Origin of the sequence: uncultured Thiohalocapsa sp., assembly GCF_913063425.1 — a bacterium.
Classification (GTDB): Bacteria; Pseudomonadota; Gammaproteobacteria; order Chromatiales; family Chromatiaceae; genus Thiohalocapsa.
In genome coordinates, this window is record NZ_CAJXYK010000041.1 from 1 (window position 1) to 57,671 (window position 57,671).

Consider the following 57,671-nt stretch of genomic DNA (forward strand, 5'->3'; position numbering starts at 1 on the left):
TGGCCCCGCACCGTCTCCACCCGGCGGAAGAGCTTCTCCTCCCAGGGCCTGCCCGGGGTGCGGTCGAAGATCACCAGATGACCCTCGCCGGCGCGGCAGCGGTCGAGGTACTCCCAGGTCTGGGCGAGGCCGCGCTCCAGGGTGGCGTCCAGGGTCTTGTGCAGGATCTTGAGCTCGATGACAACCCGCTGCTCGCCCCCGGGGTGGGGCCAGATGACCAGCAGATCCGTGCGCATCCGGCCCAGGCCGTACTCGCGCTCGATGCGCCCGCCGCCGTTGACGACGCGCTGCAGGAAGGCCTGAAGCAGCAGTTGGGGACCGGCCTCCTTGTATTGGAACCGTTCGACCCAGTGCTCGGAGTGCTCCTGGAAGAAGTCCTGGAAGGCGGCAAGGAGCTTGGCGAGGTCGAGGGTGGCGTCGGGGCGCAGGTACCAGGCGGTCTCCTGGGGGATGCCCGACTGCAGGGTCCAGGCCAACTCCCGGGGCAGGACCTCCCGGTAGATGGGGTTGGCGATCTCGATGCCGCCGGCGCGGCCCCGGCACAGCAGTCCCAAGTCGACCAGGTACTGGACGTCGTCGGGGTGGAAGCGGTCGCTGGCCTCGGCGGAGGCGAGCACCGGGCCCAGCACCCGGCGCACCCGCTCCTCGCGCAGCTTGTCCACCAGCTGGTCGAGGTGCGTCTCCCGACGCAGGATCAGCGCCTCCTTGGCGCTCTCGACCATCGCCCGGGTGATGGGGCGGGTGCGCTCGCGCCCGTCCTTCGATTCGAAACAGACCTCCCAGCCCAGGGCGTTGGTCAGCCAGGGCTGGCCGCGGCTCAAATCCCACAGGCGCTCGATGGCGTCAGGCTCGAAGACCTGGCCGGTTTCGTGGGTGTGCTGGGCGTAGAGGGCCTCGACCTCGTGGCGGTCCAGATCACCCAGGCGCAGGGATCGCGCCTTGATGTTGAAGGCGCTGCCGCCGGTGATGACGGCCTTGTCCGCATCGCTGTGGATGCGGTAGTCGCGCACGTCGCGCACGCCGCAGAGGATCAGGCTCTGGGGAAAGCCGCCGGGTCTCGCGGCATAGCCCGCGCGCAGCTGACGCAACACCGAGATCAGGGTGTCGCCGATGAGGGAGTCGATCTCGTCGATGAGCAGCACCAGGGGCTTGGGGTCGGCGGCGGACCAGCGAGCGAGCACCTCGCCGAGGGCACCGTGGCCGCCATGCGCCTCCAGAGCTGCCTGCCCGTGGTGGTTGACGAACGGGTCTCCCAGGGTCAGCTCCGCTTGGGTGCCGAGTGCCCCGATGATCGCCCGCATCGCCGCGGTGACGTCCTCCCGCGCACTCTGCCCGATCTCCACGTTGCAGTAGACGCAGCGGTACTGCCCGCCGGCGTTGAGGTGATCGCGCAGGGCCAGGAGCAGGGTGGTTTTGCCGGTCTGCCGCGGGGCGTGCAGCACGCAGTACTTGTGCTGCTCGATCAGCATCATCACCGCGTCCAGATCGACCCGCTCCAGGGGCGGGATGCAGTAATGGCGCCGGGGGTCGACGGGGCCTGCGGTGTTGAAGAAGCGCATGGGCGGACCGGGCGCGGGTTGATGCGGCGAGCCTAGCACAGGCGTTGGTAGGCGACGGCCCGGTAACGGATCGGGCAGACCCTCACATCCCCCAGACGGTGATCGCCTGGCCCCGCACCGTCTCCACCCGGCGGAAGAGCTTCTCCTCCCAGGGCCTGCCCGGGGTGCGGTCGAAGATCACCAGTCCAGACCAAGGCGGCGAGCGCCCAGCCGCGCGTGCCCGGCACGCGGACCAGCCGGCGCAGGCACCATCGGCGCAGGCCGGCACCCATGCAGAGGTCGGCGCCGCGGCAACTGGCTGCAGCAGTTGGCATGGAGCGGGCTCGGGGGCGCCTGCGTCGAGTGGAACCAGCCGGCAAGAATGGTCGCAGCGCTGTCGCCCCCACAAGTCGCGACCGCCTGCGCCCGCCCGCGCAGGCGTTGATCGCGGTCTTTTCCGAAAGGGGTCATTTGCTGTTCACAACAACTGCTCTCGCCAGCACAACGCGGCGTCGCCGCAGCTGCCGCGGGGTCCGCTACAGTCCGGCCCGACGCCAGCCGCCGCGTCACCCGCGGGGTTATCCCCGACGTGGATGACGCGGCACCCGGGCGGCGCGCGCGGATGCGCTGTTGCAGGGTCGAGGAGACGATCTCCGGCCGTTCCAGCGAGACCGTTTTGCACGCGCTCGCCAGCGAAGTAGAGGAGTGATCCCGACCATGCAACGCCACCGATCCAGCCTGTTCCTGTCACGTCCGCCGCGGCGCCGCGCACATCCCGACCTGTCGGTGCCGGGCGGCCGATACCCGCTGCACGCGCTGCTGTGCGCCGCCGTCGTCGGCGCGCCTGCGCTCGCCGCTGCGCAGCCGGCGCCGCCCCCGCCGGTGACGGGCGGTGAATCGGTGGGCGCCGACGCGAGCGGTAACGAGTCGGCAAAGAAGCTCTTCACGCTGCGCGATCTGCCGACGCCGGGCGCGGCGCCGAACTGGGCCGGCGAGGCCCAGCTCGGCTATGCGGCCTCCAGCGGCAACAGCGACACCAACAACGTCAACGCCAACGTGCTCATCAGCTACACGGCCTTTCCGTGGCGGCACTTCCTGGGCGGTGAGGTGCGGTTTGCCGACACCGACGGCGAGACCACCACCGAGCGATACGCCGCCGGCTACAAGCCCGAATACTTCTTCAGCCGACGCACCTTCGCCTTCGGCTTTCTGGGCTATGACCGCGACCCATTCTCGAACATCGAATCGCGCTATTCGGCCACCGTCGGCCTGGGTCATGCGCTGATCGACACCGAGCGCCAGGCCCTGACGGTACAGCTGGGCGGCGGTTATCGCATGACGCAGTTCACGGACGACACGCCCGACTCGGACGAGCCCGTGGTGCGCGGGGCGCTCAATTACAGCCTGCAGCTCACCGACAACACGAGTTTCCGGCAGGACCTCTCGGTCATGTCGGGGTCCGACAACACCTTCACCGAGTCCATCACGGCGTTACAGGTGTCGATGACCAATAATCTGGCGCTGAGCCTGAGCTACACCGTGCTCAACAACAGCTTCACGCCGCCCGGTGTGGACAGCACCGACACCTTCACCAGCGTCAATCTGGTGGCGGCGTTCTGACCCGACGCCGGCCGCCGTAAGCTCTTATTCAGTTGCTTTGAGGACATGAATGACAGCAACCCAAGCCCTCTCCACTGTGGAGCCCGGCTTCCTTGCCGGCGTTGGTTCCGCCGCCAATGCCTTCGTCCTGGCGCATCCGCTCAGTTTGTCCCTGGCCCCCGGTGCCTTGCTTGGCAAGCGACGGCGTCGCGCGAAGCTCCAGCCGGTGATCGCTTCGCCACATCGCCGAAGCGCTGATCAAGGCGGCGTTTACAAGCGTCTGCCGTAATTGAGGAATCTGTCAATGAAACGCGTCTGCGTCTACACCGGCGGCTATGAAGGTCGCCAGGCCATCTTCGCCGAAACAGCCCGGGCCATGGGTGAGGAACTGGCACGCCGCGAGGTCGAGCTGGTCTACGGCGGCGGTCAGGTCGGGCTGATGGGTATTTTGGCCGACACGGTGCTGGAGAACGGCGGTCGGGTGATCGGAGTGATCCCTGAGAAGCTGGCCGCCCGCGAGATCGCCCACCACGATCTTCAGGAACTGCGCATTGTCGGCTCCATGCACGAGAGGAAGGCGTTGATGGAGACGCTCTCCTGCGGCTTCATCGCGCTGCCCGGCGGCATCGGCACTCTGGAGGAAACCTGCGAGGCCCTTACCTGGGCTCAGCTGGGCGTACACAAAAAGCCCTGTGGGCTGATCAACGCCGGCGGCTATTATGACCACTTCCTGGCATTCATCGATACCATGGTGGACAACGGCTTTCTCAAGGCAGTGCACCGGGAGCTGCTGCTGGTCGACAAGGACCCGGCGGCGCTGCTCGATCGGATGGCCGTCTTCGAGCCGCCGGAGTTCAAGCGTTGGATGGCACGCGAAGACGTGTGACCGGCATCGCCTCAACCGCACCCTTTGCGTTAGGGAAGCGCTGACTTATCAGTGCTTCCCGTGCGGGGCAGGGTGCCCCCGCCATTGCCGGCGACGCCTTGTTCGGAACGGGGCGCTGAAAATGAAGGAGCTGGGGAAACCGCCCCTGTTTGAGGCCAGGGTCGGTTCCGTCCGATTTTTGGGCGGGATGTCCAATAAATCCGTGTCTCCTTAAGCCTTCGCGGGGGCGCGACGGGCGCGCAGCCTTTTGGGAGCCTGCTCGACGGTCGTCGCCTTGAGCGCGACCAACAGCCCCATGGTCGCCTGCCCCAGCCACATCAGCTCGACGGTCAGGAACTTGAATGGCAGCAGTATCGTCATGGCGCCGGCTGAAATGCTGAATACCCGTGAGAGGGAGTGATTGTCGGCCATGCGAGACTTGAAGCCGTCCGCCAGGTCGAAGACGACCGTTAGATCGGCCAGATCGCCGCGCATCAGCACGATATCGGCGCAGTCGGTGGCGACGGTGGTTGCCCCGGCCAGAGAAATCGACACGTCTGCGCCCCGCAAGGCCACGGCGTCGTTGATCCCATCGCCGATAAAGCAGACGGTTTCGCCCTGCGCCTGAAGGCGCTCGATCGCCTCGGCCTTTTGCTCAGGGAGCAGGTTGGCGTCAAAGCCGTCGATCCCCAGGGCGTCGGCCAGGGCGCGGGTAGGGGCCTCCTGATCGCCGGACATGATCCGGAGCTTGACGCCGCGCGATTTGATGTCGGCGATCAGCTCTGGGACGCCGGGGCGTAGGGTTGCGGCCAGCTCGATGACGGCGAGCGCGGCGCCGTCGACCGCAACGAAGACCACGGCGCGGCCAGCCGCTTTCGCCTGATCCTCATGGCCGCGCAGCTCAGCGGAGACCTCGACGCCGCAGGCCGCCATGTAGCGAGCGCCGCCCACTTGGATGGTGCGCCCTTCGTGCTCGGCCTCCACGCCCATGCCCACGCGCAGCGCGACCTCGTCGATGGCATCCACCGCCAGCCCCCGGGTCTCGGCTTCGGCGAGAATGGCCTTGGCGATGGGGTGAGTCTGACTGGCCTCTGCCAGGGCCGCGCTGCGCAGTGCCTCGTTGACATCGATGCCCGTGTGGCAGTGGATCGCGGCGACGCTGAGCGCCTCCAGGGTCAAGGTGCCTGTCTTGTCAAAGACCAGCGTGCTGACCTCGGGAAGCCGTTCCAACGCGGCACCGTCCTTGACCAGAATGCCGCGCTCCGCGCCACCCCGCAGCCAGTTGAGCAACGTGATCGAGCGCAGCGGAATCAGATTCGGCATGTAGTTGCAGCCCAGCACCGCCAGGCCGGTAATCGGCCCGCCCACAAGCCAGCCGACAGCACCACCGGCGAGCGTCGGCCAGCGGGTATGCTCCAGCGCGATGAACTGGTCCCCCATGCGCTGCTCGTCCTGATCCAGGGTCTTCTCCAGCACCCGTTGGATCTTGGCGGCGACCGTATCGCTGCCGGCCTGGGTCACACGCACACGCAGTGTTCCGCTCAGCAGCAGCGAGCCGGCCAGCACCGGGTCGCCCAGCTCACGCTCCACCGGCTGCGATTCGCCAGTCAGGCGGTGCTGGTCAGCCATGCCCTCGCCCATGACCACCACCCCGTCCACCGGGATGGTCTGTCCGCTGCGCACCACCGCCACATCTCCGGGGACAACGCGATCAAAGGGCACTGCCAGCTCCACTTCCCCCGTCACAATCCAGACCGTGGCGGGGGCGTCCTTCATCAGATTGGTCAGGCTGTCCCGGGCCGCGCTCTTGGTGAGGTATTCGAACTTGCTGACGCCGTGGAAGAAGATTAACCCGAGCCCGCCGACCACGTAGACGCCGCTCAGCCAGAGCGCGGATACATAGGCCGAGAACAGATGGAACAGGCTGAAGCGCCGCTCGTCGCGGGCGATGCGCCAGCCTTCACGGAAAATCGGCGCCATCTGCCAAGCGGCCCCGGCCAGGATCACCGGTGCCAGCGGCGCGGCCGTCGCGGCTTTCACGACGGCCAGGCCGAAAACCGCGCCGCTCGCCGCAAGGTTGCGATTCACGGCTTGTTCCTGCGGGGAGGGCGTGCGGGTCCGGTCCAGCTTCGCCATCTCCCGCGCCCGGGCACCGCCGACGAGCATGGGATCGAAATAGGCTTGAAAGCCGTGCTGCACTCCGGCATCCAAGCGGCGAAGGACCCGGTCCAACGCCGTCGCGCCCGCCCCGGCGGTCGCTGGGGGCCTGGCGGGCGCGTTGGCGATCGACCGCAGCTTGGCGGCCGAGGACCTGCGCGTGCCGCTTTTGGCGAAGACATAGACGGCTGCCGCACTCAAGCCGAGGGGCAGCAACATCGGCATCGGCATCGAGATCCACCCGCTAGCGCACGATCATCTCGTGATCGGCAGGCCCGGTGCCGATGATCCGTATCGGTACGCCGACAGTCTCCTCGATGAAGGAAATGTAATTCCGGGCGTTTCGCGGCAGTGCAGTAAACGTTTGCGCGCCGCGAATATCCTCAGTCCAGCCGGGGAGATACTCGTAGACTGGCGTGACCGGTCTGTCGGCAATGGTGTGCCAATCATAGAACGCCTCGTAAACCCGGCCATCGCGCTCATAGCCGACGCAAATGGGAATGCGATCCAGGCCGGTCATCACGTCGATCTTGTTCAGGCAGAGCTCCGAGTAGTCGTTGATCTCGTGGGAATATCGCAACGCCACGAGATCTTGATAGCCGACACGCAATGCCTTGATGGGCACGTGGCAGAACTCATTCGCCAGCCCGCGGATGCGTTCCTGCTCCGGGCTTGGGATCTCCGTCGGCAGGGGCCCGGTGTCGTCAAACCGCGTCGGAAACGCCTTGCAGATTCCGATGTTCCGCGTTACCGCGGAGTATGGCAAACCGGCGCCGTACAACATGCCTGTGGTCGTCGTGTTCGTTGATGTCACCGCGGGATAAACCCCATGAATGGCGTCAAGCATCAAAGCCTGCGAGCCTTGGATCATCACGGTGACGTCGCTGTTGCGAACCCCGGCGAGATACTCTTTGATATTGCCTCGGTACTTCTTCAGAAGCGCGACATAGGCTGCCCGGTCTTCCCACGGCTCATAATGCGCAAGCTCTCCGTCGGCGGCGATGAACTGATCGACGGTGACGCCGATGCGATGAGCGCGATCAGCGACGGCGGGTCCGACGCCCTCGCGAATCGTCTCGGTCTTGCCGGTATCGTTGTTGCGCCCGTCCAACCGGACATGGTCGGGCATGACGACATGGGCGTTCCCGCTGATAATCAGGTGATCGGACAGGTCTCCGAAATGCGCTTCCAGGGCTTGCACATCCTTCATCAGTCGGTCGCAGCGAATCAGAACGCCGTCACCGATCAATCCGATTCTGCCTCGTACCATGCCGGCGGGCAACATTCGGAAATGAAATTCCTTACCCTCATGGTAGACGGAGCATTCGGCGTTGGAACCACCTCCGCAACGCATGCAGATATCCGCGCCTTGGGCGAGATGGAGGTTGATCTTTCCTTTTCCTTCGTCTCCCCACTGGGCGCCAACGGCAATATTGAGCTTCATTGCGGGCTTCTCCGCTGATGGATTGACAGTGTCAGGCTGGTTGCGGATGGCAGCTTGGCACTAAGGGAACCTATGCAGCGGGGGCTGCGTTCGGCCGGATAAATCAGTCGTGGACCCATCCACAACCAGGAGTGTCTCCAGGGACGGGTCCAAGGCCATGATCTGGGCCCCGCCGTCGCGCAGATTGCGGGCGTGCTCGAGGATTTCCGCGCTGACGGCTTCGCCGGGGGTGAGCAGGGGATTGCCGGGCGGATACGCCATGACCATTTCCGCGCAGATACCCCCCGCCGCCTGCTCCAATGGAACACGGCGCTTGCGGGCGAAAGCCGCGTTGCGCGGAAGCATGGCCAGATCCGGCAAGGGCGCTTCGCGGCGGGTGGATTCGAATCTGGGGTCGGGGCGCAGTGCCGGGGCCTCGACGACCAGCCGCGCCAGCGCCTCGACTAGGGCATCGTAATCGGCGCCGGTGTCCTGTGGCCCGACGATGAAGACGATGTTGCGGGCGTCACACATCTCCCAGGCGATGTCGCAGGCGCGATTGAGGAATTCGGCGCAGGCGAACCCTGACACCTTCAAGCCATCGCAGTTGATCACCAAACGCAATGGATCGGCGGTATAGCCCTCGGCGGCCAGGGCCGGGTCGAGCAGGCGCGCCGAAACGCCATCCAGCCGCCGGAGGCGCGCGCGCAGGGCTTCGGCCTGCTCAACGGCGGCGCCGAAAGCGGGGGCACCATCGCGCCAGAGCATGCGCCGGGTCTCGTCGATCGAGACCAGCAGCAGGTTGCTCGGGCTCGTGCTCTGCAGGGTATTGAGGGCCAACTGGATCGCGTCGATGTCAATCAGCGACGCACGCCCCACATGCAGCACCGCGGCGCCGGTGAGCGCACCGACGGTCTTGTGCCAGCTCTGCACGACCACGTCCGCGCCCAAGTCCAGGGCTGGGGTGATCGGTGTTTGCGGCAGAAACCGCAGGTGGGCACCGTGCGCCTCGTCGACGATCACGGGGCAGCCGCGCGCGTGGCAAAAGGCGATCACCTCGCGCACGTCGCCGGCCAAGCCATAGTAGTTCGGCCGGGTCAGTAACAGCGCGGCGATGTCGGGGTTCTCGTCAAACGCGGTACGCACCGCCGCCACGCCTGGCGACAGCGCGTCGTGGGCCGGGTGGCGCCGGGTCGGCAGATAAACGGGCCTGGCGCCGCAGAGGGTCAGGGCCGAAGCGGCCGAACGGTGCAGGTTGCGCGGTGTCAGGATCGCGTCGCCCGGCCCTGCGGCCGCCATGATCGCCGCCAGATTGCCGATGCTGGAGCCATTGACCAGAAACCGCGAATGCCCCGCCCCGAACAGATCGGCTGCCAGGGCCTGGGCCTCCTTGAGCGCCCCTTTCGAGTGGAACAGGTTGTCCGTATAGCCCGGCATGGAGGGCAGGTCCATCGCCAGCAGTTCAGCGCCGAACAAGGGCTTGAGCGACTCGGCGAAGAAGCCTCCCGCTTTGTGCATGGGAAAGTGCAGCCGAACCGGATTTCGGCGGCGATAGTCGAGCATCGTCTCCAGAAGCGGGGCGCGCTCTTGGGGCGCATGAGGGCTGGATGTCATGCGGGCAGTGGCTCGTCCCAGGCTGCATGGGGCTCTGATTGCTCGACGGTCAGACCGGAGCCGGTCTTTTCGTAATGCAGTACGCAGAGATGCTCATGGGTCAGGCCCCTCTGCTTCAGCTGCCCGCCCAAGTGACGCATGGTCGCGTCCGCTACCCCGTCGGGCGTGTGATGCTTGACGACATCGAAGGAGAATTTGATCGGATCGACGATCAACCGTGCGCCCCCGCTCAAGCGGCGCTCGATCACATCGATGAAGGCGGTCGGGAGCCGATCATCTCCCGGCGCGGCGGTGACGATCAGCGCCTTGCCGTTGGGCATCAGATGGGCGTCCAGCTCTCGACAGATCGTGTCAAGAAAATCCATCCCCAGAAGATCGCCACCGCCGGAGTGGAAATAGTGCTCCTGGCCTGGTGGCGAAGGCATGAAAGGGGGATTGGATATGACGAGATCGAACCGACGGCCCCGCACGGGCCTCCACAGGTCCTCGCGGTCGCCATCGATGATCGCCAACCCTTGCGTTACGCCGTTGATCAGAGCGTTGAACCCGGCGAAGAGCTTTGCGCGTGGGTTGATCTCCAGTGCTGTCACCCGCTTGGCCCCAGTCTTGAGCGCGCCGATAGAGAGCACCCCGGAGCCCAGACCGATCTCCAGCACCTCGGCCCCGGCGGCACCGCCGATTTTTGCAAGCTCTTCGAGAAAGAAGGGCTGTTCCGGATACATCGGAAAGACCTGATCCACATCTGGATAATCGACGCAATCGGTCAGGACCCGAAGCCCATGAACCTGGCTGAGCCGATGGTTTGCGATCAGTGTTTCGAGGGACGGTATCATCGGACCGGAACCACTTGGTTATGAGCAGCCTCTGTCTGCGTTGCGGACATTCGAGCGCGGTCGACGATGAAGTCGCCCATCACCAAGTAATCGATACGAGTATTCAGGAAGGTATGGATCGCATCCTCCGGCGAGCAAACGATCGGCTCCTGGTCGTTGAACGAGGTATTGAGCAGCACCGGCACCCCGGTCAGCTTCTCGAACTCGGCCAGCAATTCGTGGAAGCGCGGATTCGAGTGGGCATGGACTGCCTGGATACGGCAGGTGCCGTCGAAATGCACCACGGCAGGCATGCGTTCCTTTTTGTCTTCTCGCGCCGGGAAGGCGCCGACCATGTAATCAGCCACCTCCGGCATGGGCGCCGGCAGCTCGAACCAGTCGGTCGCACGCTCTGCGAGCACACTCGGGCAGAAGGGGCGGAAGATTTCGCGGTGCTTGACCTTGACGTTCATCACCTTGGCGATGCCCGCGTCGCGCGGATCGGCCAGCAGCGAGCGTGCGCCGAGCGCCCTGGGTCCAATTTCCATGCGGCCTTGGAACCAGGCGACGATGGCACCGTCGGCGAGGTGGCGGGCGGTATCGGCCACCGCGTCCGAGCTTCGCGAGTAGCGTAAACCGGCGTTCTCCAGGGCAGCGCGGATGGCGTCGTCGCCGTAGGCTGGGCCGAGATAGGGGCTCTTCATCGGCCCGGCGGAGGGACGGCCCAGCTCGCGCCGCCAGATCAGATGGGCGGCGCCGATCGCGGTTCCGGCGTCGTTCGCGGCGGGGGGGACGTAGACGTTCTCGAATATGCCCGCGGTGGCGACATAACCGTTCGCCACGCAGTTCAGCGCCACACCACCTGCCATGCAGAGACGCTCGCGACCGGTGCGCGTTTTGAGCGTTTGCGCCAGTTTCAGGAAGATATCCTCAGTGATGAGCTGCGCGGCCAAAGCAATGTCGGCGTAGCACTGGGTTTTGGGGTTGACTTCGCGCACGGGGGTCTCTCGTCTGGCAACACCAAAGACCTGCTCGAGTGTTGTGAAGTCGGATTCATCCCGTAAGCGCAGCAACGCGTCGTCAACGTCGAAGAAGCCGTCGTCACGTACTTGGATCAAGCGGGCCATCTGTGCGTCGTAGACACCCCTGTTGCCATACGACGACAGCCCCATCGCCTTCGCGGCGTCATAGATGTCAAAGCCGATGAAGGCTGACAGCTTCTCCCACAGGAACCCCAGCGAGTTCGGATAGTCGAGCGCGGCGAGGGGCGTCAGGTCGCACCCTTCCCCGTCATACAAGGTGACCGATGAGAATTCGCTGATGCCGTCGACCACGGCCACCGCAGCTGATTCATAGCCCGACGGGTAAAAGGCACTGGCGGCGTGGCAATCGTGGTGATCGAGATAAAAGAAGCGACCCGAGAATCCGCGCGCACGCAACTGGCGCTCGATGTTCAAGGTTTTGTCGTACAGAACCTGCTCGCCCTCCGGCGCGCCGTAGCTGCCGTCTGGGATGTCATAGGCGTGTACATAACGCGTATTCTTGCGCAGCCGCGCCTCGGGCTGAATGGAACAGCCGACGTAGTCCACCTGCGCGAGGCTCCGGAGCCCCGCCTGGTCGAGACAGAATGCAATCGCCGATTCCGGCAGGACGTCAGGGTTGTCCACTCTGGCGGGTTTGGCATGCTTGACGCGGTTGAAACGCTCTTCCTCGACGGCGGCGACCATTACCCCGTTCTTCAGAAGACATGCCGAGGATTCATGGTAGACACAGTTGATCCCGAGTGTATAGATTGAGTTTTCCACGTTTATCCTCCTCACTGAACGGGAGCGGGTAGTTCAGCAGCGGTGACGGGTGATTGCCAGTGCATCGGATGAAGGTTGCCTGCGATCCACGCCGCCGCGTCGTCAGTCTCTTTGCCGAGCCGTCCCGCAGTGGCAACGGGGGTCTCGGTGCGGACTTTGGCTCGATGCTCGGGGCGTGCGTTGGCGACGGGACAAGTGTCTCCGATCACGTCGTTATTGTCGTGGCGGAGCCTTGTCGCCGCTAAAACATGCGTTGTCGCTGCGAAGCTGTTCAGCGGGTAGAGCAGCGGTTTTCGACGCCCGGACGCTGCGTTGGCATCACGTTTCGCCGGCACCGTTGCGGGCTGACCGGACTCCGCCGAAGACTCCAGCCCGTCGTTATGGACCTCGTCGGGCGTTGCCGTCGGCAGAGGCTTGAGGCGGCGGACGGTGTCAGGTGGAGCGCATGGCGCTTCGGCGCGACCCGAGCCGCACGCCCTGACGGAGATGCGAACGCTGCATATCCTGCGCGACTGCGCCCCAGTTGCGGTTGTGGCGGCCTGTTGGTGGCGCGCCGGCGTTGCCACGCATGCCGCACGAAGCCGTCCAATACGAGGTCGCGCCACAGCAGGTCAGCGCACCCAAGGCCGGGCGAGCGGGTACAGTCTCCGTCCGAGCTCCTCTCGGCGCCCACCCCCGCTCGGGGCGCCCGGCACCAACCCCTTAAGGAGACGCTTAAAAATGGGCTTCCTGCCCATTTTCAGCACCCGAAGCGAAAACGCGGTTTCCGCTTCGCTTCATCCTAAGCGGCTGACGTTGCTGACAATGGCGGGGCATACCGCGCCGCACGGGAAGCACTGATAAATCAGCGCTTCCCTAAACGAACAGCCGATGGCTCTCCACCGAATTGGATGGCTGCCAACTCGCTCGCGTGTTGCGTGCACAGACCTGGACGGCGTCCTTCAGCGTTTCGGCCACCGGGCGCGTGGTAACCTGATCCAGTGCGGTCTCGCGGGCCGCCGTCGCCACGGATGCGGGGAACACTGCAGCTCACTGCGGCACGGCGCTCCAGGGAAAGGCTGGCCGGCGTCCGGGCTTAGGACGCAACCGCGAGCCTGTCCGTCCCTCAACCGCACCGGAGCCATCATGAGCGCATCCATGCACGACGAGGATTTCCTGCGCTGGACCGAACAGCAGGCCGACCTGTTGCGTGCCGGGCGCCTGGCCGAGCTCGACGTCGACCATCTGTTGGAGGAGGTCGAAGACATGGGCCGTGAGCAGAAGGTCGGGCTGCAGTCGCTGATCCGGATGATCCTCGTCCATTTGCTGAAGCTGGACTTTTTGCCGGCACGCGAGCCACGCCCAAAGTGGACGGAGGAGGTGATGGAGCTGCGGGCTCAGGCGGAGAGCCGAATCGAAGACACCCCGAGCCTTGCGCACCATGCCGATGAGCTCTATCGCAAGGCCTGGCCGCAGGCGCGCCGAATCGCGGATTGCTCCCTCGCCGCATACGGAGAAGAGGTCGCGTTGCCGGATGCCTGCCCCTACAGCCTTGCGCAGGTGCTCGCCCCGGATTTCCTGCCGGAGCCCCGGATCGGCTCGGACACTGCCGACGACTGATGCGCGGGGATGATCGCGGTCCCGGTCCCGTGCGGTGATCGATCCGGCCCCGTTCAGCGCCCTGTCTTGGTCAGCTCTCGGGCCTGCGCGATCCACCGCGCTGGTGCCGCCATCGGCGCGGCAGCGGAGGCGCCGAGGATCTCCCTGAGTGCTGTCGGGTCTGCCCGGGCCAGGTCGCCCAGGCTGCGCACGCCGCCGGCGACCAGCAGCGCTGCATAGCGCGGACCGATGCCGCGCACGCGCTCGAGCTCGCGCATGGCGGCGGGATCCGGCCCGGTGCCGGCGGCGGTGCTTGACGTCTGCGCTTGATCCGACGGCGCGCCGCCAGCGGGCGGGGAGCCCTCCGGATCCCAAGCCTTCGCAGTGCCCATCACCCGGCGGGCGAGGTCGCCGACCTCGCTGCGCAGCGGGCCCAGATCCCGGCGCACCTGCCGATGCGCAACACCGGCGCCGGCTGCACCGCCGCCCGCCGCACCCACGGCACCCGGCAGCAGCAGGTCGACCAGGCCCTTGAGGCTGGCGCCCGGGGTCATACCCGCGCCGGCGGGCAGGCCGACGGCCGGCTTGGCGAGCGCCGCGGCCGCGAGTGCCTTGCCCGTCAGGAGTGCATACAGCGCCACGGCGCCGGTGCTCGCGACGGCACCCGTGGCAGCGCCGACGGCGATGATGCGCAGCGTGGGCGCAGAGAGCAGTCGGACAGCGGGCATCGCAGGCTCCGTTGGGTGGATGGGACGGGGCAATGATGAGGGAGCGCGCGATGCCGGAGTGGCGTTTCGCAAAGCATTCATTGCGGCTGCCAAGCGGGGTGCAGCCGCGGCACCGCGCGATGCTTGCCCAACGGGCATGATGATGGGCACTCTTGCGCCGGTGCACGCGCCCTGATTCCGAGGGCCCGACAACGGGGCGCACCGGACGCGCGTGCCCAGCGCTTGCAAGGTCTGCTTAAAACCTGATGAGGATCGCGACTATGGCTACCCCAGCCCTTTCAACCGCAGCGCCCGGCTCCCTTGCCGCCGTCGGTTCTGCCGCCAAGGCCCTCGTTCTGGCACATCCGATCGGTTGGTCCGTGGCCGGCGGTGCCCTGCTCGGTGCGGGTGCCTATTGGGGCATCGGGCGCCTGCTGCGCAGGAAGGCGCAGGCCCCCGATGCCCCCGATGCCGCCGCGCCCGCCGCTGCCTGAGCCCGTCCCGCCCTGCTCGCCCGTCAGCCGACGGGCGGGCTTCCGCGCAGATCTTGACCCCGCTGCCTTCAGCAAGCACGCTGCGCTGAGGCACCCCGAAGCACCACTGGGGAAGTCGCGAGCGCAGGCCCGGGTGCGCCGACTGAGCTCGGTATCTCGGGGCAGGCCGACTTCGGTCCGCGAGCGGCGTCTGTCGTCTGGCCTGAGGATTTCCACGACATCGCACGGGTGAGCCGGGAGCGGGCGCCGCCACGCCGAGCGCATCGCGGTGCAGCACTGAGCGATCTCACAGCCGGGCGGGCTGCCGTTCACGGCGGTGCTTGGAGTATGCTTGTGCGCCCAGCCCCGTCGTCGCCGCGATCATTCCCCGCCGTCCAGCCCCCGAGCGCATGCGCGAGCCTGTGCACAACCCACGGCGTTCGTTTCGCGCTCACCCGCTTACACCCGCTGCCCTCAGCCTGCACCGCGCCGACCGGCTGCGCCACCGGCATCCTGAACGCCCGGGTCGTTGCCGGCGCAAGGGCTGCGCCCGCGGGTGCCTGGGCCGCCGGATGCGCCCATGAGGCGTCTGTCGGCGCACCCTGCCGTTCGCCCCGGCCTTTGGGTCGCCCGCGGTGTGATCGCTTGCGTTGCCCTGATCCTCGCCGCCGACATCCAAGCCGCCTCCGCCACCGCGTCCGCGCCAGCGCCCATCCGTATTGCCGACGCCGCGGACTTGCCGCTCCAGGTAGAGCGCATGGCGCTGCTGCGCGACCCGACCCGCACGCTCGATCTGGCCGACGTCCGTACGCCGGATATCGCTCGCGACTTCGTCCCGGTCGCCGACGCCATCCCGAACCTCGGCACCGGCCGCGATGCCGTATGGGCACGCTTCGCGGTGCGCAACGCCACCGGCGAGCCGCTGTCGCTGGTGCTCGCGCTCACCGATGCCCGCACCGCGCAGGTCGCCTTCTGGGCCCTGGATGACCACGGCCAGGTCATCGCCCAGCGCCGCGATGGCCGCTTTGCCGATCCCGCCCAGCGCGACCGCTCACACCGCTGGTTCCTGTTCGACCTGACGCTCGCACCGGCCCAGACAGTAACGCTCTATGTGCGCGTGGTAAGCGACATGGGCCGCCGGCTGGACCTGCGGCTCACCGACCGTCCGCGCCTCGCCGAGGCGGACCGCGCGGCCTATGGCTGGCTCGCGCTGCTGTTCGGCGCCCTGCTGTTCATGCTGGCGTACAACCTGCTGCTGCTGTTCCAGCTGCGCGATGCGGGCTACCTTTGGCTCTGTTGTGTCATCGCCGGCGCCATGCTCTTCATCGCCGACCGCGAGGGCCTGCTCACCACCCTGGCCTGGCGCTTCTGGCCGGACCGGCTGTCCGGAAACCAGCTCGGCAGCAGCCTCGCGCTGATCGGCATCTACTTGTTTCCGGTCGCTTACCTGCGGCTGCGCATCCATGCCCCGCGCCTGGTCCGGCTGCACTATGCGCTGGTGGCGGTCGCCGCTCTACAGCCGATGCTGTATCACTGGCTGCCGCATGCGGGCTATTTGGTTTCCTCCCTGCAGGGCGTCTACTCCGCACCGCTGATGCTCCTCTCGGCCCTGCTGGTCTGTCGCCGTCAGCCCCGTGCGGTCGGTTGGTACATCGCGAGCTGGCTGCCGATGATGGCGGCGTTGATGCTGCTGATGCCGATGAACTTCGGGCTGCTGCCGCCCCTGCCGTTGATCTGGATGCTGCCCTACCTCGGCCTGCTGCTGATGCTGCTGTTGCTCTCGGTGGCCCAGGCGGATCGCGTCAACGAGCTGCGCCGGCGCGCCGAGCGCAGCCAGGCGGCGCTCGCCCGCGACGAGGCCCGGCTCAGCGAGCTGGTGGATGCGCGCACCCGCGAGCTGGCCATCGAGCGCGACCGCGCCGAAGCGGCCAACCGCGCCAAGACGCAGTTCCTGGCCAGCATGAGCCACGATCTGCGCACGCCGCTGAACGCGGTGCTGGGGGCCGCGGACCTGCTGCGGCGCTCGCCGTGGCTCGGCGCCGAGGAGCAGGGGCAGTGCGGGCTCATCCAGCGCGGCGGGCGGCATCTGCTGCGCCTGATCGAGGACCTGCTCGACGTCGCCAGCATCGAGCACGACAGACTGCGCCCCGTCATCTCCGAGGTCGCGCTGCGGCCCATGCTGGAGGACCTCGCCGCAGTGACCCGCCGCCAGGCCCAGGCCAAGGGGCTGGCCTTCGCCGCGCATGTTGCCCCGGACCTGCCGGCCGCCGTGCGCACAGACACCCGGCGGGTGCGCCAGGTGCTGCAGAATCTGCTCGACAATGCGGTCAAGTACACCGGGGCGGGGAGGGTGGACTTCAGCGTGGCGATCGAGGCCCCGGCATCGGCGTCTGCGGACGCTGACACCCTGACGCTGTTGTTCACGGTGACGGACACCGGCCGCGGTATCGCCGAGGCGGACCGTGAGCGGCTGTTCTCGCCCTTCGAGCAGCATCACCACACGGACGCCGGCAGTGGCCTCAGCCTCGCCATCTGCCGCGAGCTCCCCGCTGCCCTCGGCGGCGCGCTGACGCTGGAGAGCGCCCCGGGACGCGGCAGCCGCTTCGGCTTTCGGCTGCCGGTGCGGGTGGTGTCGTCCGTGCCGGACCAGGGTGGAGCCGCGCCGGACCAGGCGCCCATCGTCGGCTGCACAGGCCCGCGCCGGCGCGTCCTGGTCATCGACGACAGCGAGGTCAATCGGCTCCTGATGGCCGGGCTGCTGCAGGCGCTGGGATTCGATGCCTTCGTGCTGAAGCCCATCGAGCAGGGCGCGCTGTGCGCGGCGCTCGGCGAGTGTCTGGGACTCACCTGGCTGCGGGGGGACGCCACCCCGGTTGATCTCGGAGCGCTGTCGGGCGCCGAGCCTGCAACCGCAGGGCCCATGGCGTCCGCGGCGGAACCGCCGCTGCCGCCCTCCCGGATCGAGCTGGAGGCGGCCCTGGAGCTGGCCGAGCGCCAAGACTGGGCCAGCCTGCGGGAGTGGTGTACGGAGCTCGAAGCCGCCTTCCCGGAATGCGCGGACTTCGCCGCGCGTGTTCGCGTGCTGTTGGGTCGGGGCGATGCCGGGCCGGGCTCGGCGGCCGCTTCGGCCCTGCGGCGGCTGCTGGCGGAGCGCTAGTGCACCATGGCGGCGCTCGCGCGAGCGCGCCCGGGTACGCCGACTTCAGCCGGGACCACGGCGAAGGCGGGCGTCAGTGCATCGAAGGCAGATGCTCCTTTGGCTTGAAGCCAGCCGCCGCGTGGCACCGGCAGCCTTGCGCCCAATTCCGCCGCTGGCCGTCGCGACCCAAGCCTTCCAGGGTGTCGGCCACGGGATGGGGTCGGAGCACTGCGTCGGTTTGCCAGAGACAACAGAATGTACGCTCCAGCGCAACAACTTCGATGGCGCGGAGACGATTCGCCCGGCTATGGTCGGCAATCTCTGTCGCCAACCTTTGTGAGCGGAATCAAGATGAAGCGCGTGTCCAAATCATCGATCCCAAACCGCGGCCAAGCAACCATGAAGCCAAGCTCCCTCGCCCCGTTACTGCTGCTCCTGTTGCCCGTTGCCGGGCAGGGGGCCATTGTTGCCCAGTACAACTTCGACAGCGACTTTGCGAGCAGCGACGCGGAGCCGCTCACCAGCGCCGGGGTTTTCCTCAGCCAGGCAACCGGCACCTTCGCCGGCGAGTTCGGCGTGCTCGGCACGCCGGCGGGGGCGAGCAGCCAGACCGCTGCCTGGAGTGCGCGTTCCCTGCCGACGCCTACGCGCCCGGGCTCCGCCTGGTTCGACTTCACCATCGGCCTCGATCCCAGCGTCAGCGAAATCAGCTTCAGCTCGCTGGACTTCACTGCCTACGTTTTCCATACGATCGGCGGCACCACCGCGTTCAATTACGAGCTCTTCTGGAGCGTGGACGGCTTCGGCAGCCCCATCGCCTCGGCCAACGGCCCGAGCATCTCGGGTGGTGGATCACTGAACGACAGCGAGGCGCTCAGCTTCGATCTGTCCGCGCTGCCGGCGCAGACGACGGACGTCACCTTCCGCTTCGATCCGGTCCTCGCACCGGGCTCCGACGGCAACGGCGGTGGAGCTGTGGAGACCAGTCAACGCGGCGGCGCTGTCGACAATCTGGTCCTCAACGCGACGGTCTCGGCGGTACCGCTGCCGCCGACACCCCTGCTGCTTGCCGCCGGCGCCGTGCTGCTTGCTCGGCAGGCCGGCCGGCCGCGACTCGCCGCCGGATAGGGCCTGCGGATCCACCGCGGCGGCGCCACTCGGCAAGACGCCGGCCGCTGGCAGGTCGGGCTCTTGTCTCGACCACCGCCCGTCTGAGGTGAGCAGCAGATGCTCGCCTCAGGCGCGCTCGATCCACGCGCGGGCTCGGGTACGTCCGGCATCTGCATAGACCGCGGGCAAGGGAAGGGCAGCGCTCCCGCGGTCGCCATGGCCCAGGGTTCGGGAGGTACTTCGACGATCTCCTTGGGGCGGTCTCGTCAGCGGTCGCTGTGCGAGCGGGGCAGCGTCCCGGGCGCTGAGCATCCGCGCTGCTCAGGCAACCGCGCCGACTTGCGCAAGCCAGTCCCGATGGGCCTGCAGGCGACCGTGGGCGGCATCGAAGAACAGCGCCTGGAGGCGTGCCGTGACCGGGCCCCGCGCACCGTTGCCGATGGCGCGCCCGTCCGCCTTGCGGATCGGCGTCACCTCGGCGGCGGTGCCGGTGAAGAAGGCCTCGTCGGCGATGTAGACCTCGCCGCGGGTGATCGTCTTTTCCCTCGACCAGGTTCGAAGCGGGCGATCTGCGACAAAGGCGGCGCCGGCGACAAAGGCGGCGCCGGCGACAAAGGCGGGGCCGGCGACAAAGGCGGCGCTGGATCCGTGGACGACTCCGTCGCAGAGCCGCGCGCTCAGCGCCTGTGCGCGGTGCCTATTCCGGCCCATCGTGACCATCGATCCCTCACAGATCAGACGAGATGCGAGAGGTCGCCGGGGAACCGGCGGCCGCTGCATGCAACGGCCCCGATGCCCCCGGTGGCAGCTCTCAGGCGGCGGTCGGTCCGCTGCGGCGCACATCCAGCGTCGCGCAATGAAAACCGCCGATGAAGGGATAGTAGTCCTCGAACGCACACGGGATCGGCTTGAAGCCCCATTCCTTCAGCGCCTGGATCAGGGGCTCTTGGCGCTCCTCGACGATGATGCGGCCTTCACCCAGCACCAGGGTGTTGATGCTGATCCAGTCGCTCATCAGCCGCGGCTGGGTCCGGTAGGGCACGGGCTCCGGTGCGATCATCACGTCCCAGTCGCGGAACACCTCGGGCAGCTTCTTGACGTCGGTGAACGCGGCGTTCACCAGCAGCTTACCGGGGCCGAGCAGGGCCAGGGTGGTATCGATGTGCGCAGGCTTGGGGTCCAGGCTTTGGATCAAATGCACCCGATAATCCGGCCCCAGATGTCTGCGCAGCCAGTCCACGCCGGCCTGGTTGGTGACATGGCTCAATTGGCCGATGATATCGAAGCCGCAGCGCACGAAGTCGGCGGCGTCGAACACGGGTTCCAGGTCCGTCAGCACATAGGGGGTCGGCGAGTCCGCGGCCGCGAAGTCCGGGTTATAGAGCTCGTCGCGCAGGTGCGGCCTGGGTGCTGCGACGAAGCGTGCGCCACGGCGCGAATACTCGTCGAACAGCTTGCGGTAGGACAAGTTCTCGAAATGGCGCGAGCGCGAGCACATGGGCACCTCGATGATCTCGTTGCCGATGACCAGGAAGGCGTCGCGTGGGTTGGCGGCACAGAAGCCGCCCGAGGTCTCCCAGTGCGGTGTCGCGAAGGGGCGGCTGTGATCAAGCTCTTCCAGACGCCTGACGACAACCCCCTCGGCCTCGAGAATACCGACAAAGCGGTCCATCGCCCGCTCGGCGGCCTCGATGTAGCGAGCCGGGTAGGGCTGGTTGAGCGGCAGGTGGCGCTCGATCGCCGCGAGCTCCTCGGGGCTGTAGACGTATTGATAGAATGGGTCCCAAAATGAGAAGAAGGCGTTTCTGGGCGTTCCGACGACGACTTCCTCGAGGGTATCCCATTCATTGTGGACATTGACGGGCGAGTTGGCGTAATGGCTGTCGGGCATGACAATCACCTGTATCGATACGCGCGGGACGTGCCTGCCCGCTGATTGGTTGTTGTTCTGGAAAACGACCGATCGCGCTGCTCGGCAGGCATCAGTCCAGCTGTTTGCGATCGATCTTGCCGCTCAACGTCAGGGGCATCTCCGCGACGACGCGCAGCTCACGCGGCACCATCTGCGGCGGCAGCTTGGCGCGGGCCTCGGCTTCGATGGTCGCCAGCGCGTGGCGCTGATCGTCCGGCGTGCAGTGGCCGCCGTCGAGCTCGACGTGGGCGACAAGAAAGCGCACACCGCGTTGATCGTTGCGCACCGTCACGGCGCAGTGCCTGACCGGCTGGATCTCGCTCAACGCCGACTCCAGCTCGGAGAGCTCCACCGGGAAGCCCTCGATTTTGACCAAGTCGTCATTGCGGCCGCGGTATTCGATGTTGCCGTCGGCGAGTAAGCGACCGCGGTCGCCGGTGCGAAACAGCCTGGCGCCGGGGTCCGCCGAGAAGGGGTCGGCCATGAACCGATCACTGCCGTCACGCGGCGGATGCAGGTAGCCCCGCGCCACCGCGACGCCTCCGATATAGAGCTCACCGACATCGCCCGGCGCAACCGGCTGCTGCCGCTCGTCGAGGATGTGCACGACACAGTCCGGCAGCGGCTTGCCGATGGGGATCAGCGGCTCGCCGAGGGATTCTTTCAGCACCGCGGCCTCGGAGAAGGCGTCGGCGAGGGTTGGCCCCGCACCGGCGTCGGCACTCACCGGCGTGGGAACCGGCAGATCGCCGCAGATTTCCTGTGCAATCGCCAACTGGTCTTCCAGAACCTGATGGATGTCGGATTGCGTCGTCAACGGATTGGCGAGAACGACGCGAAACACGACGATGGGACAGTCCGGCCCATAGCGGGTATTGGTCAGCGTGGTCTTGGACACGAAGCTCGATCCGCGCTCGAATTGCAGCTCCTGTATGCGCCGATTGACGGTATTGATCGCATCATTGTCGGCGGCGGAAAGTGTGCCCGCACGCAGTCGGCTGCGGTAGGCGTCTGGGATGTAGCGGTAATTGACGATGTTCAGGGGCGGATCGAACAGCAGCTCGAAACACTCCATGGCCTTGACGATGTCGGCGAAGAAGCCGGCCTTGTCCATGCTGGCATTGAACAGGGCCTCATAGCCCCTGCGGCCGATCACTTGCAGCGCGGCATGCACCAGCAACGCCATGGCCGAGCGCGAGCCCTCGATGCTGAAGCGCCCGACGTCATAGGAATCCGGTGTCGCCTGATACGCGGCAGTGGTGGCGCCGTAGCCGAGCGCATCCGGATCGCGAAACAGGCAGACGCTGATGCCCTGGGGCAGGTACAGCTGTTTGTGGGCGCAGAAGGTCACCGAGCTTGCGCGCTCGATGCCGCTGAATCGCCCGCGATGTTTGGCCGAGAACAGGCCGCTTCCGCCCCAGGCGGCGTCGACGTGGAAGTCGATGCCGTTCGCCTCGGCGATGTCTGCCATCTGCGCCAAGGGGTCGATATGACCGGTCTCGGTGGCGCCGGCGATCCCGATGATGGCGAAGGGCAGTAGACCCTCCTGACGGCACTGCGCGAGCTTACGCTGAAGGTCGCCGGTATCCAGGGCACCGTCCGGCGCCGAGCGGACATGCACGAGATTGCGCATGCCGAGTCCGAGCACGGATGCGGCCTTCTTCATCGAATAGTGCATCAACTCCGAGCCGAGCAGCACCAGGTCGCGGTAGCCGCTCTGCTGCAAAGTCGCGTAGATGCTTTGCTGCGACCACTCATGCTCGCCGGCGAGCCGGGCCAGGGCGCGGTTGCGCGCGATCATCAGAGCGGTGATGTTGGAGAGGGTCCCGCCGGTGGTCACCAGGCCCAGATTGGCATTCTTCCTCTGCACATGGGCGTCGTAGAAATCGTCGCTGAAGCCGTAGAAGCAGCGATGCAGCATCGCCAGGGCCTCACGCTCCAGCAGGATGGCCGACTTGGCCGTTTCCACCTTGACCAGATTCTGATTCAGCTCCGAGATGAGCTTGCTCAGGTCGTGCACGAAGTCCGGCAATGCCGAGGTCATGTGCCCGATGTAGCGCGGCGATGCGGTGTCGATGGAGAAGGGCAGGACAGTCTCGCGCAGCCAGTTCAGGTAATTCGACAGCGGTCGCGGAAGGTCCGCCATGCGCGTGTCCCTAAAGCGCATCGCGAGCGCCTCCACGGGCACGTTCGCCACCGTGATGTCGCCCGGCGCCCCGGGCCCGTCGTCACCCGCCGTGGCCGCGCTGGTGCCCACGGCGCCGGTGGCCACGGACCTGTTGAAGTAACCGAGCACATTGTCCACGTCCGAGCGTCGGACCTCGTACCAGGTGGCATCGGCGCTGGTCTCGGTGGCGCCGTAGACATTGATCAGCCGGGCGTGCTTGAAGCGTTGATAGAAGAGCCCGGCCAGCGCCGTGGATAAGGGCTCGCCACTGCAAAAGACGTATTTCAGCTTCGGCAGGTGAAACAACGCGTCTTTGCGCACCCCCAACAGCGCGCGCAGCAGGGATGGCGCGACCACCAAACGGCTGATGTCCTTGCGTGCCAACGCCAACACCAGCTCCGCCGGGTCGTTCGCTTGGCGGCCCGGCAGAATCACCAGTCGAATACCGGCGAGCAGGGGCGCCAGGATCTCCGCGACATGGTCCACGAAGCCGATGGAGACGCGCTGACAGGCGACCTCGTTGTCCTCAAATGGATACTGCTTCCAGGTCCAGTGCAGCCGATTGACGGCGCCCCGACAGACCCCTTGGACCGCCTTCGGATGGCCGGTCATCCCGGTGGTGTAGATGACGTAAAGCAGCGTCTGGTGATCCACCGCAACGCCGGGATTGTGGGCCGGCCGGCGCTCGATGACCGGCCAGTCGGCATCCAGGTCGATCAACGCCGGGCATCGGTAACCAAAGTCGTGGCGCGGGGCGCCTCGCGTGACCAGCAGCGCCGGGCGGCAGTCCTCGAGGATGGTGTCGAGCCGCTCGTGGGGCAGGTCGGTCTCCAGCGGGACATAGGCGCCCCCCGCCTTGGCGACAGCCAGCAGGGTGATGATCAGCTCAACGGAGCGCTCCAGGTAGATGGCGACGAGCCGCTCCGGCCCGATGCCGTGCTGCACCAGCTGGTGTGCGAGCCGATTGGCCTTTTCGTTCAGCTCCCGAAAGCTGATGTCGTAGAGCCCGCAGGAGACCGCGGTTCGCTCGGGCGTTCGCTCGACCTGGGCTTCGAACAAGGCCGCCGGGGACTGGAAATGGCTTGGCACTGTCGCGCTCACGATGCTTGCATGCTTGGCTCGAGGTGGCTTGGGGTGTTTGCCGGTGGCGTCCAGGTTGGCGTCGCGGCTGGAGCCCGGCGCTCGGCAACGCCGGTGACGACCGTGCGGGTGCGGCCGGCTCAGAGCTGTGCCGCGACGCTCAGGTCATGCTCACAGGTGGCTGCGAGCCCGGCAACGCAATCCGTTTGGGATGCCAAACAACTGCTTGTCTTTGCGAAAGCCCAGACTCAGTGCAAGCACGTTGTTACGGCGCCGCTGCCGGCATCCGCAGCGCGCGTGTCATCAGCCCGATCCGCGGTGGTGCTTGCCGGAGACAAGGGATTGTTTGGCCGCGCAGGTCCGAGTCGATGGGCGCACGAGCCGCATCGGGTTATCCTCAGCGGCGCGCTGCGCTTGCGTCGCCGGTCGCGCAGGCACAAGCCCAGCCATACCGAAGACAAACGCGCATGCCATGCTGACCAGCGCCAGGGCAGTGGGCTGCGGCAACGCTCCGCGCCGGGTGTCGCGCAACGGGTTTCCGGTCTGCGGTTCGGCGCGTGCCGCGGATGCTGACCCGCGGTGACCTTGGCGGGTGCCGCGCGCGCTGCCGCCGATGCCGCGTCCGGACCCTGATCACGCAACCCTACCGAGCACACAAGAGGCCCATGGCCATCCCGATCGCAGCGCTGACGCTCCTCCCTGCCGGTGTCTTCGCCATCGCCCCAGCCCATCGGGTCCGGCGCAGGCAGGGCGTGCGCCGGCTGAAGCAGGCGGCGACCGCCGTCGATGCGAGGTCGGCTTCCTCGCCGCAGTCGCAGGCAGCAGCCGAGCCCGGCCCCTGGGAGCGCGCGCTGCACCAGCTGATCCAGGCCCGAGTCGATCCCCTGCTGGGCGGGGACCGCGAGCGCCACTTGCGTGAGCTCTCCGGGCGCTCCGACGAGCTGGTGCTGGGCGAGCGCGAGCGGGCGGTCAACCTGCGCATGGCCTTCTCGACGCTGCTGCTGGCGGTCAGCATTGTCACGCTCCCCTTGCCGTTCTGGGTGCGCGCGCTGACCTGCCTGCCGATGGCCGCCTATCTGGTCCGCGGCGAGCTGGAGCTCGCGCTCGAGGCCCTGTTCCGGCAGCGGCGCCCGTCGGTGGCGCTGCTCAATGCCTTCTATCAGACCGCGCTGTGGCTCGGTGGCTACTACGTGGTCGGCGCGAGCCTGTTCGTGCTTGGAACGCTCGGCGGCAAGATCTCCTCCATTGCCGAAGACCGCTCGCAGCAGGGCCTCGCCGACGCCTTCGGCCAGCATCCGCAGACGGTTTGGGTGGCGGTGGACGGTACCGAGCTGGAGGTCCCGTTCGAGTCGGTGAAAATCGGCGACACCGTGGTCGTCCACGCCGGCGAGATGATCCCCATCGATGGCCGCATCACCCACGGCAGCGCCAGCGTGGATCAGCACCGCCTGACCGGCGAGGCACAGCCCGCCGATAAGGGGGTCGGCGACGAGGTGCTCGCGTCCACGCTGGTGCTGGCGGGCTCGCTGCACATCCGCGCGGATCAGGCCGGGTCCGAGACGGTCGCCGCCAAGATCGGCGAGCTGTTGAACAACACCGCGAGCTACCAGCTCGCGGTCACCGGCAAGGCCGAGCGCCTCGCCGACGATGCCGTGCTGCCGACCTTCGCGGTCGCCGGCGTGGCCGGCCTCCTGGTCGGCTACCAGGCCATGGTCGCCGTCGCCAGCACGATGGTGGGGATCGGTCTGCGCATGAGCGGGCCCATTGCCCTGCTGAATTATCTGAACCGGGCGGCCCGCGGCGGCATCCTGATCAAGGACGGGCGCTCCCTGGAGCTGTTGACCTCCATCGATACGGTGGTGTTCGACAAATCCGGCACCCTGACACTGGACGAGCAGCAGGTGGTGGAGATCGACAGCTTCGGCGAGCGCGACGGCGATGCGCTCCTGACCCTCGCCGCCGCCGTCGAGCAGCGCCAGTCGCATCCGGTTGCGCGGGCGATCCTCGCCTGTGCGGCGGCACGCGATCTGCCGCTGCCGGCCGTCACCGAGCCCCGCTGCGAGCTCGGCTTCGGGATGCAGGCGCGGGTGCGGGGCGAGCTGGTGCAGGTGGGCAGCGAGCGCTTCATGACCCAGAGCGGCATCGACCTGCCGCCGCCCGCGCTGGCCCGGCTGCACGCCGCCCGTGACCAGGGTCGGGCCATGGTGATGATCGCCGTGGACGGCCGGCTGGCCGGCGCCGTCGAGCTGGAGGCCAGGCTGCGGCCGGAGGCGGCCGATGTCTTGGCCGCGCTGCGCCGGCGCGGACTCAAGCTCTACATCATCTCCGGCGACCAGGAGGAACCCACACGCCGGCTCGCCGAGACCCTCGGCATCGACGACTATCACGCCAATACGCTGCCGGCGGACAAGGCCGCCCTGGTGGAGCAGCTGCAGCAGCAGGGCCGATCGATCTGCTTCGTCGGCGACGGCATCAACGACTCCATCGCCCTGAAGAAGGCCAATGTCTCCGTGTCACTGACCGGCGCGACCCGGGTCGCCACCGACACGGCGCAGGTCGTCCTGCTCGACGGGACCCTGCGCCAGCTCCCCGGGCTCTTCCATCTGGCCGCAGGCATGGAGCGCAACTTCCAGCGCGGCCTTGCCATTGCGACGGTGCCGGTGCTCGGCATCTGGGGCGGGGTGCTGTTCCTGCATCTCGGCGTCCTCGGCGCCGCGGCCTTGTTCGAGCTGAGCCTCTGGGCCGGCATCGCCAATGCACTGCGACCCGTGTCGCTGCCGCAGCCTGCGCACGCGCAGCCGCTTGATGCGGATGAGCGGCCGCCGCGTCTTGCCGAGGCCGACGCGCAGCCGCAACAACACCCGCCCGAGCAGACGCCGGTCTGCCCGAGCGAGGCCGGCAGGCAGGCTGCTTAGCCGCACCGCGCCCGGCGCTTGGCAAAGACAACAAAGGGCTTGGCAGCCCGAACGGAATCCGCCCGGTCGGCCACGGGCCCTGCGGTATCGTCCCTCCACGCCTGCGGCTCGCCGCGAGCCGCCGCGCCTCACCGAGGTGCCCCGTCACAGATCAGCGACCGGCGCCGTCTCGGCCGCTGTCGAAACAACCATGCAGGTAGTGGATATGACCGACTTCGTCGCCAGCACGGACCAGGCCGCGCAGACCCTCGCCGGCGTCATTCGGGACACACCGCTGACGCCCGCCATCGAGCTGGGACGGGAGGTCGGCGCCCGGGTCTTCATGAAGCAGGAGAACCTGCAGCTCACCAACTGCTGCAAGGCACGCAGTGCCTATTACATGTTGTCCAGCCTGGCCCCGGAGCAGCGCCGGCACGTCGTGACCGTGTCCACCGGCAACAACGGCATCTCCATGTCCTGGGCCATGCACGAGCTGGGCATTCCCGGCACCGTATTCCTACCCAGCAGCGTCAGGGCGCACAAGGTCGAGGTGATCCGGCAGCACCCGGTGGAGGTCATCTTCAGCGGCGACGACATCGTCGAGGCCGAGGTCACGGCCCGCGCCTTCGCCGCCGAGCACGGCGCCACCTTCCGTTCGCCGTACAACGAATATGACGCGATGGTCGCGCAGGCGACCATCGTCCGCGAGGTGCTGGCGCAGCTCGAGGCGGTGGGCGAGCGGCTGGATGCGATCCTGGTGCCCGTGGGCGGCGGCGGCCTGATCGGCGGCATCGCGAGCTACCTGCGGCAGGTCGCGCCGAGCTGCCGGGTGATCGGCGTGCAGCCCGAGCACTCGGCGATCATGGCCCTGTCGGTGCGCGCCGGCGAGATCCTGGACATCCCGTCATTGCCCACGCTGTCCGACGCCACCGCCGGCGGTGTCGAGCAGGGCGCCGTCACCTTCCCGGTCTGCCGCGATGCGGTGGACGATTACATCCTGGTGAGCGAGGCGGAGATTGCCGACGCGATGCTGCTGCTCGACGCGCAGCACGGCATCGCCGTGGAGGGCTCCGGCGCGCTCGCGGTCGCCGCGCTGCGGCAGTGTCCGGAGCAGTTCAAGGGCAAGACGGTGGCGCTGCTGCTCTGCGGCGCCAATGTGGACCCCTCGCTGCTGGCGCGGCTGCGTGATGGTTGATCCGTGGCCGGCCGAGACCAACGCCGGCTGCGCCTGGCCGTGGCCTCGCTGCGGATCGAGGCCGATCCCGAGCACAATCTCGCCCGGCTGCTCGACTGGATGGCAGAGGCGCACCGGGCCGGCGCGCAGCTGGTCTGCTTCCCCGAATACTGCCTGAATCCGGTGATCGAGCATCGGGTCGATCTCGCCGAGCCGATTCGGGCGTTGTGCGCGGCCTGTCGGCAGCACGGGCTCTGGGCCGTGCTCGGTGCGGAATCCGGCGTCGCCGGGGCGCGGCGCAACAGCATCCTGCTGATCGCACCGGACGGCGCGATCCGCCGGTGCTACGACAAGGTCCATCTCTGGCGGCGCGAGCGGCAGTTCTTTCAGCCGGGTGCCGATGCACCGCCGGTCGTCGACATCGGGCCATGCCGCATCGGCATCATCTGCTGCTGGGACATGGCCTTTGCGCACGACGTCGCCGCCTTGGCGGCCGCCGGTGCGGAGCTGATCCTCTGCCCCAGCCGGCTCGTCGATGCGGCGCTCGACGCCGAGCCGCTGCGCGTGCTGCCGCTGGCCCGCGCCTTCGAGAATCTCGTGTACTTCGTCCTGTGCGACGCCGTGGCGGACGACACCCTCGCCGAATCCATGATTTGCCACCCCCTTGGTGTCCGCCATCGCATCGCGCACGCCGAGGGCCTGATGGTCGCCGACCTGAGCCTCGACGAGCTGGCCGACCTGCGCGACTACTATCGCGGCAGCTGAGGCGCCGCCATTGCGATGACACCGGACGCTGACTCACATCTGCTCGCGCCCTTCGCGGCGTACGCGCGGCACGCCCCGGACGCGGTCGCCTTGGTGACCGGGGAGGGCACCGTCGGCTACGGCGAGCTCGCCGCACGCGCCGAGCGCATCGCCGGCGCATTGGCGGAGCTGGGTGTCGGTGCCGCGCGCGATGCCGGCGAGCCGGTCGGCCTGTGCATGCATCGCGGCGCCGATGCGGTTGCGGCGATGCTGGGCATCCTGCTGGCCGGCGGCGCCTATGTCCCCATCGACCCCGGCTATCCCGCCGCGCTGCGCCGACGCATGGTGCGCGAGGCCGGCCTGCGGCGGCTGCTGACCGACGGCCCGGAAGCCGCCGCGGGGCTCGCCGACGCCTGCGAGCAGGTGTTGACGGCGGCGGACCTGGCGCGCGGCGCCGTCCCCCGCACCGCTTCCCCGCCGGCACCGGCGGACGACCGCCTCTTCCACGTGCTGTACACCTCGGGCAGCACGGCGACGCCGAAGGGCGTCTGCGGCACCCATGGCCAGATGCACGCACGGCTGGCCTGGCTTTGGCGGACCTTCCCGCTGGCCGACGACGAGCTGGTCTGCCACAAGACGGCGCTGCACTTCGTCGATGCCAGCCTGGAGGTCTTCGGCACGCTGCTGCAGGGTCGCCCGCTGTTGATCGCGCGCGAGTCGGACACCGCGAGTCCGGCGCGCTTCATCGAGCTGTTGGCCGCACACGGGGCAACGCGGCTCTCGCTGGTGGTCTCGCAGCTGCGCGCGCTGTTGCTCGCCGCGCCCGATCTGGGGCGCCGGCTGCCGCGGCTGCGGCTGTGCATCGTCAGCGGCGAACGGCTGACGGCCGAGCTGGTGGACGCCTTTCGGCGGGCGCTGCCCGACACCGCGCTGGTCAATCTCTACGGCTGCAGCGAGGTCCCCGAAATCAGCTGCACCGCGATCACCCCCGATACCGCGCTCGACGACTCGGGCGCGCCCATCGGCCGCCCCATCCCCGGCACCGAAGTGCGCATCGTCGACGACGACCTGCGCGAGGTGGCCCCCGGGGAAACCGGCGAGCTGCTGGCGGGCGGCCCGCTGCTGGCCGGCGGCTATCTGCATCGCCCCGAGGAGACCGCGGCGCGCTTCATCGCGCACCCCTTCGGCGGCAGTGGCCGGCTCTACCGCACCGGCGACCGGGTACGGCTCGGCGCCGACGGCCAACTGCGCTTCGCCGGACGCGGCGATGACCAGGTCAAGGTGCGCGGCCATCGCATCGAGCTCTCGGCGGTGGAGGCCGCCGTGCTCGCCTGCGCCGGCGACGTCGAGGCCGCCGCGGCCGTGGTGCAGCAGGACCCGGGCCTGGCCGAGAACCGCAGCCTGGTGGTGTTCGTGACCCCGGCGAGGCTGGACACGCGGGGATTGTTGGGCAGGTTGCGCGCGGGCGTCGCGCGGCACCTGGTGCCCCAGCGGGTCATCGCGCTGGACCACCTGCCGACCACGCCGAGCGGCAAGCTCGACCGGCGGCGCCTCGCGGCCCTGAGCAGCACCGCCCCTGCGTCGCCTGCCGCGGCCGACGGCGACACGCAGGGCCGGATCGCGCAACTGTGGTGCGAGGTGCTGCAGCGCGATGCCGTCGGCCCACAGGACGGCTTCTTCGACGTCGGCGGCGACTCGCTGGCCCTGGCCCAGCTCCATGGGCGCCTGCAGGACGCCTTCCCGCACTGCCGATTGACCCCGGCGCAGCTGCTGGAGTACCCGACCATCGCCGCCCAGGCCGCCTATCTCGGGCGCGCGCCGGGCCGCGCTGCGGAGGCCGCCGCAGGTCCGGTGCAGGCGCACCGCGACGGGCAGGGCGCTGCGGCGCAGGAGATCGCCGTCATCGGCATGGCCTGCCGCTTCCCCGGTGCCGCGACGCCGGAGGCGTTCTGGCAGGGCCTGCGCGACGGCGTCGATGCCATCGCGGACTTCTCCGATGCCGAGCTGGAGCAGCCGGACCCGCGGCTGCGCGCCGACCCGGACTATGTCAAGGCCGGGGCCGTGCTCGACGACATCGCCGGCTTCGACGCGGATCTGTTCGGCTACACCGACAAGGAGGCGGCGCTGCTGGACCCGCAGCAGCGCCTGCTGCTGGAGTGCGCCTGGGAGGCAATGGAGCGGGCCGGGGTGGTGCCGGGCGGGCGCATCGGCGTCTACGCCGGCAGCAGCCAGAGCGGCTATTTCCTGAACCAGGTCGCCACGCACCGACCGGTCACCGAGGCGACCTTGCAGGAATACCAGGCCAACCTGGCCAACGACCGCAACTTCCTCGCCACCCGCATCGCCTACAAGCTCGCCCTCAGCGGACCGGCCATGACGGTGCAGACCGCCTGCTCCACCGGCCTGGTGGTGGTCCACCTGGCCTGCCAGGCACTGCGCGCGGGCGAATGCGATGCGGCCCTGGCCGGCGCGGTTGCGCTGCGGGTGCCGCAGAAGGCCGGCTATCTGTTCGAGGAAGGCATGATCCGCTCCCCGGACGGGCGCTGCCGGGCCTTCGACGCGGATGCCGAGGGGACCCTCTTCGGCAGCGGCGTCGGCGTGGTGCTGCTGAAGCCGCTGGCGCGGGCGCAGGCCGACGGCGACCCGATCCTCGCCGTCATCAAGGGCTCGGCGATCAACAACGACGCCGCCGCCAAGGCCGGCTTCACGGCGCCGAGCGCCGCCGGGCAGTCCGCGGTGATCGCGAGCGCCCTCGACGCCGCGCGGGTCGATCCGAACAGCATCGGCTATATCGAGGCCCATGGCACCGGCACGCGGCTCGGCGATCCCATCGAGATCGCCGCGCTGACCCGCGCCTTTGCCGAGCGCGGCCGGCGGGCGGACGGCGGCCCGCGCTGTGCCGTCGGCTCGGTCAAGACCAACATCGGCCATCTGGACGAGGCGGCCGGCATCGCCGGCTTCATCAAGACCGTGCTCGCGCTCCGGCACCGGGAGATCCCGCCGAGTCTGCATTACCGCAACCCGAACCCGGCGATCGACTTCACCGACAGCCCGTTCGAGGTCAATGCCAGGCTGCGACCCTGGCCGGCGCCGCCGGAGACCCCGCGCCGGGCAGGGGTCAGCTCCTTTGGCATGGGCGGCACCAATTGCCATCTGGTGCTGGAAGAGGCCCCCGCGCAAGCGCAGCCCGCCGCGCCGCCGCTTGCGACGACGCGGCCCTCGCACCAGCTGTTGGTGCTTTCCGCCGCCGGCGGCCCGGCCCTGCAGGCGCTGGTGGGCCGCTGGCGCGAGCTGCTCGACGAGTCCCCGGCGCCCGACCTGACCTCGCTCTGCGCGACGGCCGCCACCGGCCGGCGCCACCTGGGCCGGCGCTGCGCGGTGGTGGCGGCCTCCACCGCAGCGCTGCGCGAGCGGCTCGCGGCCCTGTCGGTGCCGGCGCAGCCGCCCGCCGGCGATGGGGGCGGCACCGGCAAGATCGCCTTCCTGTTCACCGGCCAGGGCGCCCAGTACGCCAATATGGCCCGCGGCCTGTACGACTCCTGCGCGCCGTTCCGAGCCACCCTCGACCGCTGTGCCGAGATCCTGAAGCCACTGCTGCCGCGGCCCCTGACCGAGGTCATGTTCTGCGCGGCGGACGCGACGTCCGCCGCCGATGCCCTGCTGGCCGAGACCCGCTACACGCAGCCGGCGCTGTTCGCCGTCGAGTACGCCCTGGCGGAGCTGTGGCAATCCTGGGGCATCGTGCCCGATCTGGTCATGGGTCACAGCGTCGGCGAGTATGTCGCCGCCTGCGTCGCCGGGGTCATCACGCTGGAGGACGCCCTGCGCGTCGTCGCCGAGCGCGGCCGGCTGATCCAGGCCCTGCCCGCCGGCGGCGGCATGCTGGCGGTGGCGCTGGACGAGGCGCAGACGCGTGATCTGCTCAGCGCACACGCCGGCGATGACGTCGCCGTTGCCGCCGTCAACGGGCCCGCGCAGACGGTGGTCTCGGGGCGCGTGGCGGCGCTCGATGTCATCGCCGCGACGCTCGCGGGGCAGGGCATCGACCACCGGCGCTTAAGCGTCTCCCACGCCTTCCATTCACCGTTGCTGGAGCCGATGCTCGGCCCCTTCGCCGGGGTCTTGCGCTCGGTGCGCTGGGCCGAGCCCAGGCTGGCGGTGATCTCCAACGTCACCGGCGCCCGCGTCACCGGCGAGCTGACGGACCCGGACTACTGGGTCGAGCACACCCGCTCGGCCGTGCGCTTCGCCGCCGGCGTCGCGACGCTGCTCGATGCCGGCGCCGGCACCCTGATCGAGATCGGCCCGGCACCGACCCTGCTCGGCATGGCCGCCGCGACGGTCGCGGCGCGGGACGCTGCTCCGCCGCTGCTCGTCCCCAGCCTGCGGCGCGGACAGGACGACTGGGCGCAGCTTCTGGACGGCCTCGGCCGGCTCTACACGGCCGGTGCCGACATCCACTGGCATGGCCTCTACGCGGGCCAGCACTGGCGTCGGCGGTCCCTGCCCACCACCGTGTTCCAGCACAAGCGCTGCTGGATCGACGCGCCGGCGGGCGCCGCGGCGCCCGGCGCATCCGAGCCCGTGCCGGAGGAGCGGCTGCTCGCGGCCGCGCGGCAGTTGCAGCGCCAGGGCGAGCTCGCGCCGGGGGAGGCGGAGCGGCTGGTGCCGCTGCTGCTGGCGGCACTGCGGGCGCAGCCGCCCGGCGGGCAGGCGGCCGAGCCCTGGCAGGGGCTGCTCTACACTCCCGAGTGGCGGCTGATGCCCGCGGGGCACGATGCCCGGCACGCCGGCGCGGCAGCGGAGAAGGCCCCGGCCGGGACCGGTTCCTGGCTCATCCTCGCCGACGGGGAGGGCATCGGTGCGGCGCTGGCGGCGCGTATCGAGGCCGCCGGCGACCGCGCCCTGCTGCTGGACGCCGGCCCGGCATCGCAGACCCTCGCCGCTCGGCCGGGCAGTGGCGATGCGCGCGACCCGGGGCAGGTCGCGGCCTGGTTGCAGCGCCGCGCCGGCACGTCGGCCGGCGCAGGCGCCGACCGCATCGTCTGCCTCTGGGGCCTGGATGCGAGGGCCGACGAAGACGCCGACGGCCCGGCGCTGCTCGCGGCCGGCGAGCGGGTGCATCCTGCTGTCTCCGCCATGCTGTCCGCGCTGGCGGGGCCTGCCGCCGAGGGCGTGCGCCTCTGGCTGGTGACCCGCGGTGCCCAGCCCGTCGGCACGGCATCGGCGGGCATCGATCCGGTGCAGTCCACGCTCTGGGGCCTCGGTCGCACCTTCGCGCTGGAACAGCCGCAGCGCTGGGGCGGCCTGGTCGATCTGAGCCCGCGGCAAGGCCCGGACGACTGCGCCCGGGCGCTGTGGGCCGAGCTGCGCCGGGGCGATGTCGGCGAGCAGGTCGTCCTGCGCGACGCCGGCCGCTACCTGGCGCGCCTGGTGCCGCAGGGCGAGCCGGCCGGCGCAACCGCCGCACCGGTCCGGGCCGACGGGGCCTACCTGGTCACCGGCGGCCTCGGTGCCCTGGGCCTGGACGTCGCCGAGGCGCTGGCGGACCTGGGGGCGCGGCATCTGGTGCTCGCGAGCCGGCGCGGCCTGCGCAGCGACGCGCAGCGCAACCGGGTCGAGCAACTGCGTGCGCGCGGTGTCGCGGTGACGGCGCCGGCGCTCGACGTGGCCGACGAGGCGGCGCTCGCCGCGCTGCTGGGGCGTTTCCGCGCGCCGCAGGCCGATGCCGACGGGCCTGCCGATCTGCCGCCGCTGAGGGGCATCGTGCACGCCGCCGGCACCATTGCCACGGAGCCGTCGCCACGGCCCGACTGGCCCCGGGTGGCGTCGGTCCTCGGCCCCAAGCTCGTCGGCGGGTGGGCACTGCATCGGCTCTCCCGCGGTCATGGCCTGGACTTCTTCGTGCTGTTCTCGTCCGCCTCGTCACTGCTCGGGCTCGGCGGGCATGCGGACTATGCCGCGGCCAACGCCGGTCTCGATGCGCTGGCTGCCCATCGGCGCCAGCAGGGGTTGCCGGCACTGAGCATCGGCTGGGGCGACTGGGCCGACACCGGCATGGCGGCCATGGCCCCCGCGGGGGCGGACGCCGCGGCACAGACCGGCCTCGGCGCCCTGCCGGTGGCGCAGGCGCGCGCGGCCTTCAGGGCGCTGCTCGGAAGCAATGGTCACCTGGCCGTCGTGCGGGCGGACTGGCAGCGCTTCCTGGCGAGCTTCGAGGCGCACCGGGTATTCCTCGCCGATTGCCTCGGGGACGGTGCCGCCGCTGTTCCAGGGCCGTCCGCCGACGGGCAGAGCCTACCGGCAAGGCTCGCCGCGGCCGGGCCTGACGAGCGGGCGCAACTGCTTGGCCGGCATCTGCCGGCGCTGGTCGCCGAGGTCCTGGGCCGGGCCGATGCCGGCGCCCTGGACCCCGCGGCCAACCTGCTCACGCTCGGCTTCGACTCCTTGCTGCTGATCGAGCTGCGCAACCGGCTGCGCCAGGACCTGGGCGTGCAGATTCCGCTGCCGCAGATGCTCCAGGGCATGCCGATCAACGACCTGGCGGCTGCGGCCGCGGCCCGTCTCGGCACCGGCTCAGCCGCTTCCGGGGCACCGCCGCGACCGGCCGCGCACGGCGCCGAAGCGCCGGCGACACCCTTGACAACCGAGGCGGGCAAGCCCGCCGGAGACGCCACATGGACCACGACAGTCCTCTGAACGTCGTCGAATTTCTCGCCGACCTGACGGCCGGCGGCGAGCAGCTGGCGCTGATCGATGGGCAGCTGCACTACCACGCGCCGCGTGGCGAGGCCCAACAGCAGCGCATCGAGGTCCTGCGCGCGCACAAGGACGCGCTGGTGGCCTGGCTCGCGGAGTGCACGGAGCGCTCGCACACCTATCCGCTGTCAGCCGGCCAGCAGGGGCTGTTTCAGGCCTGGCGCCTGGACCCCGAGACGCCGATCTACAATCTCTTCCTGGTCGCCCGCCTGCAGGACGACGTGGACCTCGATGCCCTGCAGCGGGCGCTGCAATGGCTCATCGAGCGTCACCCGATCCTGCGCACCCGCTGTCGGCCGGCCGACGACGCGGCGACGGGCGCACCGCTCCAGCAGATCGAAGACGGGCTTGCGCTTGCGCTGCCGGTACGCGAGGAGCCGGACTGGACCGCGGCGCAGGTGGCAAACTGGATCGCGCAGGAAGCGGACCGGCCCTTCGACCTCATCGAAGGCCCCGTCATGCGCACCGCGGTGCTCTGCACCGGCGCGGCGGCCGGCGGCGCGCGACTGCTGCACTGGACCCTGCATCACATCGCCTCCGATTTCCTGACCCAGGAGGTCCTGATCGACGATCTGGAGGGCCTGTATCGGGCCGCCCGCGCCGGCGCACCGCAGCCGCCGCAGGACCCGAGCACCGCGCCGGACTCACCGCGCGCCTTGACCTACCGCGACTTCGTGCGCTGGGAGCAGGACAGCCTGGCCGCGGACGGCGAGCGCCTGCGGGCCTACTGGGCGCGCATCCTCGAGGACTGGCCCGCGGCGCCGAGCCTGCCCGCAGACCTCGCAACGCCTGCCGCGGGCAGCGCCTATCGGCCGGCGACCTTCGATTTCAGCATCGAGCCCGATCTCACCCAGGCCCTGCGGGCCTTCTGCCGGGAGCACGAGGTCTCGCTGTTCACGGCCCTGCTGGCCGCCTATCAGGTGGTCATCGCCCGCAGCAGCGGCGCCGAGCGCTTCGTCGTCACCACGCCCACATCGGTCCGGCACCTGGCGGGCTGGGAGCGGACCGCCGGCTATCTGATCAATCCCCTGTGCCTGATCGCGGATCTCCGCGATGACCCCACCATGGCGGCACTGCTCGGGCGCACGCGCGCGCACCTCGCTGAGTGCTTCGAGCACCAGCTCTTCCCGTACTCGCACGTGCTGCGCCTGATCCAGGCGAAGGGTGCGGCGGAGGCGGCCGATCCGCCCGCCGTCGGCTTCATCCTGGACGCCGCACGCCGGCCGGCGCGGGCGCCCAGCCTGTTCGCCGAGACCGTCGCCATCGGTCAGCGGGGCACCCCGGAGGCGCTGTCCCTGTCGGTCTTCGATATGGCCGGCGCCCTGAGCGGGCAGGTCACCTACGACGCCAACCGCCTGCTGCCCGACAGCATCCGGCGTCTGGTGGGGATGTTGACGACGCTGCTGCGCGAGGTCATCGCCGATCCCGACCGCCCCGTCTCCCGGCTGCCGCTGCTGACCCCGGCCCAGCGCGCCGTCATCCTGGAGCGCTGGGCGGCCCCGCCGACGCCCGCCCAAGGGCCGGGCGCTCCGGCGCCGACGGCCGCCGAGGTCGGCGGGCTCCATCGGCAGTTCGCGCGGCAGGCGGCGGCGACACCGGAGCGCATCGCCCTGGTTCAATGCGGCGACACCGGCGCCGACACCAGCATCCGCTATGGCGAGCTCGATGCACTGGCGGATCGCATCGCCCGCCGGCTGCGGGCCGAAGGTGCCGGCCCGGGAGCAGTGGTGGGCGTCTGTCTGGAGCGCTCCATCGGCATGGTCGCGGGCCTGCTCGGTATCCTGAAGACCGGGGCCGCCTATCTGCCGCTGGACCCGGCCTATCCGCCCGCTCGCCTCGAATACATGCTGTCGGATTCCGGTGCCGCGTTGCTGCTCACCGACGACGCGCTGCTGCCGCGGCTGCCGGCCGCCGACACGCGCGTCGTCCGCCTGGCGGACTGCGCCGCGGATGACGCCGATGCGACGGCGCCCGTGCCCGCGGCGACCCTGCAGCCCGAAGACCTGGCCTACGTCATCTACACCTCGGGCTCCACCGGCCAGCCGAAGGGGGTGGAGGCCACCTACGGCGCCACCTGGAATCGCCTGACCTGGATGTGGCGCACGCAGCCCTTCACCGCCGACGAGGTCTGCGCGCAGAAGACCGCGTTGTCCTTCGTCGACTCGGTGTGGGAGATCTTCGGCCCCTTGCTCCAGGGGGTGCCGTCCATCATCCTGCCGGACCTGCTGGTCAAGGATGTGCCGCGTCTGATCGAGGCCCTGGCGCGCCACGAGGTCACCCGGCTGGTGCTGGTGCCGTCGCTGCTGCGGGCCCTGTTGGAGGCAGGGGAGGAGGCCGGGGCGGACGCCGGGCCGGCGACGGGGCCGGCGACGGGGCAGACCTTGGGAGAGCGGCTGCCGCTGCTGCGCTATTGGGTGTGCAGCGGCGAGACCCTGCCCATGCAGCTGGTGCGCCGCTTCCGCGACGCCCTGCCGGAGGCCCGGCTGATCAACCTCTACGGCTCCTCCGAGGTCGCCGCCGACGTGACCTGGCACGACGCAACGGCCCCGGCGCAGGCCGCTGGGGCGCCGCCGGCGCAGGTGCCCATCGGCCAGCCCATCGACGGGGTGCGCTGCTGCATCCTCGATGCGCACCTGGAGCCCGTGGCCCCCGGCATCGTCGGCGAGCTCTACATCGGCGGCGACTGCCTCGCCCGCGGCTATCGCGGACGCCCGGACCTGACCCGCGAGCGCTTCGTCGCCAACCCGTTCGGCCCCGGGCGCCTGTTCCGCACGGGCGACCGGGTGCGCTGGCTGCCGTTGCCCGAGGCTGCGGCCGGGGAGGGCGGGCGCCGCCCGGACATCGAGTATCTCGGCCGCAGCGACAGTCAGGTCAAGCTGCGCGGCTTCCGCATCGAGCTCGGCGAGATCGAGGACGCGCTGCGCGAGCATCCAGCGGTGGCGGATGCCGTGGTGCTGCTCGCGGAGGCCCCGGCCGGCCCGCGGCTGGTGGCCTACGTCGCCGCGCCGACGCAGCCGCCGAGCCCGGCGGACCTGCGCCGGCACCTGTCGCAGTTCCTGCCGGAGTACATGGTGCCGAGCGGCTTCGAGCTGCTGGAGCGGCTGCCCCTGACCCCGAACGGCAAGGTGGACCGGCTCGCGCTGGCCCGGCTGGGCCTCAGCGAGCCGGCGAGCGAGCACGCCCCGGAGCCGCCGGCATCCGAGCTGGAGCGCACCCTCGCGGCGATCTGGGCGGACGTGCTCGGACGCGAAGCCATCGGCCGGCACGACGATTTCTTCCGTCTCGGCGGCCACTCGCTGCTGGCGACCCGGGTCATCGCCCGCATCCAGAGCGAGCTGGGCGTTGCCGTGCCGCTGCGGGCGCTGTTCGATCACCCGACGCTCGCCGATCTGGCGCAGCAGGTGGCGGCGCAGCAGGGCACCGCCGCCACGGACGACGACGGGATGGACCTGTTGCTGTGAGCGCCGTCGCCGACCTGCTGGCCAAGCTCGCGGGGCGCGGCGTCCGGCTCAGCCTGGACGGCGATGGTCTGCGGGTGCGCGGACCCCGCGATGCCCTCGATGCGGCCGACACCGCCGCCCTGCGCCGGCACAAGGCCGAGATCGTCGCCCTGCTGCAAGCACAGGCGCCGGCGCCGGGCGAGCAAGCCCCAGCGCCGGGGCCGCGGCCGGCCGTGCTGCCGCTGTCGTTCGCGCAGGAGCGGCTGTGGTTCCTGGCGCAGCTGGAGCAGGGCGCCAGCGCCTACAACCTGGCCCTGACGCTGCACCTGGAGGGGCCGCTTCACGCCACCGCGCTGGCCGATGCCCTGGCCATGGTGGTCGCCCGCCACGAGATGCTGCGCACGCGCTTTGCGGCCGTTGACGGCACCCCCGAGCAACGCATCGACGCCAAGGGCGAGATCCCGCTGGAGCGCCTGGAGCTGAGTACCCTGCCGCCGAGCGAGCGCCTCGGGGCGGCCCGTACCGCGCTGCGCGCGCGTGCCCGCGAGCGCTACGACCTCGCCCGCGGACCGCTGCTGCGGGCGGTGCTGGCCCGGCTCGACGTGGATGAGCACCTGCTGCTGCTCGGCACCCACCATATCCTCGCCGACGGCTGGTCGCTGGGCCTGCTCACCGGCGAGCTGGATGCCGCCTACCGCGCCCGGCTCGACGGCCGGGAGCCGGACCTGCCGCCGCCGTCGCTCCAGTATGCGGACTTTGCCCTGTGGCAGCGCCGACGCGCTCAGGGCGAGGCGTGGCGGCAGCAGCTCGACTGGTGGCGTGGGCAGCTCGCCGATGCGCCGACGCTGCTGGGCCTGCCGACGGATCGGCCGCGTCCGGCGGTGCAGGACGGCGTCGGCGCGAGCCTGCCGGTGCGACTGGATGTGGAGACCGCGTCGCGGCTGGAGCACCTCGGCCGGCAGCACGGGGCAACGCTGTTCCAGGTGATCCTGGCCCTGTGGACCGTGCTGCTGCACCGCTGCAGCGGCGAGGACGACCTGATCGTCGGCACCCCGGTCGCCAACCGCAACCACCCCGGGCTCGAGGGGCTGATCGGCTGCCTGGTCAACACCCTGCCGTTGCGCGCGGACCTCGGGGCCGAGCCGAGCTTCGTCACGCTGCTGGCGCGGCTGCGGCGCACGACCCTGGACGCCTACGACCACCAGGACATCCCCTTCGAGCAGATCGTCAACGCCGTCGCCGTTGAGCGCAGCCTGAGCCATGCGCCGCTGTGCCAGGTGATGCTGACGGTGGAGTATGCCGAGTCCCATCCCGCTGCCCGTGACTATGCCCTGGGCGCCGCCCGCGGGCGCTGGCTGGACACGGGCCGCGACAGCACCGAGCTGGATCTCGCCCTGGAGCTGGTGCGCACCGGCGACGGCCTCGCGGGCTGGCTGGACTACAGCCCGGCCCTGTTCGACGCGCCGACCATCGAGCGTATGGCGGGCCACCTGCGCGTGCTGGCCGAGGCGGTCCTCGCCGACGCGCAGCGGCCCATCGCGACCCTGCCGCTGCTGACCGCGGCCGAGCGCCGCGTGCTGTTGGAGGATTGGAACCCGGCCGATCCCTGCCGCGACGCGGACGCCGCCGTCCAGACCCTGGTGGAGCGCCAGGCGGCGCTGACGCCGGATGCAACGGCGCTGATCGTCGCCCGCCCGGACACGGACCCCGCGCACAGCGAGCGCTTGACCTACGCCGAGCTCAACGCCCGCGCCAACCGCATGGCGCGCCGGCTGCTGCGGCTGCGCCAGCCCCCCTGCGACCCGGCCGCGGATGCCCTCTCGAGCGCCGGCCTGATGACGCCCCTGATCGGCGTCTGCATGGGCCGCTCGGCGGATCTCCTCGTCGTCATCCTCGGCATCCTGAAGGCGGGCTGCGGCTATGTCCCGGTGGACCCGGCCTGGCCGCCGGCACGCAACGCCGCGATCCTGAGCGATGCCCGGCCCTTTGCCGTCGTCGCCGAGCCGGATCTGCTCGACGCCGCTCTGCTCGCTGCCCATCAGCCCGGCGACGACCCACTCGGCGGCGTGATCCGCATCGATCCGGCCCGCATGCTCGACGCCTGCCGGGACGAGGAGGGCGACGATCTCCCGTGCCGCACCCGGTCGGACGCCGTCGCCTATGTGATGTACACCTCCGGCTCCACCGGCCTGCCCAAGGGCGTGGTGATCGAGCATCGCAACGTCGTCGGCTACGTTCGCGCCTTCGTCCCCTGGGCGCGGCTGACCCCCGCCGACCGCGTGTTGTGGCACGGCAGCATCGCCTTCGATCTGTGCATCGAAGAGCTCTTTCCGGCGCTCGGCATCGGGGCCACGGTGGTGCTCTGCACCGACCCCGCCGGGGTCGACGCCATCGTCGCCACGCTGATCCGTCATCGCGCTACGCTGATCGGCGCCACCCCGCTGTTGGTGCAGTACTGCAACAGCCGCGCCGGGGAGCTGCCCGACCTGCGCTTCGTCGCCAGCGGCGGCGACGTGCTGCGCGCCGAGGACTGCGACCGGCTGCTGGCCCGCGGCATCGAGGTCACCAACTCCTTCGGCCCCACCGAGACCACGGTCACCGCCACCAGCCACCGGGTGCAGCCCGGCGAGGACCCCCTGCCCATCGGCCGCCCGCTGGCCAATACCCGCGCCCTGGTGCTGGACGGGCATCGCAACCTGGTGCCCATCGGCGTGCCGGGCGAGCTCTGCATTGGCGGCGCCGGGGTTGGCCGCGGCTATCTGAACCGCCCGGCGCTGACGGCGGAGCGCTTCATCGCCTGGCACAACGGCGAGCGGCTCTACCGCACCGGGGATCGGGCCCGTTGGCGCGCCGACGGTCGGCTGGAGGTCATCGGGCGCATGGACCGCCAGGTGAAGGTGCGGGGCTTCCGCGTCGAGCTCGGCGAGATCGAGGCAGCGCTCGCGCTGCACCCGGCCGTCGAGCAGGCGGTGGTGGTCCCGCGGGTGGACGACGACGGTCAGAAGCGCCTGGTCGCCTACGTGGTGGCGGCGCCGGGCGCCACCGCAACGCCAGCGCAGGCCGCCGCGGCCGATGACCCGGCCGGCCGGCCCAGCCTCCTGCCCGATGCGCTCCGCGAGCATCTGCGCCCGCGCCTGCCGGCCTGGATGATCCCCGGCGCCTTCGTGCCCCTGGAGCGGCTGCCGCTGACGCCCACCGGCAAGGTGGACCGCAAGGCGCTGCCCGAGCCCACCGCCGCCCCGACGGGGGATACGACACGCCATCCGCGCAGCGTCACCGAGCAGGACCTGCTCGCGATCTGGCGCGAGGTGTTGCAGAACCCCGCGGCCGGCATCTTCGACGACCTCTTCGAGGTCGGCGGCCATTCCCTGCTGGCGATCCGTCTGGCGGCGCGCATCGGCGACGCCTTCGCCACCAAGCTGCCGCTCCAGGCCCTGTTCCGCTATCCCACGGTGGCGCAACTGGCCGGCTTCCTGGAGCAGGCCCATCCGGAGCGCAGCTGGTCGACCCTGGTCGCACTGCAGCCGCGCGGCGAGCTGCCGCCGCTGTTCTGCGTGCCGGGCGACGGCGGCAACGTCTTCTATTTCCATCCGCTGGTGCGGGCCCTGGGCGTGGATCGGCCCTGCTGCGGGCTGGAGTCCCTCGGCCTGGACGGCAAGCAGCCGCCGCATGCCACGGTCGAGGCCGCGGCCGCCCATCACATCGAGCAGATCCGCACCCGCTGGCCCGAGGGGCCCATACACCTGGCCGGGCATTCCTTCGGCGGCCTGGTCGCCTTCGAGATCGCGCAGCAGCTGCACCGCGCCGGCGCCGAAGTGGGCATGCTCGCGATCCTCGATACGCTGCCCCCGTCCATGCCGCTGCCCAAGGCCACGGATGCGGAGCTGATGACCATCTTCGAGGGCCTGTTCGCCGAGGAATACGGCCGGCCAACGTCATTGACCGTCGCGCAGCTGGAGCCCCTGGAGCCGGCGCAACGCCTGGAGGCACTGCGCGCCGCCCTGGAGCGCCTGGAGGCCCTGCCGGCGGGGGCCGACACGGCCCAGGTGCGCAGCCTCTTCGAGGTCTTTCGCATCAACAATCACACCGAATACCACCCGCGTGAGGTCATCGCCCGGCCGTTCGAGCTGCTGCTGGCCGAGGCGGCACCGGCCGCCGAGCGCGAGCAGATCGTCGCCGGCTGGGCCGAGCTCGGCGAGCCTCGGGTCCGGCTCGTCCCCGGCAGTCACACCACCATGACCTATCCGCCGCACGTCGAGGCGCTCGCCGAGCAATTGCGCGATTGCCTGGCCCGCGCCGAGGCCGGCGCTTGATCCCGGACTCGGCTCCTGCATCCCCCGGTATCCCCCTGTATCGCCAAGCGCCGCACTCGCTCCGTCCACCCACGAGGATTGATTTCAGCGTCATGTACATACTCGGCATCAATGCCCTCTTTCACGAATCCGCCGCCTGCCTGATCAAGGACGCGCAGCTCCTGTCCATTGCCGAAGAGGAGCGCTTCAACCGCATCAAGCACGGCAAGCAGGTGCTGATCGACAACCCGGACGAGTTTCCGATGGCGTCCATCGCCTATTGCCTCGAAGAGGCCGGGATCGGCCGGGGCGACATCGCCCACATCGGCTATTCGGCGGTGCCGGCCAAGTTCGAGCGGCGCAAGGAACGCCTCGCCACCGGCGCCTTCGGCGAGGAATGGCTCGACGACGCCGAATGGGAGCGCGGCCAGCAGGCCCTGGAGCGGGTCCCGGGTGCACTGCGCGCGCTGGGCTTCGACGCCCGTTTCCACTGGGTCGATCATCACGGCGCCCATGCCGCGTCGGCCTACTATCCGTCCGGCTTCGATGAGGCCGCGGTGCTGTCCATCGACGGCACCGGCGAGGACGAGACGGCGGTGTATTTCCACGGCCAGGGCCGCCGCCTGGCGCGGCTCGGCGGCATCCCCTATCCGTCATCGGTGGGCCTGCTCTGGGAGGTGGTCTCGCTGTATCTGGGCTTCGGCATCTACGACGCCGCCAAGATCATGGGTCTGGCCAGCTACGGCGACCCGCAGCGCTTCCTCGGGCGGATGCGGGGCATCTTCGAGCCGATGGCGGACGGCACCTTCGTCATCGACCACGACCTGGTGCGCTTCGGCCGCCTGGAGTACTACCCGCCGAATGCCTACCTGGACGGCCTGGAGCAGCTCTTCGGCATGCGCCGGCGCCAGGCGTCCGAGCAGCTGACCCGCGACCACGAGGACATCGCCGCCGCGTTGCAGGCGCTGACCAACGAGCTGGTGCTGCACATGGTGGAGCATCTGCACAAGACCACCGGCTCCGAGAACCTCTGCCTGGCCGGCGGCGTCGCGCTGAACTGCGTCACCAACAGCTTCGTGTTCGAGAACGGACCGTTCAAGCGCCTCTACGTGCAGCCCACCTCCCACGATGCCGGCACCGCCATCGGCGCCGCCTACTGGATCCGGCACAACGTGCTCGGCGAGACCGCCCGCGGGAGCATGGACCACGCCTACTGGGGGCCGGCGTTCCCGGACGAGCGCATCGAGCAGGCGCTGACCGCCGCCGGGCTGCGCTATCGTCGCAGTGACCGCCTCGAAGAAGAGGTCGCCGGCTTCATCAACGAGGACAAGATCGTCGCCTTCTTCCAGGGCCGGATGGAGACCGGCCCCCGGGCGCTCGGCAACCGCAGCCTGCTGGCCAACCCGACGCATCCGCAGATGCGCGACATCCTCAATGCCAAGGTCAAGCACCGGGAGTACTTCAGGCCGCTGGCCCCGAGCGTGCTGGCCGAGGAGGCCGAGGCCTGGTTCGAGATCGCCAAGCCCACCAGCGCCGGCGACTACATGCTGATGACCTACCCCGCGCGCGCCGAGGTCGCCGAGCGCATCCCGGCGGTGGTGCACGTGGACGGCTCCTGCCGCATCCAGGCGGTGCGCCGCGAGACCAACCCCCGCTACCACCGCGTCATCAGCGAATTCAAGAAGCTGACCGGCGTGCCGGTGGTGCTGAACACCTCGTTCAACGACAGCGAGCCCATCGTCTGCACGCCGGAGGACGCCATCGCCACCTTTCTCAAGACCCGCATCGATGTGCTGGCCATCGGCGATTACCTGGTCATCAAAGACGATGATCAACAGGCGGCACGCGACTGAGGGCGACCGGCGCCGGCGACCAACGACCGCAAGCAGGCGACTGCACCGGCCCGGGTTGCCGCCGTCTGCACACCCTTGCCCAACGACCGAACCGACACGAGACAGCATCATGACCGAAGCCGCCAGCCCGGAAGAGGCCCTGCAACAGGTGATCGCGCGCAAGCGCCTCACCCGCATCAACGACTACTTCGTGGTCACCGACCGGCTCGACTACGACGCCATCGACCAGGTCTTTCCCCTCTACGCCGAGCAGCAGTTCTTCCTGGACGAATTGGTGCGGGAGAAGCTTTCGGGCGCCGAGGCCCTGGAGATCGGTCTCGGCTCCGGGGTGCTGTCCATCGGCGTTGCCCGCGCCGGCGCCGCACGGGTCACGGCCCTGGAGATCAACCCGCGGGCGAAGAACACGGCCGGCTTCAACATCGTCATGAACGGCGTGGAGGACCGCATCGCCATCCTCGACGGCGACGCCGACGTGCTGCGCCCGGTGGCCGGCCGCACCTTCGATTACGTCTTCTCCAACCCGCCCTTCGAGCCGACGCCGCCGGATCAGGCCTTCTTCTACCATTCCGCGGCCGGGCCCTTCGGCCTGGATTTCATCGAGAAGATCTTTGCCGGCATCGACGGCATTCTTGCCGCGGACGGGCATCTGCAGATCGTCACCGCCGCGCCGGGCGACGATGACGGCCCCTTCATGCTCGCCGACCTGGCGCGCAAATACCTCGAAGGCAAGACGACCATCGTGGTCAGTAAGGCGAGCCTGGACTATTACGCGGCCCTGGACTGGCTGCCCGAGAAGGGCCTGTTCACCGTCGAGCAGACCGAGCGACTCAAGGCCATGGCGCGCGAGGCCGGCATCAAGCGCTCCTTCCTCTGTGTGCTGCACCATGACCGCCAGGGCTCGGGCGTCGACATGCGATGGGCCGACAAGGATTACGCGTCACCGGAGGTGCCGCTCGGCTAGGGAAGCGCTGATTGATCAGCGCTTCCCGTGCGGGGCAGGATGCTCCGCCCTTTTCGGCGACGTAAGTCGCTGAAAATGAAGCGAAGCGGAAACCGCCGTTTTCGCTTCGCGTGCTGAAAATGGGCAGGAAGCCCATTTTTCAGCGTCTCCCTTGGCGCCGGGTCATCCGGCAGTCTGTCGCATGGGCCTTGATCATCACTTCGGCCGCCACGTGACCGGCGCGACGGGGCGCAGGGCGTCCGCCCCGGCTTTCACGCTGGAGCGCGGCAGCCGGCCCGGCCCGTCGTGCCGGCGCAAGCCGCTTGGCTCCGGCAAGCATGCGTCTGGCAGCGCCAATGGATCGGCGGTCGCCTCAATCCGTCGGTCGGTATCCTGCCGAGTGTCGCCCTCCGCGGGAGCCGGCACCGGGCCGCCGTGGTGGTCGACACGCTTCGACCCGAGCCTTCGCTGACCATCGACACTGCCACCGCCATGCACGACCCACGTCCCACGCCCGCCGGGCAAACGCCTGGCACGCCTGGTCCGCCGGCCCCCGGCCCTCGCCGCGATGGGCACCGCCAAGCGCCGATCACGCCCTGTGCCCCGGCTCGCCCGGGCGGGAGCTGCCGCCCATGCGTGGACTGAAGGGCAAGCGGGTCGTGGTCACCGGCGGTGCCCGCGGCATCGGGCGCGCCGCCGTCGAGCGTCTGTTGGAGGAAGGCGCCCGCGTTGCGGTGATCGATCAGGACGCCGAGGGCTGCCGCGCCCTCAACAGCGCGCTTCCCGAGGTCGTGACGGTCTGCGCCGATGTCGCCGATGAGGCTGCGACGGAGCAGGCCTTCACCGAGATCGAGCAGGACCTCGGCGGTCTGGACGCGCTGTTCAACAATGCCGGCATCAGCGCGCCCCGCGCGTTTCCGGAGCTCTCGGCGGCCCAGTGGCGGCGCACCCTGGGCGTGGATCTCGACGGCGTCTTCCTCTGCGCCCGCGCCGCGGCGCGCCGGATGGGCGAAGGCGTGATCATCAACATGGGCTCGGTCAGCGGGATGCTGGGGATGCCGGGCTATGCCGACTACAACGCGGCCAAGGCCGGAGTCATCGAGCTGACCCGCACGCTGGCGCTGGAGCTGGCACCGCGATTGCGCGTGGTGTGCATCAGCCCGGGCTATGTGCTGACCCCGATGCAGGAGGCCGAGTACAGCGCCGAGGAGATGGCCGCGCTGAATGCCCGCATCCCGCTGCAGCGCCATGCCGACCCGACGGAGATCGCCGCGCTGGTGGCCTTTCTCGCCTCGGACGAGGCCACCTTCATCACCGGCTCGAATCTGGTCATCGACGGCGGCGAATCCGCCGGCGGCACCGCCAGTCTGTGACCGACGCACAGGAGTACGCCATGCAACCGCTGGAGCAGGCGGCATCTGCACCCGCCGCCGCCGAACCCCTGTCCATGGCCACCGTCGAGCGTGTCACGCGCCTGACGCCGGACGAATTCAGAGCAGGCTTCTTCCGGCCGGGCCGCCCGGTGCTGATCACCGACATGGCGACGCAATGGCCCGCGTGCCGACGCTGGTCGTTCGGTTTTTTCGCCGCGCTCGATCCCGGTCGCGCGGTGACCCTGGAGCAGGGCAATGTGCTGCAGGGCGAGACCGCCTTCGCGTCGGCACCGCTCGGCGACTATCTGAGCGAGCTCGCGGGCGCGCCGGGCAGCGCGGCGCAGGGCAGCGGGGAGCCGGCGGCGCCGGCGCCCGGCGCCGATGCCGACAAGCGCTACCTGTCGATGTTCCGGGTCTTCGAGCAGTTTCCGCAGCTGCGCGCCGACGTGGACTTCTCCCTGTTGGAGGCGGTGACGCTGAAGCGGGTCTATTTCGCCTGGCTGGGTCCGGCCGGGACCCTGACCGGCTATCACATCGACTGGATTCACAACATCCTGGCCCAGATCAGCGGGCGCAAGCGCGTCTGGCTGGTGCCGCCGTCGGCATCGCGGGCCATGTATCCGAGCCGCAAGTACGACTACCGCTCGACGCTGAGCGAGGTGGAGCCAAGCACCTGGGACGCTGCCAAGCACCCGCTGTTCGCGGACGTGCGCCCGGCGGAGGTGACGCTGGAGCCGGGTCAGATGCTGTTCATCCCGCGTGGTTGGTGGCATCGGGTGCAATCGCTGACGCCGTCGATCAGCATCAACGCCTTCGGGCAGGACCTGACGGGCCTGCTGTTGCACCAGAGCCGCGCCTCGCTGCTCGATCTGCTGCATCGGGCGGGCCTGTACGGTCGCGGCGATTGCACCTGTCACCAAGGCGAGCACAGCCGTCACGGTTAGGACCGGATCGGCCGCATCCGGGCTGGAGTCCGGGCCGGCCGGCGCCCCGAGACCCGAGAGAGCCCCGTCTATGGTTCCTGCCTACAAGAATGCGACCGAGGGCGCCGACGCGCCGCTCGACATCCTGTTTCTCAACCTGTCCAACTGGCCGGGCAATCCGGTCTATCCCTATGCCTTCGTGCAGGTCTCGGCGCTGGCGCGTCGGGCGGGCCTGTCGATTCGCCGCTGGGACGGCCTCGGGCTCAGCCGCGCGCAGCAGCTCGCCTGCATCACCGACCTGGTGCGGCAGCATCGCCCGCGGGCGGTGGGCTTTACGGTGCGCCAGGCGGACTCCACCCTCGCCGACGACTACATCGGGGCCAAGACGCTGACCGTGCCCGGCTGGTTTCCGCTGGAGGACACCCGCGCCGCCATCGAGCGGGTGCGCGAGCTCTCCGCCGCCAAAATCCTGGTCGGCGGCTTCACCTTCACGGTCAATCCGGTCTCGGCGGCCAAGTACCTGGAGCCGGACTTCGGCGTCGTCGGCGAGCCGGACGACGTCATCGCCCACTTCGACGAGATCATGGCCGGCCGCACCGAGGGCATCGCCAACCTGCTCTACCGGCAAGACGGCGAGTGGCGACAGAACGAGCGCGTCTACTACGGCCCGCTGGACGCCCTGGAGTACACGCCGGAGATTATCGATGAGATCGTCGCCTTCCACGGCGAGCGTACCCTGCGCGAGACCCATCTCGCCGCGGTGCCGGGTCTCAATACCGCCGATGACACCGGCCGCGCCATCGCCGTGGAGATCTCCCGCGGCTGCCCCTGCCAATGTGCCTTCTGCTGCGAGCCCCTGGTCAAGGGCCGCACGCTGCGCCTGCGCGACCTCGACGTGGTGGAGGCCGAGGTCAAGGGCCTGCTGCGTCACGGCCTGCGTTATTTCTGGTTCGTCTGCTCCGAGCTGACCTTCACCAAGGCCCATGTGCTGGACCTCGCCGAGCGCCTCATCCGCATCAACCGGGAGTTGGAGCTGCCGATCTACTGGCGCGCCTATTTCCTGCCGGTCAAGTTCGACAAGGACGAGTTCCGTATCCTGTTGCGCTCGGGCCTGATGCTGGAGCAGAACGGTCCCTTCTCGGACCTGAGCAACGAGACCCTCGCGCAGATGCACGAGCCCTATCGGGTCAAGCACGCCCTGGCGCATATCCGCGACCTGATGGAGCTGAACGAGGAGCCGGAGTTTGCGCACCGCAGGATGGACCGCTGGATTCTGTGGTCCTGGCTCGCAAATCCCTATGCCACCCGCGAGTCGGTGCGTCAAACCCTGGAGACCTTCGCGTCGCTCGGGCTGGACCTCCATTACGACGCCGCCGAAGGCTATCCGGCCCTGCGCGTCTACGAGGGGCTGCGCAACCTGCCCGAGGACACACCCCAGCGCACCGAGATCGTCACCGGCGACCGCTCAACAGCGAAGTCGATCATTCACCCCGCCTTCTGCTACAGCCACGACCTGCTGGCCCACTTCGGCGACGTGGATCGTCTGCACGACTTCCTGTTCTATGCCCACGAGACGCTGCTCTCGCGCCATTATCGGGCCACGCGCGACTGGCTGGGCTGGAGCCTGCAACGCCCGGCGGGCGAGCTTACCGGGCTGCTGGCGCCGATCACGCCGGAGCCCCTGGCCATGCCCCCATGGGTGGATCATCCCGAGCTCACCGATCGTCACCCGGCGCAGTGGTACGCGTCGGCCTACCGCTGCTGGGAGCAGGCCGGGCGCGATTGGGAACGGCTGCGCGATGCCCTGGAAGGGCAGGATCAGGCGCGAAGCAACGCGATGATCGCCGCACTGCTGCACCAGGGGTTTGCGCACCGCCATGCGGCCCGGGACAGGCACTTCGTCGAGCTCGGGCTGATGGCGCCGGGCGCAGCCGCGCCGCTGGAGTCTCCCTATGGCGCTTTGACCAGGCTGCTGCCCCGCTTTGCGGATGAGGAGGCGCTGTGCCGCCACGTGACCCATCGCCATGGTGAGCAGGCCGCGGCGCTGCTGCGCTATTACCTCTATGCACTGAATCTGAGGCTGCGCCCGGAGCTGCGCTTCCTCGCGTCGGCTGCGGACGTGGAGCAGGCTGCCTGAGGGCACCATGAGCCCGCCCGATGTCGATGCCGGCAGATGCCTGCGCAGCAGGTGCCATGAACGCCCTTGATCATACTTCCGGCCCGCTCGCGACAATGGCCCCGGGATGCAGAGCGTGCGCCTGTGCTCCAACGCCGCAGCGTGGGAGCCCGGGCCGCATCCCGGGTTGGACTCAGGATCGACCTGCAAACAGCGGAGACCTCACCCATGAACCGACCCGACGACTGGCATGCGCAGGCGGATGCCTATCTTGCCTACTTCGAGGACAACCCGAACCGCATCTCCTCGACCCGGGTCTTCCCCCGGCTGCTCGAGCACTTCGGTGATCTGCGCGGCCTGCGCGTGCTGGACTTCGGCTGCGGCCAGGGCCGCTTTGCCCGGGCCATGGCCGATGCCGGGGCGAAGGTGACCGCCTTCGACGCGTCCTCCGCCGAGATCGCCAACGCCCGCGCGCTCGATCAAGGCCGCGGCATCCGCTATGTCGAGCGCCAGCAGGACCTGCTCGACGCGGGGCCGTTCGATCGCATCCTGTGCTTCATGGTGCTGCTGTGCAACGACACCGAGGGCGCCGACGCGCTGCTGCGGATGCTCTACTCGCTGACCGCGCCCGGCGGACGCCTGGGGCTCGCCAATACCGACACGGCAACCCTCGGCCGGCGCTTTCCGGACTTCCATTCGCAGCCGCCGGCAGAGCCGAGCCGCGGGGCCACCTACCGGAGCTTTATCCCCACCAGCGCCGGTGTCATGGAGGTCACCGATCACTACTACAGCCCCGAGCACCTGCGCGCAATGCTCGCGGATGCAGGCTTCGAGCTGCGCGCCGAGGAGCGGGTGGCCGAGCCCTTCATCCTGCACATCGCCGCGCGGGTGCCAGCGTAACCATTGTCCCGACACGTTCCGCCCCGTGGCGGTGCGACCGACGCGAAAAGCCGCGAACGAGGCGCAATATGCCCATCCAGCCTGCTGACCGTCCCTGGGGGCGCGCGACCACCCTGGAGGGATTCGCGGCCCTGCATGACCACCTGATGGGGACGCAGTACCGCCAGGCCCTGCTTGAGCCCGGTCCCGGCGATGTCATTATCTCGCCCTTCGCCAAGAGCGGCACCACCTGGCTTCAGCACATTGCCCACGGCCTGCGCTCCCGGGGGGACATGGGCTTCGAGGAGATCAGCTTCGCCGTGCCCTGTCTCGATTACCCTCATCCGCTGGGCGTCGATCTGAATGCGCCTCAGGGCTTCGAGCCGCGCCTGTTCATGACCCATTCCAATTGGCACGATGTGCCGAAAGGCGCGCGTTACATCGCCGCCTTCCGCAATCCAAAGCACGTCATCGTCTCCTATTACCGGATGCTGGAGAATTGGTTCTTCGAGCCCGGTGCCATCGACTTGGATGCCTTCGCGCTGTACTTTGTGCCACCTGACGGCGTATTGGACGACTGGTGGCTGCACATGGTCTCCTGGTGGGAGCAGCGCGCGAACCCCGCGGTGCTGCTGCTGAGCTATGAGGAGATGGTGGCGGATCTGCCCGGCACCGTGCGCAGCATCGCCGCATTGATGGGCATTGCTCCCACAGATGACCTGCTGGATATCGTTGTCCGCCAATCCTCCCGGGATTTCATGCTGGCCCATGCGCATCAATTCGATGAGCGCGGCCTGCGCCGTCTGGCGGAGCAGGAAATCGGTCTGCCATTCGACAGCGATGCCGTCAAGGTCACCCCGGGGGCCGACAAGCGCCGCTACCGGCTTTCGCCCGAGGTGGATGCGGCATTCGACGCCGTTTGGCGCAGCCAGGTCGAGCCAAGAACGGGCCTGGCGAGCTACGACGATCTGCGTCTGGCAGTGCGCGCGCGAAATCCCGGATAGGGCTCGCGTGGCGAGCCCCAAATCGCAGCATGCCGGGCGCCCGCCTGAGCTTTAGGCCGCCGGCGGTAACGCCCCTGCCTGCTCGGCTTCGCCCGTCACGGGGCCGCGCTGCTCGGGGGTGTGCCGTTGGGATCGGCGCCGGCGGCCACCTGGATGTCGCGGAAGACGGCTTCGACGCGCGCCGCTGACGGCGGCACGATGGGCGTGCGTCCCGCAACGATGTCCTGGCAGAGCCGCGTGAGCTCGCGGGTTGCGAAGGCCCGGACCAGGGCCTCCTGCCAGGGACCGCTGGTCTCCGGCCAGCCCGCGCGGTAGAGGCGGCGCAGCCAGCCGGGCGTGACCTGCTCCTGCACGCGCTCGGCCAGGGCCTCCACCTCGGTATCCACCAGCAGATGCTCGTAGGCGGCCTGTTCGGCGGCCTCGCGCACGATGGCCAGCATCCGCTGCGCATCGTCGGGGACGATCCGGTCGGCGACGCGCTTGGCGGCCATGGAGCCTGCCGTGCCGCCGCCGGCGGCGCCGAGCAGGCCGCCGAGGAGTGCACCCAGTGGTCCGCCCACTGCGGCGCCCGCTGCGGCACCGGTCACCCAGCCCCCGGCGGCCGTCACGGCGCCGGAGGTCTTGACCACCAGATTTTTGGTGAATTGCGGCCAGGAGATGCTGTGGGCGAGGGCGGCGCGGTAGAGGTCGAGGTTCACGACCGCGGTCAAGGTCGAGACGACGGGGTTGGCCCGCATCGGTGCGCCGGCGAAGGTACTGCGGGCTGAGCTGGTCAGGGATTTGACGGCGCCGAGGGCTGCGTCTGCGGTGGAGCGGCCCGCCGGCGACTGTGCGATGCCGGCGGCGGCGCTGCTGACTGCCGCCGGGCGGGTGCTGCCGCCGTGCAGGTGCGCGGCGATCAGGGCGCCCAGCCCCGCTTGCTGTCCCGCCGTGTCGGTCTCCAGCTGCCAGGCGAGCGCTTGTGCGATGGCCTTGTCCGTGTCCGCGCCGGCCCAGCGGGCACGGGCGTAGCTGACCGCGAAGCCGAGGCCACAGGCGCAATCGGTGGTGATGAGTCCGCTTTCGGGTAGGACTCCCACGCCGACCACGGAGCCGCTGCGGGCGAGCGTCAGGGCTTGGGAGTAGGTGAGGGTGCCGCGGCAGAGCCGGAAGCGCCCCGCTTCCTCCGGCATTGCAGGGCGTGCATCCTTTGCACCCGCCACGGGCGTACCGGGTGCGTCCGGCGGCGCAGCGTCCGTGTCGTTCAAACACTGCGAACAGGCCCGAAACTGCTCCCTCGGCAGCTCGATCAACCGCGCTGACGAGGTTCGGGCGTCGGCGGCCAGCGCCCTCAGTGCCTTCGCGCACTGCGCAGAGGTGGGCAGATAGAGGCTTGCCATCGACAGGCGGCTGCCGTCATCGGCATGCGCGGCTGACGGGAACAGGTCATCGAAATGGGCTGGACCAGTGGTCATCGGGCGGGCGGCGGTTGTCGGTGCAAGGTAAGCTCTATTCTGCGCCGTTGCGAGCAGCAGGGCGCTGAACGCGCTGACTCCCATTGATTGGGGCCAGGATGCCGGGCAGAAACCGGGTCCGGACGGCTGCCCCCTGGAGCGCCCCCGGGAGCGCCCCCGGGAGCGTCCATGGGGCCTCTTCCTGCACCCGGCTTCCGGCTGTGTCCTGTGGGCTCGAAGGGGCGCAGCCACGGGCAGGATTTGTCCACGGCAATAGTCGCTTTGCGAGTGTCAATCCCTTGTGATTGGCGCCGTTGCACGGTCCAAGCAGGATGATCGCCGACCGACCAACACTGCGGGTCCCGCCGCTGCAATCATCGCCATCTCCAGACGACACACTTCCAAGCCACCGGGGTTGTCCCGGCGGGCGTGGGCACCTAAGGCAATTGCTGATGCGCCTTGTCTGTGACGCCTTGGCGCATTGTCGATCCGGGCGCACCCTGTCCGGAGGAGACCTGCCGGCGAGCAGCCGTTTCCCTGACGCTTCCGCCCCCTGACGAGGAGTCGTATCCGATGACTGATCAAGCACGGCCGGACAGCGCTGCCGACGCCGGTACCGCCGAAGCCGAGCCCCCGGCGCCCGAGGCGCGGCATGCTGCCGCGGAGCGCCTGGTACACCAATACACGCTCGGCGCCATGGCCGTCGGCCTGGTCCCGGTGCCGCTGGTGGACCTCGCGGCGCTGGTGGCGGTGCAGCTCAAGATGCTGCACGGGCTGGCCGGCCTTTACGATATCGATTTCAAGGCCGACCTCGGCCGCTCCGCGGTGGCAAGCCTGGTGGGCGGCGTGCTGCCCGGGGCCATGGCGCCCACGCTCGCCGCGAGCCTCAGCAAGCTGATTCCCGTGTCCGGTCAGCTGCTCGGCGGCGGCACCCTGGTGATCCTGAACGGGGCTGCAACCTATGCCATCGGCAAGGTCTTCATCCAGCATTTCGCCGCCGGCGGGACCTTCCTGACCTTCGACCCAGAGGCCGTGCGCGACTACTTCGAGCAGCAGTTCGAGGCCGGCAAGCAGGTGGCCGCGGAGCTGAAGCCGAAGGCGCGCCGCAGGGCGGAGAAGACCGAGGGCGTCCCCGGCGCGTCCGCAGCCGAGCAGTCCGCGGGCGAATGAGGCGGGCAGGGCAGCCCCAGGCGGTGGACCGGTCTCAGGCAGCGATGCAGCGCCTGCGCCGCCGGGCTGCGCCGGCCGGGGGCTGAGCCGTGGCGCTGGCACAGGTGGGCCTTGCGCTCGGCGCCTACGCCGGCCAGCGCCTGGTCGATCGCAACCGGCGCTCGCGCCGGCTGCGGCACCTGTTGCGCGGGCAGGGCAGCGCGCGGCAGCACGCGGACATGCAGGCGGGGGTGGATGCGCTGGCGCGGCGCCGGTCGGATTTTCATGCCGGCAGCTGGGCGCTGGCACTCTGTGTGGGCAGTTATGCCCTGCCTATCCTGAGCCCGGCGGCGCTGGCGCTCACCGTCTACAGCATGCTGCCGTTGCTGCGCGCGGGCGAGCGGGCGCTGGTGCGGGATGCCCACGTGGGCGATGACGCGGTGAACGTCATTGTCTGTATCGGTGCGCTGGGGCTGGGCCAGCCTCTGGCCGCCGCGCTGCAGTGCTGGATTCACCACGGCGCCGAGGTCGCGGTGCTCGGCAGCCGTGAGCGGGCGCGCCGTCTACTGGATACCCGGCTGCCGACGCCCACCCGAGCCCGGGTGCTGCACGGTGAGCGCGAAGTGCTCACGGCCGTGGACGCGCTGCGCCCGGGTGACCTGGTGGCGCTCGCCACCGGCGAGCCCGTGCCCGTGGACGGGCGCATCGAGCAGGGTAGTCTCAGCGTCGATCAGCAGCAGCTCAGCGGCGAATCGGTGCCGCGGGCACTGGGACCGGGCGAGACCGTCTATGCCGGCACCCTGGTGCTGCGCGGGCAGGCGCGGGCGCGGGTGACGGTCGCAGGCCGCGAGACGACGCTGGCGCGGGTGCAACGCATCCTGCGCGCCGGTGCCGGTCATCAGACGGCGCTGCAGCTGAAGGCGGAGGCCATCGCCGACGCCGCCTCCGTGCCGCTGCTTGGCGTCAGTGCGCTGGCCTGGCCTCTGATCGGCCCATCGGCGGCGCTCGCGATCCTGTTCAGCGCGCCGGTCAACGCGGTTCGGGCCGCCGGTGCGCTGGCCGTCTCTGACGAGGTGACGACACTGCTGGCCGACGGCGTCTTGGTGAAGGACGGCCGTGCCCTGGAGGCCCTGGCGGCGGTGGACACGGTGCTCTTCGACAAGACCGGCACCCTGACCTCGGACGCACTGCTGGTCGCCGAGGTGGTCGCCAGCGGCTGCTGGGAGCCCGGGCGCGTGCTGGCCGCAGCGGCCGCGGCGGAGGGGCGGCTCACGCATCCCCTGGCACAGGCCCTGGCGGCGGCGGCGGAGCAGTCGGACTGCCCGCCGCTGCAGGCGACGGCAACGGACTTCCGGGTCGGCTTCGGCGTCAGCGCCATCATCGACGGCGAGCAGGTGCTGGTGGGCGGGCGCCGCCACCTGCAGGCCGCGGGCATTCCCATCGATGCGCACGCCCGCCGTGCCCTTGCCGCCGCCGAAGTCCAGGGCGCGACGGCCCTGCTGGTGGCGGACGCGGAGGCCGTACAGGGGGTGATCAGCCTGCGTGCGCGCGAGCGACCGGAGGCTGCCGGTATCCTGCATTTTCTGCGCGAGCATGGGATTGGTCAGCTGGCCCTGGTCTCCGGCGATGCCGAGGAGCCCACCCGGGCACAGGCCAAGGCGCTCGGGCTCGCAGAGGCGTACAGCAATGTGCTGCCGGAGGAAAAGGCTGCGCTGGTGCGCCGTCTGCAGGCGGCGGGCCGGCGGGTCTGCTTCATCGGGGACGGCGTGAATGACGCGCTGGCCATGCGCCAGGCCGACTGCGCCATCTCGCTGCATGGCGCCGCGGACCTGGCCACGGATACCGCCGGCATCATTCTGCTCGACGGCGGGCTGCGCCGCCTGCCGCGGGCGCTCACGACGGCCCGCGCGCAGCAGGCGCGGCTGCGCTCGATACTGACCTACTGGGGCGGGTACGCGGTGCTCAACACCGCCCTGAATCTGGGCCTGCGCCTCGGCGTGCTGCCGTCGTCACTGCTGTTCGGGGCCGTCTTCGGCGTCGGAGTGCTGGCGACGCGGTCGCCGCGCCTGAAGGCGGCCGATGACGAAGGCGAGGGGGCCCGCGGCGCCGTCTGATACGCCATCGGCGCCTGGACCTGGGTGAGGGACCGGTTGGTGTGCCACCGCCCGGCGCCGCGGCAGCGTACGGTGAGAGCGCCGTGGCGGGCTTGGCTAGTCCGGGTCCGAGCTGGTCGAGGCGTCTTCGCGCTTGCGTTCCCACAGCAGGCGGCGGCGAAACCGCACGCTGTCTGCGTCGCACTCCACCGCGGCCTTGCATGCCCGGCAGTAGTCCGTGACCAGCGCGCGCATACCGGCCTCCAGCGCCGGCCACTCGGCGAGCTCGCCGTCCACGAGCCAGGCCAGGTCGATGTCGAAGTCCGCACAGAAGCCGCCCACTTGCTCGGCGAGGGCCTCGCGGCCGATGGCGTCCAGGTCTTCGATCCAGGCACGCAGGGCCGCATCCGTCAGATTGCCGTCCGCCAGCGCCCAGGCGCCGAAGCGCTCGGCGAGCTGCCGCCGCTCGACACCGCTCAGCCGGGCGGCACGCTCGCGCATCCAGCCGCTGACGTCAGCAGCGAAGTCCTGCATCTCGGTGGCCATTCCCGCCAGGCGGGTGCGCAGCAGTGGTTGCATTGTTGCCGGTTCTCCAGACGGATGACGCCATGACGGCCGGTGCCCGA

Annotated in this window: 33 protein-coding genes and 1 pseudogene; 22 read left to right on the forward strand and 12 right to left on the reverse strand. The window is 69.6% G+C overall.

What is annotated here, in order from left to right; genetic code table 11:
* Nucleotides 1–1,559, reverse strand: a 1,559-nt coding sequence (locus tag QZ607_RS19030; protein WP_295885922.1) for an ATP-binding protein, incomplete at its 3' end; no start/stop codon positions are given.
* 696 nt (nt 1,560–2,255) lie between these two features.
* On the opposite strand from QZ607_RS19030, the gene QZ607_RS19035 reads away from it, so the two are divergent.
* Genes QZ607_RS19035 through QZ607_RS19045 form a run of 3 tightly spaced genes read left to right on the forward strand, consistent with a single transcriptional unit; the run spans nt 2,256 to nt 4,023 of the window.
* Nucleotides 2,256–3,158, forward strand: a complete 903-nt coding sequence (locus QZ607_RS19035; protein ID WP_295885924.1) for a YdiY family protein — start codon at nt 2,256–2,258, stop codon at nt 3,156–3,158.
* A gap of 49 nt (nt 3,159–3,207) precedes the next feature.
* Nucleotides 3,208–3,426, forward strand: a complete 219-nt coding sequence (locus QZ607_RS19040) for a hypothetical protein (RefSeq protein WP_295885926.1) — start codon at nt 3,208–3,210, stop codon at nt 3,424–3,426.
* Nucleotides 3,427–3,441: 15 nt separating this feature from the next.
* Nucleotides 3,442–4,023: a TIGR00730 family Rossman fold protein gene (locus QZ607_RS19045; protein WP_295885928.1), complete on the forward strand. Its 582-nt coding sequence runs from the start codon at nt 3,442–3,444 to the stop codon at nt 4,021–4,023.
* A gap of 210 nt (nt 4,024–4,233) precedes the next feature.
* Here QZ607_RS19045 and QZ607_RS19050 read toward each other — a convergent pair whose 3' ends face one another.
* Genes QZ607_RS19050 through QZ607_RS19070 form a run of 5 tightly spaced genes read right to left on the reverse strand, consistent with a single transcriptional unit; the run spans nt 4,234 to nt 11,813 of the window.
* A complete protein-coding gene (locus QZ607_RS19050) occupies nt 4,234–6,378 on the reverse strand; it encodes a heavy metal translocating P-type ATPase (RefSeq protein WP_295885930.1) in 2,145 nt (714 codons plus the stop codon).
* 25 nt (nt 6,379–6,403) lie between these two features.
* Nucleotides 6,404–7,603 carry an adenylosuccinate synthetase gene (locus QZ607_RS19055; RefSeq protein WP_295885932.1) on the reverse strand — a complete coding sequence of 400 codons (1,200 nt, stop codon included), beginning with the start codon at nt 7,601–7,603 and terminating at the stop codon, nt 6,404–6,406.
* A 60-nt stretch (nt 7,604–7,663) separates the two neighbouring features.
* Complete coding sequence (locus tag QZ607_RS19060; protein WP_295885934.1) at nt 7,664–9,196, reverse strand: aminotransferase class I/II-fold pyridoxal phosphate-dependent enzyme; 1,533 nt, start codon at nt 9,194–9,196, stop codon at nt 7,664–7,666.
* Nucleotides 9,193–10,029, reverse strand: coding sequence for a 50S ribosomal protein L11 methyltransferase (locus QZ607_RS19065; RefSeq protein ID WP_295885936.1), 837 nt, complete (start codon nt 10,027–10,029; stop codon nt 9,193–9,195). Before QZ607_RS19065 ends, QZ607_RS19060 begins: the two co-directional genes overlap by 4 nt.
* Nucleotides 10,026–11,813: a carbamoyltransferase C-terminal domain-containing protein gene (locus QZ607_RS19070; RefSeq protein ID WP_295885938.1), complete on the reverse strand. Its 1,788-nt coding sequence runs from the start codon at nt 11,811–11,813 to the stop codon at nt 10,026–10,028. Before QZ607_RS19070 ends, QZ607_RS19065 begins: the two co-directional genes overlap by 4 nt.
* 1,125 nt (nt 11,814–12,938) lie before the next feature.
* Here QZ607_RS19070 and QZ607_RS19075 point away from each other — a divergent pair.
* Nucleotides 12,939–13,412 carry a DUF29 domain-containing protein gene (locus tag QZ607_RS19075; RefSeq protein WP_295885940.1) on the forward strand — a complete coding sequence of 158 codons (474 nt, stop codon included), beginning with the start codon at nt 12,939–12,941 and terminating at the stop codon, nt 13,410–13,412.
* 53 nt (nt 13,413–13,465) lie between these two features.
* On the opposite strand, the gene QZ607_RS19080 is transcribed toward QZ607_RS19075, so the two are convergent.
* Nucleotides 13,466–14,119, reverse strand: coding sequence for a DUF4332 domain-containing protein (locus QZ607_RS19080; protein WP_295885942.1), 654 nt, complete (start codon nt 14,117–14,119; stop codon nt 13,466–13,468).
* 260 nt (nt 14,120–14,379) lie between these two features.
* Between QZ607_RS19080 and QZ607_RS19085 the strand changes: the two genes are divergently transcribed.
* The 3 genes from QZ607_RS19085 (at nt 14,380) to QZ607_RS19095 (ending at nt 18,838) form a co-directional block, all read left to right on the forward strand.
* The gene (locus QZ607_RS19085) at nt 14,380–14,592 is read left to right on the forward strand and encodes a hypothetical protein (protein ID WP_295885944.1); all 213 of its coding nucleotides are present in this window, start codon (nt 14,380–14,382) and stop codon (nt 14,590–14,592) included.
* A gap of 616 nt (nt 14,593–15,208) precedes the next feature.
* On the forward strand, nt 15,209–17,728 hold the full coding sequence (locus QZ607_RS19090) for a hybrid sensor histidine kinase/response regulator (protein WP_295885946.1): 2,520 nt from the start codon (nt 15,209–15,211) through the stop codon (nt 17,726–17,728).
* Nucleotides 17,729–18,109: 381 nt separating this feature from the next.
* Nucleotides 18,110–18,838 carry a hypothetical protein gene (locus QZ607_RS19095; protein WP_295885947.1) on the forward strand — a complete coding sequence of 243 codons (729 nt, stop codon included), beginning with the start codon at nt 18,110–18,112 and terminating at the stop codon, nt 18,836–18,838.
* Between the two features lie 303 nt (nt 18,839–19,141).
* Here QZ607_RS19095 and QZ607_RS19100 read toward each other — a convergent pair.
* From QZ607_RS19100 to QZ607_RS19110, 3 genes and pseudogenes are all read right to left on the reverse strand, one after another.
* Nucleotides 19,142–19,366: pseudogene (locus QZ607_RS19100) on the reverse strand (branched chain amino acid aminotransferase); the annotation flags it as partial.
* A gap of 265 nt (nt 19,367–19,631) precedes the next feature.
* Nucleotides 19,632–20,711 (reverse strand): hypothetical protein, encoded by a 1,080-nt coding sequence (locus tag QZ607_RS19105; RefSeq protein ID WP_295885949.1) that lies wholly within the window; start codon nt 20,709–20,711, stop codon nt 19,632–19,634.
* A 91-nt stretch (nt 20,712–20,802) separates the two neighbouring features.
* On the reverse strand, nt 20,803–23,988 hold the full coding sequence (locus tag QZ607_RS19110; RefSeq protein ID WP_295885951.1) for an AMP-binding protein: 3,186 nt from the start codon (nt 23,986–23,988) through the stop codon (nt 20,803–20,805).
* A 656-nt stretch (nt 23,989–24,644) separates the two neighbouring features.
* Between QZ607_RS19110 and QZ607_RS19115 the strand changes: the two genes are divergently transcribed.
* From QZ607_RS19115 to QZ607_RS19175, 13 genes are all read left to right on the forward strand, one after another.
* Nucleotides 24,645–26,894, forward strand: coding sequence for a heavy metal translocating P-type ATPase (locus QZ607_RS19115; protein WP_295885954.1), 2,250 nt, complete (start codon nt 24,645–24,647; stop codon nt 26,892–26,894).
* Nucleotides 26,895–27,099: 205 nt separating this feature from the next.
* Nucleotides 27,100–28,068, forward strand: coding sequence for a pyridoxal-phosphate dependent enzyme (locus QZ607_RS19120; protein ID WP_295885956.1), 969 nt, complete (start codon nt 27,100–27,102; stop codon nt 28,066–28,068).
* Between the two features lie 3 nt (nt 28,069–28,071).
* Nucleotides 28,072–28,812 (forward strand): carbon-nitrogen hydrolase family protein, encoded by a 741-nt coding sequence (locus QZ607_RS19125; RefSeq protein ID WP_295885958.1) that lies wholly within the window; start codon nt 28,072–28,074, stop codon nt 28,810–28,812.
* A 15-nt stretch (nt 28,813–28,827) separates the two neighbouring features.
* On the forward strand, nt 28,828–35,490 hold the full coding sequence (locus QZ607_RS19130) for a polyketide synthase (RefSeq protein WP_295885960.1): 6,663 nt from the start codon (nt 28,828–28,830) through the stop codon (nt 35,488–35,490).
* Entirely contained in the window at nt 35,469–39,011 is a 3,543-nt protein-coding gene (locus QZ607_RS19135) for an amino acid adenylation domain-containing protein (RefSeq protein WP_295885963.1), read from the forward strand. Before QZ607_RS19130 ends, QZ607_RS19135 begins: the two co-directional genes overlap by 22 nt.
* Nucleotides 39,008–43,303 carry an amino acid adenylation domain-containing protein gene (locus QZ607_RS19140; protein WP_295885965.1) on the forward strand — a complete coding sequence of 1,432 codons (4,296 nt, stop codon included), beginning with the start codon at nt 39,008–39,010 and terminating at the stop codon, nt 43,301–43,303. The genes QZ607_RS19135 and QZ607_RS19140 overlap by 4 nt, the downstream gene beginning before the upstream one ends.
* A gap of 92 nt (nt 43,304–43,395) precedes the next feature.
* The gene (locus tag QZ607_RS19145) at nt 43,396–45,135 is read left to right on the forward strand and encodes a carbamoyltransferase C-terminal domain-containing protein (RefSeq protein ID WP_295885967.1); all 1,740 of its coding nucleotides are present in this window, start codon (nt 43,396–43,398) and stop codon (nt 45,133–45,135) included.
* Nucleotides 45,136–45,244: 109 nt separating this feature from the next.
* Nucleotides 45,245–46,096, forward strand: coding sequence for a 50S ribosomal protein L11 methyltransferase (locus QZ607_RS19150; protein WP_295885969.1), 852 nt, complete (start codon nt 45,245–45,247; stop codon nt 46,094–46,096).
* Nucleotides 46,097–46,707: 611 nt separating this feature from the next.
* Nucleotides 46,708–47,448 carry an SDR family NAD(P)-dependent oxidoreductase gene (locus QZ607_RS19155; RefSeq protein ID WP_295885971.1) on the forward strand — a complete coding sequence of 247 codons (741 nt, stop codon included), beginning with the start codon at nt 46,708–46,710 and terminating at the stop codon, nt 47,446–47,448.
* A 20-nt stretch (nt 47,449–47,468) separates the two neighbouring features.
* Entirely contained in the window at nt 47,469–48,392 is a 924-nt protein-coding gene (locus tag QZ607_RS19160; RefSeq protein ID WP_295885973.1) for a cupin-like domain-containing protein, read from the forward strand.
* Nucleotides 48,393–48,462: 70 nt separating this feature from the next.
* Nucleotides 48,463–50,508, forward strand: coding sequence for a hypothetical protein (locus tag QZ607_RS19165; RefSeq protein ID WP_295885975.1), 2,046 nt, complete (start codon nt 48,463–48,465; stop codon nt 50,506–50,508).
* 207 nt (nt 50,509–50,715) lie between these two features.
* On the forward strand, nt 50,716–51,387 hold the full coding sequence (locus tag QZ607_RS19170; protein WP_295885977.1) for a methyltransferase domain-containing protein: 672 nt from the start codon (nt 50,716–50,718) through the stop codon (nt 51,385–51,387).
* Between the two features lie 68 nt (nt 51,388–51,455).
* Nucleotides 51,456–52,370 (forward strand): sulfotransferase domain-containing protein, encoded by a 915-nt coding sequence (locus QZ607_RS19175; RefSeq protein WP_295885979.1) that lies wholly within the window; start codon nt 51,456–51,458, stop codon nt 52,368–52,370.
* Between the two features lie 95 nt (nt 52,371–52,465).
* On the opposite strand, the gene QZ607_RS19180 is transcribed toward QZ607_RS19175, so the two are convergent.
* Nucleotides 52,466–53,824, reverse strand: coding sequence for a hypothetical protein (locus tag QZ607_RS19180; RefSeq protein ID WP_295885981.1), 1,359 nt, complete (start codon nt 53,822–53,824; stop codon nt 52,466–52,468).
* 552 nt (nt 53,825–54,376) lie between these two features.
* Here QZ607_RS19180 and QZ607_RS19185 point away from each other — a divergent pair.
* Nucleotides 54,377–54,973, forward strand: a complete 597-nt coding sequence (locus QZ607_RS19185; protein ID WP_295885983.1) for a YcjF family protein — start codon at nt 54,377–54,379, stop codon at nt 54,971–54,973.
* An 89-nt stretch (nt 54,974–55,062) separates the two neighbouring features.
* The gene (locus QZ607_RS19190; RefSeq protein ID WP_295885985.1) at nt 55,063–57,066 is read left to right on the forward strand and encodes an HAD-IC family P-type ATPase; all 2,004 of its coding nucleotides are present in this window, start codon (nt 55,063–55,065) and stop codon (nt 57,064–57,066) included.
* Nucleotides 57,067–57,162: 96 nt separating this feature from the next.
* On the opposite strand, the gene QZ607_RS19195 is transcribed toward QZ607_RS19190, so the two are convergent.
* Entirely contained in the window at nt 57,163–57,624 is a 462-nt protein-coding gene (locus QZ607_RS19195; protein WP_295885987.1) for a hypothetical protein, read from the reverse strand.
* Between the last annotated feature and the right edge of the window lie 47 nt (nt 57,625–57,671).

Coding starts and splice junctions, on each gene's coding strand:
- QZ607_RS19035 (WP_295885924.1), top strand. CDS start 2,256: ATGCAACGCCACCGATCCAGCCTGTTCCTGTCACGTCCGCCGCGGCGC.
- QZ607_RS19040 (WP_295885926.1), top strand. CDS start 3,208: ATGACAGCAACCCAAGCCCTCTCCACTGTGGAGCCCGGCTTCCTTGCC.
- QZ607_RS19045 (WP_295885928.1), top strand. CDS start 3,442: ATGAAACGCGTCTGCGTCTACACCGGCGGCTATGAAGGTCGCCAGGCC.
- QZ607_RS19050 (WP_295885930.1), bottom strand. CDS start 6,378: ATGTTGCTGCCCCTCGGCTTGAGTGCGGCAGCCGTCTATGTCTTCGCC.
- QZ607_RS19055 (WP_295885932.1), bottom strand. CDS start 7,603: ATGAAGCTCAATATTGCCGTTGGCGCCCAGTGGGGAGACGAAGGAAAA.
- QZ607_RS19060 (WP_295885934.1), bottom strand. CDS start 9,196: ATGACATCCAGCCCTCATGCGCCCCAAGAGCGCGCCCCGCTTCTGGAG.
- QZ607_RS19065 (WP_295885936.1), bottom strand. CDS start 10,029: ATGATACCGTCCCTCGAAACACTGATCGCAAACCATCGGCTCAGCCAG.
- QZ607_RS19075 (WP_295885940.1), top strand. CDS start 12,939: ATGAGCGCATCCATGCACGACGAGGATTTCCTGCGCTGGACCGAACAG.
- QZ607_RS19080 (WP_295885942.1), bottom strand. CDS start 14,119: ATGCCCGCTGTCCGACTGCTCTCTGCGCCCACGCTGCGCATCATCGCC.
- QZ607_RS19085 (WP_295885944.1), top strand. CDS start 14,380: ATGGCTACCCCAGCCCTTTCAACCGCAGCGCCCGGCTCCCTTGCCGCC.
- QZ607_RS19095 (WP_295885947.1), top strand. CDS start 18,110: ATGAAGCCAAGCTCCCTCGCCCCGTTACTGCTGCTCCTGTTGCCCGTT.
- QZ607_RS19105 (WP_295885949.1), bottom strand. CDS start 20,711: ATGCCCGACAGCCATTACGCCAACTCGCCCGTCAATGTCCACAATGAA.
- QZ607_RS19115 (WP_295885954.1), top strand. CDS start 24,645: ATGGCCATCCCGATCGCAGCGCTGACGCTCCTCCCTGCCGGTGTCTTC.
- QZ607_RS19120 (WP_295885956.1), top strand. CDS start 27,100: ATGACCGACTTCGTCGCCAGCACGGACCAGGCCGCGCAGACCCTCGCC.
- QZ607_RS19130 (WP_295885960.1), top strand. CDS start 28,828: ATGACACCGGACGCTGACTCACATCTGCTCGCGCCCTTCGCGGCGTAC.
- QZ607_RS19135 (WP_295885963.1), top strand. CDS start 35,469: ATGGACCACGACAGTCCTCTGAACGTCGTCGAATTTCTCGCCGACCTG.
- QZ607_RS19145 (WP_295885967.1), top strand. CDS start 43,396: ATGTACATACTCGGCATCAATGCCCTCTTTCACGAATCCGCCGCCTGC.
- QZ607_RS19150 (WP_295885969.1), top strand. CDS start 45,245: ATGACCGAAGCCGCCAGCCCGGAAGAGGCCCTGCAACAGGTGATCGCG.
- QZ607_RS19155 (WP_295885971.1), top strand. CDS start 46,708: ATGCGTGGACTGAAGGGCAAGCGGGTCGTGGTCACCGGCGGTGCCCGC.
- QZ607_RS19160 (WP_295885973.1), top strand. CDS start 47,469: ATGCAACCGCTGGAGCAGGCGGCATCTGCACCCGCCGCCGCCGAACCC.
- QZ607_RS19165 (WP_295885975.1), top strand. CDS start 48,463: ATGGTTCCTGCCTACAAGAATGCGACCGAGGGCGCCGACGCGCCGCTC.
- QZ607_RS19170 (WP_295885977.1), top strand. CDS start 50,716: ATGAACCGACCCGACGACTGGCATGCGCAGGCGGATGCCTATCTTGCC.
- QZ607_RS19175 (WP_295885979.1), top strand. CDS start 51,456: ATGCCCATCCAGCCTGCTGACCGTCCCTGGGGGCGCGCGACCACCCTG.
- QZ607_RS19180 (WP_295885981.1), bottom strand. CDS start 53,824: ATGACCACTGGTCCAGCCCATTTCGATGACCTGTTCCCGTCAGCCGCG.
- QZ607_RS19185 (WP_295885983.1), top strand. CDS start 54,377: ATGACTGATCAAGCACGGCCGGACAGCGCTGCCGACGCCGGTACCGCC.
- QZ607_RS19195 (WP_295885987.1), bottom strand. CDS start 57,624: ATGCAACCACTGCTGCGCACCCGCCTGGCGGGAATGGCCACCGAGATG.